Genomic DNA, 57,671 nt, shown 5'->3' with positions numbered 1-57,671 from the left:
GTAATGATGAAATTAAATTATTCAAAGAGAATGGATGGAATAAAAGCATCAGAAATTAGAGAGTTGTTGAAATTAACTCAACAACCTGAAATAATATCATTTGCTGGAGGATTACCTGCTCCTGAATTATTTCCAGTAGAAGAAATAAAAGAAATGAGTATGAAAGTATTAGAGGATATGGGAACAAAAGCTCTTCAATATGGACCTACTGAAGGATATGATCCTTTAAGAGAGAAAATAGCTAAGAGAATGAAAAAATATGGTGTAGATACAGACATGAAAAACATATTAATTACTAGTGGTTCTCAACAAGGTCTTGATTTTACAGGAAAGATATTTTTAGATAAAGATGATGTAGTATTATGCGAAAGTCCTAGTTACCTTGGTGCATTAAATGCATTTAAAGCTTATGAACCTAAATTCATTGAAATTCCAACAGATGATGATGGAATGAATGTGGAAGAGCTAGAAAAGGTGTTAAAAACTACAGATAATGTTAAAGTACTTTATGTAATACCAGATTTTCAAAATCCATCTGGAAGAACTTGGTCTGTAGAGAGAAGAAAAAAAGTAATAGAACTTGCTAATAAATATAATTTACCAATAGTTGAGGATAATCCTTATGGAGAATTAAGATTTGAAGGAGAAATGCCTCCATCTATAAAATCTTTTGATACAGAAGGTAGAGTAATATTTTTAGGAACTTTCTCTAAAACATTATGTCCAGGATTTAGATTAGGTTGGACTTGTGCAGATTATGAAGTATTAAATAAATATATACTTATAAAGCAAGGTGCAGATTTACAAGCTAGTACTTTTTCACAGATGATTTTAGATAGGTTTTTAACTGAATATGATTTAGATGAACATATTGAAAAGATAAAATCAGTATATAGTAAAAGACGTGATTTAATGATTAAAACTATGAGAGAAGAATTTCCAGAGGATATAGAATTCACTGTGCCAGAAGGTGGATTATTTACTTGGGTAACATTACCTGAAAGTATAAATGCACGTGACCTGGCTACTAAATGTATAGAAAAGAAAGTAGCTTTTGTTCCGGGAGGATCATTCTATCCTAATGGTGGAAACGAAAATACACTTAGGATAAATTATTCAAATATGGATGAAGAGAGAATAGTAATTGGAGTTAAAAGACTTGCAGAATCTATAAAAGAGATGATTTAAATAATAAAATCTTGAGGAAGTTTCCTCAAGATTTTATTTGCATATATACTATAAAAATGGTATAATATATTGATGGAAACATCCTTGCCCTTTTTTTAGGGCCAAAGTCCATAAGGAGGTGAAATAGATGAGAAATTATGAAGGAGTATTTATATTTGAAACTTCTTTAGAAGAAGAAAAAAGAAATGGTATTTTTGATAAATTTAAAAATATTATAGAAGCAAAAGGTGAAATCACAAACATTGATGAATGGGGAGTTAGAAAACTTGCTTATGAAATCAATGATTTAACAGAAGGATACTATATAGTGATGACATTTAATTCTGAAACTGAAGTTGTTAAAGAATTGGAAAGAGTTGCAAAGATTACAGAAGGTATAATGAGACTTATGGTAGTAAGAGACGAACAGTAAATTAGAGGGGGTCGAACTTTGTGAATAAAGTGATTTTAATTGGAAGATTAACGGCGGACCCAGAATTAAGATTCTTAGCCGGAAATGGAACAGCTGTTTCTACATTTACACTGGCAGTAGATAAGAATCTATCTCGAGATAAAAGACAAGAATTTGAACAGCAAGGAAAGCCTACAGCAGATTTCTTGAGGACCGTAGTTTGGGGAAGACAAGCAGAAAATTGTGCAAATTATCTTTCTAAAGGTAGACTTGTAGCAGTTGAAGGTAGAATAGAAACAAGAAGCTATGAAAATGCACAAGGGCAAAGAGTATACATGACTGAAGTTATAGCTGAAAGAGTTCAATTTCTAGAGTGGGGAGATAATAATAATTCTTCAAACAAGGGCTATAATAATAGTTCCAATAATGACTCTATGGACTTCTCTGGTGCTGATGGATTCCAACCTGTAGACGATGAAGATATTCCATTCTAAAGGAGGGAAATGAAAATGGCAAGAAGAAATTTTGGTAGAAGAAGAAAAGTATGTAATTTTTGCGTAGATAATGTTGATCATATAGATTATAAAGATTTAAATAGATTAAAAAAATATGTTACTGAAAGAGGTAAAATTCTTCCAAGAAGAATTACAGGTACTTGTGCTACTCATCAAAGAGGAGTTACAAGAGCTATAAAAAGAGCTAGAACAGTAGCATTATTACCATATACAGCAGAATAAATTAAAAGAAGGAGAAATCCTTCTTTTTTTAATTGTATTGTTGTTAAATCTAGTGGAAATATAATATAATATATTATAATACATTCTTATGAAATTAAAGGAGATGAAATATTTGGGGTTCAAAAATGATAACATTGATATAACTAAAAACATAAGAGTTATAGAGTGGTTAAAAATAGAAATGTTGAATTCAGTCTCTTTATTATTTAATCTTTTATATAAAGGAGTAAAAGAAGGACAAGAGGCTTTACTTGATTGCTTAGCAAATATTATATTAGTTACTTATTTGTTAGGAAAAAGACTTGGTTTATCTTTTGAAGAAATTGATAATAAAGTTGAAAAAAAAGTAAAACTGGGAATTGCAGAAAATCATAAGATAGAAAATTGGTATGGAGATTTAAATAGATTTTTAGAGTATTTTAAAAAGATTAGAAAATAAGAGGTGAGATTTTTGAATTTAAATGAAAAGACACGTATTATAACTGAATCTGCAGTTATTGTGTCACTTATGACTATATTTGTATTTTTAGGGTTATATTTAACTCCAATAATATTATTGATATACCCAGTTCCATTTATTATATTAGGAATAAGGCATAATGTTAAATCTAGTATACTTACAGTATTTGCTTCTTTTATACTGGTTTCAATATTAATAGATCCTCTTACTGCTTTATTTGTAACTATAATTTTTGGACCATTAGCAGTAGCTATTGCTTATATGATTAATAGAAAATATAATTCATATAAAATCATAGTGATTGGTACAATTGTATCCTTTATATCAATAGTAACATCATTAATTATCACAGGATATATTACAGGAGTTAATTTTTATGACTTATTAAAAGAACAGGTAGATTTTATATTATCTACACAAGAAAGTCTTCTTAAAGAGATGGAAATATCTTCTTATCGAATAGAAGAATTAATAGATAAATATACAATTTTATTAGATAATACTATACTTATATTTCCTGCTATGTTGATAATAGTTTCTCTTTTTACTAACTATATAAATTATTTTATATCCATTGCTACATTGAAAAGACTTAGATATAAAAATATAAAGATGCCTTTGTTTTCTAAATTTAGATTACCAAGTAATATAGGAAGTGGAATAGTAGTTATTGCTATATTATCGTTTATCATAAGCTACTATAAATTGTTTAATTATGATACAATAACTTTAAATATATCTATATTAGTTGTATTTTTGTTTTTCTTGCAAGGATTAGCTGTTATAGTATATTTACTTAATAAAACTAACATTAATAGTATATTAAGAGGAGTTATAATAGCATTTTTAATATTATCAAGTCCACTTATGTTAATAATATCATTTGTAGGTTTAGTAGATACAATAATGGATTTTAGAAAATTAAAAGAGGACAAATAGTGGAGGCTTAATAATGGCTAGAGAAAAAGGTTTTAAATTTTTAAATTTTGATAATAAGATATACTTATTTATAATAGGTATATTTGTATTAATACTGTTTTTTTATGAACCAATAATAGCAGGTGTAGGTGTTTTACTTTTAGCTTACTTAATATTCAATCATTGGCGAAATGTTCATATTAGAAAAGTTGAATGGACAAAATATATAGAAGGACTAATGGATGAATTTGATTCGGCAACAAAGCATGCTATACTTAATTTACCTTTACCTTTTATGATGATAGAATTAGATGGAAAGATTAGCTGGTATAATCCTCGATTTAGCGAAATGGTTGAAGAAAGAGATATATTAGAGGAAAACATAGAAGATATTGTACCTTCTTTTAATATTAAAGATATAACCAGTGATAAAAAAGATAAAAATATAGATGTAGTATTTAAAGATAGAAATTATAAAATATTATATAATATAGTAAAGGTAAATAAGAAAAATTCAGATAAAGATTATTTAATTATGCTCTATTGGTTAGATAATACTACACTTACTATATTAAAACAAAAATATAATGATGAAAAAATGAATATATGTTTAGTAGAAGTTGATAATTATGATGAGGTAATGAAAGATACTGATGAAACAAAAAGACCTATAGTACTTGCAGAGATAGATAAGAAGTTAAATACATTTACCTCTAGAATAAACGGATTTATAAGAAAATATGAAACAGATAAATATATAATTGTATTTGAAAATCAACATTTATCTAACTTAGAAAATAAAAAGTTTGCAATATTAGATGATATAAGAAATATAGACAAAGGAAATAAAACTGCAGTTACACTTAGTATGGGAATAGGTGTAAATGGGAAAAGTCCTGCAGAGAGTTATGAATTTGCAAGAGGTGCAATAGATATAGCTCTTGGTAGAGGTGGAGATCAGGCTGTAGTTAAAAAAATAGAAAAATTAAGTTTTTATGGAGGAAAGAGTAAAGCAGTTGAAAAAAGAACTAAAGTTAAAGCAAGAGTTATAGCACATGCTTTACGTCAGTTAATTGATCAAACAGACAAAGTATTCATAATGGGTCACCAGAATCCTGATATGGATAGTTTAGGAGCAGCAATAGGTGTTTTAAGTGCTGTTAAGTATAGAAATAAAGAAGGGTACATTGTACTTTCTGAAGTGAATCCTTCTATAAAAAACTTATATAATAAGTTAAAAGAAGAACATCCTGAATATATGGATTATATTATATCTCCTGAGGAAGCTATAGACATGGCAGAAAATGACTCTTTATGTGTAGTAGTGGATATTCATAGACCTAGTTCTACTGAAGCACCAGATTTATTGGAAATAGTAGATAAAGTAGTACTTATAGACCATCATAGAAGAGGAGCAGAGTTTATAGAAAATCCATTGTTAGTATATTTAGAACCATATGCCTCTTCAACTTGTGAGTTAATTACTGAGATATTATATTATTTAATGAGTGAAAAAATGGAAATAGAAAAATTTGAAGCAGAAGCTTTATTATCAGGTATAAGTGTTGATACTAAAAGTTTTACATTTAAAACAGGAGTTAGAACATTTGAAGCTGCCTCTATGCTTAGACGAGCTGGGGCTGATACTACTTCAGTTAGATTATTATTTCAGGATGATTTAGAAACATTTACTACTAAAGCTAAAGTTGTAGAAAGGGCTAAAGTTGTAGGTAATGGTAAAGTAGCGATTTCATATATGGATGTAGATGCAGATAATTCAATACTTATTGCAGCACAGTCAGCTGATGATTTACTTAATATAAATGGTATTTCAGCTTCATTTGTGCTTGTACCGTCAGATAATAGAATTCATATATCTGGAAGATCATTAGGGGATATAAGTGTACAGTTAATACTTGAAAAATTAGGAGGCGGAGGTCACTTGACAGTGGCAGGAGCTCAGTTAGACAATGTAGATATAGAACAAGCAAAATCTAAGCTTGAACAAGCAATAGATGAATTTCTTAAGGAAGGTGAGGAATAATGAAAGTGATTTTATTAGAGAATGTAAAAGGATTAGGTAAAAAAGGAGATTTAGTAAATGCAAAAGATGGCCATGCAAGAAACTATCTCTTACCAAAGAAACTTGCTAAAGAAGCAACAGATGGAAATGTAAAACAATTAAAAGAGCAAAAGAAAGCAAAGAAATTAAAAAAACAAGAAGAAAAAGAAGAAGCTTTAGAACTTAAAGAAAAGCTTTCAGAGATAATAGTTAAAATAAAAAGTAAAGCAGGAGAAGAAGGTAAATTATTTGGTTCTGTTACAACTAAAGATATAGCAACTGCTCTAAGGAAACAAGAAAATATTAAAATAGATAAAAGAAAAATAGTATTAGATAATAATATAAAAACACTTGGTACTACTATTGTAAAGGTAAAAGTATATCCAGAGGTTACGGCAGACCTTAAAGTACAAGTAGTTGAGCAATAAATAGTAGGTACAGTTTAACTGTACCTAATTTATTAGAGGTGAAAAAATGGAAGAAAACTTAAAGAAACTAGGAAATATTCCTCCACATAGTATAGAGGCAGAACAGTCAGTACTTGGAGCTATGATATTAGATAAAGATGCAATAATAGCAGCTTTAGAAATTATAAGGTCAGAAGATTTTTATAAAGAAGCTAATGGAGAAATATTTGAATCAATATTAGAATTATATAATAGAAATGAACCAGTAGACCTCATAACTTTATCTGAAGAATTAAAGAAAAGAGATACATTAGAAGCAGTAGGTGGAGTAGGATATCTTACAGACCTTTCAGATGGTGTATCCACAACTTCTAATATAAAATCTTATTGCGAAATAGTAGAAGAAAAATCATTATTAAGAAGACTTATAAAAGCATCAAATGAAATAATAAGTGAAGGATATAAAGATGATAAAGAAATAGAAAATATTATAGAGTTAGCTGAAAAAAGAATTTTTGAAATAACTCAAAAACAAAGACATGAAGGCTTTACTACAATGAAAACCGCACTTATGGAAACTCTTTCTCGCATTGAAGAAATGAGCAAATTAGGAGGAGGTATTACAGGTATACCTACTGGGTTTTCTGATTTAGACAATAAAACTTCTGGTCTTCAAAAATCTAACTTAATACTTGTAGCAGCAAGACCATCCATGGGTAAAACTGCTTTTTCAGTAAACATAGCACAAAATAGTGCTTTAAAAGGAAGTACTGTAGCTATATTTAGTTTGGAGATGTCAAAGGGACAATTAGTACAACGTATGCTTAGTTCTGAAGCACATATTGAAATACAAAAGATATTATCTGGAGATTTATTAGAAGAAGAATGGATTAGGCTTAGTAAATCAATGGGTCCATTATCTCAAGCTAAAATATTTATTGACGATACACCTGCAATATCTCTTGCTGAAATGAAAGCTAAATGTAGAAAATTAAAAATGGAACATGACTTAGATTTAGTAATGATTGATTATCTACAATTAATGTCTGGAGATGGAAGAACTGAAAATAGACAACAAGAGATATCAAAGTTATCTAGAGGATTAAAAGAAATGGCAAGAGAATTAGATATAGCTGTAATGGCTCTATCTCAATTATCTCGTGCTCCTGAACTTAGATCAGACCATAGGCCTATAATGAGTGATTTAAGAGAATCAGGTGCTATAGAGCAAGATGCTGATGTAGTTATGATGCTTTATCGTGATGAATATTATCACCCAGATACTGAAAAAAAGAATATAGGTGAAGTTATAATTACAAAGCAGCGTAATGGACCTACTGGAACTGTTGAGTTAGTGTGGATGGGACAATTCACAAAATTCTTAAATATGGAAAGGTATAGGGAATAATAAAAAGATTTATTGACATAAAAAAGGGTATATAGGAGACTAATAGGGTATTATAATAGTTACACAAAGAAGGGATGAACAAAGTTGGATAATACAAAAATATTAGATCTTAATAAAGATGTAAAATGGATTGGAATATTGGACCCTACTCTTATAACTTTTGACGTAGTTATGGAAACAAAGTATGGTACAACTTATAATTCATATTTTATAGACGCTGATAAAAAGGCTATAGTTGAAACATCAAAGGAAACTTATAAAACTGATTATATAGAAAAAGTAAAGCGAGTAGTAAACCCTGAAGAAATTGAATATATAATAATGAATCATACAGAACCTGATCATTCTGGCAACCTTAAGCATTTGCTTAAAATAGCTCCAAATGCCACTGTAGTTGCAAGTAAGTCAGCAATAAACTTTTTAAAGCATATGATAAATTTTGAATTTAAATATATGGAAGTTAAAGATGGAGATACATTAGACTTAGGAAATAAAACTCTTAGATTTATATCAGCACCTTTTCTTCATTGGCCAGACACTATGTATACCTATTTAGAAGAAGATAAAATATTATTTACTTGTGACTCATTTGGTTGTCATTATTGTGATGAAAAGATGTTTGATGATGAAGTAGGGAATTTTGATGATGCATTCAAATATTATTTTGATGTAATATTAAAACCATTTAGTAGTTTTATGCTTAAGGCTATAGACAAAATAGAAGATTTAGATATAGATACTTTAGCCCCAGGACATGGTCCTATATTAAGAAATAATTGGGAAAAGTACGTAAATTGGTCAAAAGAACTATCTGAGCCTATAGAAAAAAAAGAAAAGAAAATCTTTATACCTTATGTTTCAGCATATGGTAATACAAAAAAAATGGCAGAAAAAATTAAAGAAGGTATAGAATCAGTAGAAAATATAAATGTAGATTTAGAAGATATAGAGCATATGGATCAGTTTGAATTAGAAGAAAAAATTGAACGATCAAATGCAATTATAATAGGATCTCCAACTATAAACCAAAATACATTGCTTCCTATATATAAATTATTTGCAGTAATGAACCCTATAACAAATAGAGGTAAGTTAGCAGCTGTGTTTGGATCATATGGATGGGGTGGAGAAGCTATAAGAATAATTGAAGATAATATTAAAAATCATAAATTAAAACTTGCTATGGATTCTCTTAAAACAACATTTGTTCCCTATGAAGAAACCTATGATAAATGTTTTGAATTTGGAAAGGAATTTGCAGAAAAAGTATTAGGAAAAGTAAAGAGTTCTAACTAGAACTCTTTACAAATATATTATATAATTAATATATAATTATAATACTTTAAGGAGATGCTAATATGAGTGTATACTCTAATAGATTAATAATCGAAGAATTAAAATTAGATGATGTATATCAAATGAGTAATTGGGGTAGGCACCATAGTCTACTTTTTAAAGATTATAATTTTCCTGATATGAATGATAAGCAAATATTTGATTGGTATAAATTTAAAGTTAAAAATAAAAATAAAAAAAGTTATTCTATAAAACTTAAAAGTGGAAGGTTAATAGGATATTTAACAATTAGAGAAATTAAACGTTTTAGAAAATTTTCTACTCTAGGATTAGTTTTAGATCCTAATTATATGAATGATGGATATGGTACTGAAGCATTGATAACATTTTTAAATTATTATTTTCAAAATTTAAAAATGAAAAAAATGATTTTGCAAGTAGCCAAATTTAATAAAAGAGCGATAAGATGTTATGAAAAATGTGGGTTTAGATTATTAAAAGAATATTATGATTGTATGGATATTCAAGATATAGATTTATATAGAGAATTGCCTAAAGAACAAGTAAATGACAATTTTAAATTGAGAAACGGGATTAAATACATGGGGTTCTATAAAATGGAAATAACATACAGAGAATATAAAACCCGAACAAAAGACATGTCTCAAAATGTGTATAACTTTGTGGATATGTGGAAAAGATTTAAAGCTAGTCCACAATATATTGATAATAATAATTTGAAAAACACATAATAATGTATACAGATTTAAAACAACTTATAAAATTTAGAATATAAGTTGTTTTTTGTTTTATTATAAACAAATTATATATAATTTGTTTATAATAAAATTCGTATATGATAAACTTCTACAAAAAAATTTAAAAAAATGTTGACAAGCTATAAATAATAATGTATCATAGTAAAAGTGAGTTGGTCACGTTTTCTTAATCAAGACCCATTAGCTCAGTTGGTAGAGCATCTGACTTTTAATCAGGGTGTCCGGCGTTCGAGTCGCCGATGGGTCACCATTTTTTTGGCCCTATGGTCAAGCGGTTAAGACACCGCCCTTTCACGGCGGTAACCCGGGTTCGAGTCCCGGTAGGGTCACCATATTATTTGTGTAATTTTGGGCGCATAGCTCAGTTGGGAGAGCACCTGCCTTACAAGCAGGGGGTCACAGGTTCGAGCCCTGTTGTGCCCACCAAAATGGCCTGGTAGTTCAGTTGGTTAGAATGCCAGCCTGTCACGCTGGAGGTCGAGGGTTCGAGTCCCTTCCAGGTCGCCAACTTAAGTTTTAAGCTATAAGTAGGTTAGCTTATACAATGCTGATATTTCAGCTAAATATAATATTAAAGAAAAAGGCTGGAGAGCGCTGTGACCTCTCTAGTCTTTTTCTCTTTTTTATTTGTTTATTTAGTTTATATTTCCCACCTTAAATCATCACCATAGAATTTAAGAGGGATGAAGTTACTGAATATCCTTGAAAAAGTTCTATCTGTATAAGTATCTGCAAATTCTTTAGGCGATAAATTTGTAGATATTATCATTTTTTTGCCTTCTAATAATCGTGTATTTACAATATTAAATATTTCCGTATTCGTAAATGAATTTGTAAATTCTGTTCCAAGATCATCTATTATAAGAAGGTCAGCAGTAAACAAGAGGTTATACTCATCTTCTCCACTTGAATTATATCTATTAAATTTATGGTTGCTTATTATATCCATTATTTTGAATGCAGTTTGGTATATAACTATATAACCTTTATCCAATAGGGATTTAGCTATGCAATTGGCCATAAATGTTTTTCCAAGTCCAGTTTGTCCATAAAACAGAAGGTTTTCTCTGTTTTCCTTTTCAAAATTTATCACAAATCCTTCAGATATATTTAATATATTCATCATATTTTCACGAGGACTTTTTTCTTCTTCTTCCATATTTTTATCACTGAAAATATTTATATCAAAATTACTAAAGTTTTCTTTTTTTAAAACATTTTCAAGATTACTCATTCCATATGCTCTATTAATAAGTTCTTGCTTGAAACATGAACATTTTTTGCCATTATTTAAATAACCCGTATCTTGACATTTATTACAAGTGTAGTTTATATTTAAGTATTCAAGAGGAATATTATTTTCTGTAAGAAGTATTGCTTTTTCTCTTTTTAATTTTTCGATTTTTGATTTAAGTTTATTTGTAACTTCTTGATAATTTATAGGATTTTCTATTATGCATTTAGATAGAGCAATACTAGTTTGTTTTATTTCAATATCAATATCTTTTATTTGAGGAATTTTAGAATATACTTCTTGTTTTCTAGATTGTTGTTTATAAAGAGCATCATCTCGTTTTTTTTCATATTCTATTAAAATTGATTTTATTATATCTTTATTCAAATTAAATCATCCTTTATTAACCATTAATTTTCTTTTCAAAGTTTTTTCTTACTTTTTTTTCTAATTCCTCTGCAGAATATTTTGTTGTACGTTGTTTAAAATTATGAAATTGAGTATAGACTTTCTTTTTTTGAGGTGAATATTTCTTTTTAGATTTTTCCTCCTTATCTTGTTTTCCAGCTTTAAATTCTTCATTTCGTTTTTCTACATCTTCTAAAGAATTTACATTATCTTTATACCAGTTTTTTAATATACCATCAATATAATCAAAGCTTACTTCACTTATTTTTGTAGTTTCATCACAGGCTCTTAATACTAATTCCATACTAAAACTCCATTCATCAAACCATCTATCAATATATTTCTTTTGTGGCTCACTAGCTATGCCTTTAAGTCCAAGGTATCTTATAACTTTATTATATCTATAAAATTTTTCATCTCTATTACTTAAATATTCATCTAATTTTTCAATATTTGTAATTCCATCAGCATACCAATTTCTTATAATTCCTTCTACAAATGAAAGGTTTCTTCTATTCTTCTTTTCAAGAGAGAATTGAAATGCACGTATTATAACTTCTGGACTCATATTATAATTTTCTATCCATTCATAAATGCGTTTATATTCGTTTGGAGTTATATATCTTTTTATAACTAATCTTATTTCATTAAACATTTCATTGATAATAGGTCTATTTTTAGATTCCACTATTTCATCTGGTGAAGCACTATATGGCTTAATATAATTATTATTTTGTGGTCTTATAATATTGTCAATATATAGTTGTTTAAGATTTAAAAATTCAATTCCATATTCAGCATTATGAGTTTCAGAATATATTTTTTTTACTATACCTTTGGTTTCCCAAAAATCCCAAGCATTTAGCACATCAGCTAAAGGAATATTTAAATGTTTTGCAATTGTTCTATTGTCAACATTAATATTTTCATCCTTATCTTTTGCATATTTATATCCTAATAAATATACTTTTACATATGTACCATGTGCCATTGGCATAAAATCACTTATAAAAATATTTTCTATAGGGGTATCTCCTAAATCTATATCTGTAGTTTGTACTTTAAAAGTCAAATTAATCACCTTCCAAACCTTTCTTAATAATAATTATAACATAGAGCATACTAATATTAATCATATATTTACTTATTTTAATTAAATAATAATATATCGATAAATATAATTGTATATTAAATTTTTTAAAGGGCAAAAATATATGTGGCTATTAAATTATAAATTTAATTTAGGAGGCAAACAAATGCTAAAGAAATTATTGAGAAATTTTAAAAGCTTAAAATTTAGTATCATATTTATGACTACATTTATTTTAATACTATTAAGTAGTGTTACAATAAAGTCTAATACTATTCATAGAAAAGTTTCTCACACTTATAATAATCAAGATAATATAGAAGATGAAATAATAGCTTATGGAATAAAAGTAGATGAAAAAATAATAGGAGCTGTAAGCACGAAACAAGAAGCTAAAGATTTTTTAAAAAGCATAAAAAAATATTATATAAAGGATTTAGACCTATTAAATGTAAAAATTATGGAAAATGTTGAGATAATAAAAGTTAAAACAAAAATAAAAAACTTGAAAAATAATAAAGACTTATTATCTAATACAGTGAAACAAAATAATAAAGAAAATCCTATTATAACAGTGGTTACAACTGAAAATATAACTGAAAAAGAAAAAATGCCTTACAAAACTGAATATAAAAAATCTAATAATTTGTTTTCAGGACAAGAAGATATAGAGCAAAAAGGGAAAGAAGGAATTAAAGAAAATATATTAAAAGTAGAGAAGATAAATGGAGTAGAAATATCAAAAGAAGTAGTTTCTGAGAAAGTAAAGGAAAACCCTAGGACACAAATAGTTTTGAAGGGTACAAAAAAAATGATATCTTCAAGAGGAACTGGAAAGTTTATGATGCCTATAAAAGGAAGACTTACATCACCATTTGGTCCAAGAGGTTCAAGAATGCATCTAGGTATAGATTTAGCATCTCCTACAGGCACCCCAATAAAAGCATCAGATAATGGAATAATAAAATTTTCTGGCTATAAGGGGACTTATGGATATATGATACTAATAGATCATGGTAATGGCTACTTTACTAGATATGCTCATTCAAGTAAATTACATGTAAATGAAGGACAGAAAGTTGCAAAAGGAAGCATTATTGCAGAAGTTGGAAATACTGGTAGAAGCACAGGTCCTCATTTACATTTTGAAGTTATTGTTAATGGTGAAAATAAAGACCCTTATAACTTTATAAAATAATATAGCAGGGGAATTTTAACAATATTCCCTGCTATATTAGAATATTTTAAATATCTAATATTAAAATTAATACAAGTAAAATTACAATTAATATTTTATCATCATAATAGTTATATTCCTTATGATGTTTATTATAATTATTATGATGAGCTGCATTATAATTCATATTATAATTATCATTTAATAATTTCTCTAAATCTATTATACCTGCCCCTTGCTCATTTTGTGAAAACCCTATATTATTACAGCTACTCATAAGCATTTGCTTTACTGTTCTTGGTTTTAAATAACCATGTTTTTCATGTAATAATGCACAAGCTCCTGTTATTACAGGTGTAGCCATGGAAGTACCACTTAATGATGAATATCCAGAAGAATTTTTGTTTGAAATACTCATTATATCTACTCCTGGAGCTACCATATCGGGTTTTTTAAGACCTTCTTTTGTAGGACCTCTGCTAGAAAAGTTAGCTATAAAATCATCATTTATTTCAGCTGTCTTGTTATCATCTATAGCTCCAACTGTGATAGCAGATGGTGAATTTCCAGGACATAATATACTCCCCTTTGAAGGCCCACTATTTCCAGCAGCACATACTACTGTGATTCCATTTCTTACTGCCTCTTCTACAGCCTCTCTAAGAGGAGAAGAGCTTCCATCATCACTTATAGGGGCACCTAATGATAAATTTAATATTTTTATATCATATTCTTCTTTATTATCTATCACCCATTGAATTGCAGAAACTATATCAGAAGTATTTCCACTACCAGAGCTATCTAGTGCTTTTACAATAACTAAATTAGATAAAGGAGCTATACCTTTAAATTTTTGTTTAGAGGCATATCCATTTCCTGCTATTATACCTGCTACATGTGTACCATGACCATTATCATCATATAATTTAGTGCGATTATTTACTAAATCTTTAAATCCTAGTATGCGATTTGTAGGTTTAAATAAATCAACATGAGGAGCAAGACCAGTGTCTATTACTGCTATTGTAATATCTTTACCTGTAATATCATTTTCAATAGCAATATTTGTTTTTATAGTTTTATTTACAATATCTAATTGAGCAAATACTTTACTATCATATGATATAAATTCTACATCTGGGTCCTCTTTCAAATCATTTATATCTTTTAAATTCATACTGCAAGCAACAGATCCTACAATGGGAAGTTCATATTTGATCTTTTTATACATACTAGAGATTTTTTCTTTTTTATCTTTTTTATACTTTATTATTATGGGAATTTCTTCTTTTGATGTTGAATTTAGTTTAGCATTAACTAAAGGATCTATTTTTTCTATTCTTTTTCTTCTCATAAAATCACCTTCCTATAGTTAATTTATGCAGTAAGGGTAAAAATGGTTATTATATTTATCTAGAATATATATATGACTATGATATAATAATAGAAAAACAAATTTTGTTAGGGGGATCGTAATATGGCAAAGAGAATATTAGTAGTAGATGATGAGAAACCAATTGCTGACATTTTAAAATTTAATTTAGAAAAAGAGAATTATGAAGTAGTATTAGCTCATGATGGTGGAGAAGCAGTTACTAAAGTATTCGAATGGGATCCAGACTTGATACTTTTAGATATAATGTTACCTATTAAGGATGGTTTTGAGGTATTAAAAGAAATAAGACAAGAAAAAAATACTCCTGTAATAATGCTTACTGCCAAAGAAGAAGAAGTTGATAAAATATTAGGTTTGGAAATGGGAGCAGATGATTATATAACAAAACCTTTTAGTATTAGAGAACTTAGTGCAAGGGTGAAAGCAAATATTAGAAGAGGTGAAATGACTATAGAAAATGCCTCTGGTCCTAAAAATATAATTAAATCAGGAGATATTGAAATTGATTTAAATAAATATGAAGTAAAGAAAGATGATAAAGTAATAGATTTAACACTTAGAGAATTTGAACTACTTAAATTTATGTCAACTAAACCTGAACAAGTATTTTCAAGAGAAAAATTACTTCAAGAAGTTTGGGGTTATGAATATTATGGAGATATAAGAACTGTAGATGTAACTATAAGAAGATTAAGAGAAAAAATTGAAGATGACTCAAGTAGTCCTCAATATGTAATTACAAAGAGAGGAGTAGGATATTACTTCAGGAGGTAAAATGATATATGTTTAGAAGTATTAAAAGTAAATTTATAATTATTTATTTTTTACTTGTATTTATTGCAATGGTTATAGCTGGAATATTTATAGTAACAGTATTTGAAAGAAATCAATTAAATGAAGCAGATAAATCTATAAGAGCTCAAGCTCAAAGTATATTAAATTTTTCTCCTACTATTAAAGAAGCAAATTGGGATGAGTTAGGTGAACAGGAAAAAAGTGAATTACTAACTAAAGCACCTATATATTCTACAGATAATAGAGTGTATATAATAGATAATACAAAAGTTGCTCCGGAAATAATCTCAAGTAATATAGGACAAGAGGAAAGACTAATTGGTGAAAATGCATATAATATACCCCAAATATCACCTAAATTAATAGTAGAAGCTTCCAAGGGAAAAGAAGAATTAAGAACTAATGAAGATATGACTTTAAAATCTTTTGCCTATCCAATAATAACAGAAGAAGATAAAGTTGAAGGTATAATCTATATTATATATGATTTGTCACATATAAATAAGACTATTTCAGACACTAAAACAATATTTATTGAGTCTACCCTACTTGCTCTTGCAATAACTGTAGTACTTGGTTTTATGATAGCAAGTAGTATAACAGAACCTATAAAGGATGTTACTATAAAAGCTCAAAAAATGGCGGAAGGAGATTTTAAACAGTATGTTGAGGTCAGATCAGGTGATGAAATAGGACAACTTGCAAGTATGTTTAATCTCTTAACAGAAAAATTAGATAATACTATTTCTGAGATATTTAGAGAAAAATCTAAAATGGAAGCAATATTTAATTATATGGCAGATGGAGTAATAGCAGTAGATATAACGGGCAAAATTGCTCATGCAAATCCTATAGCTAAAAATATATTAAATATATCTGAAAAAGATATAGAAGATAAGAGTTATGATGAAGTGATTATGCCTATAAATAAATATATGACATTAAAAAATATAATTCAAAGTAAGTCTTTAAAAGGTAAACAATTAATTGAAACAAAAGATTCCACATATATGGCAAGATTTGCACCATATCTTAGTCAAAGTTCAGAATTTAGTGGCATAATAATAGTATTTCAAGATATGACAGAACAGTATAAATTAGATAATTTAAGGAGAGAATTTGTAGCAAATGTTTCTCATGAGTTGAAAACTCCTATAACTACTATTAAAAGTTATACAGAGACTATTTTAGATGGAGCTATAGAAGATAAAGAGTTAAGTATACAATTTTTAAATGTAGTGAATGATGAATGTGATAGAATGAGTAGAATAGTTAGTGATCTTTTACAATTATCTAATTTTGATAATAAAGAAGTTGAATGGGAAAAAGAATATATATCTTTAGAAAAATTAGTAAACACAATTGTTATGAAACTTGAATTGACTATAAAAGAAAAGCAACAAAAAGTTAATATATATATAAAGAAACATTTAAATGATATTTATGCAGATAAAGATGCAATAGAGCAAGTTATAATTAATATATTAAGTAATTCAATAAAATATACACCTGATAATGGAATTATAAATATAATTTTAAATTCCAAAGATAATAGTAATGAAATAATTATAGAAGATAATGGAATGGGAATTCCTAAAGAAGATATAAATAGAATATTTGATAGATTTTATAGAGTAGATAAAGCCAGATCACGTGATTTAGGAGGTACAGGCTTAGGTCTTTCTATAGCAAAAAGAATAGTAGAATCACATAATGGACAAATAAATATAGAAAGTGAGTACGAAAAAGGTACAAAGGTTATTATAACTTTACCAATAAAGTAATTTATTTTTAAATCCTAAGTAATATTATTGTAATATAGGTTTTGTATAATAATATTGTTATATTAAATACTGGGAGGATTTAAGATGGGTAAAAAGTTATTATGGTCTTTATTGACTATATTTATATCAATAAATATATATACTGTTTCTTTTGCAACAGGAAGAACAACTAATAATAATTATAATCTAATGATGCCAGAAGATAATAGTGTCACATCTGAAAATACTATATTGTTGTCAGGGAAATCTAAAGTAGGAAGTAATATCAATATATACGTATATAATAATAGATATAGTTCTAGTATAAATAAATGTGTTAATTCTCCAGTTCTTATTAAGGAATTGACAGTTGGAGAATTAGAAAGGTTTAATGTGGAATTAGAACTTCCTATAGGTAGAAATAAAATAATAACAAAAATAAACAATAATGATCAAAATTATACATTGACTAAAACTATTAATGTAACAAATGATTATATAGCTAAGAAATATATAGATAATTTAAATATTTTAGAGAGTAAAAATACAAAGAAAATATTACAAGCTATTAGTCAGAAGAAATAGAAAGTAGGTGCTATTCCATGAATAAAACGAGACTTAATACTATAATATTAGTGTCTCTTTTTACGTTAAGTCTATTTCTTATAAGTCAGACATTATTAAATACTAATATTGATTTATTTAGTTCAATAAGTTTAAGTGAACAAGATGAATCAGAAGAGATAATATTATCTCAAATTATTGTTCCTAAAGAGATATTGATAAATTATTCTGAGAAAACACACACTATATTGAATATTGATAATGAATATGGTTTATGGAATAAAGCAAAAGATGTTCTTGAAAATACATTTTCAGTGCAAGATATCTCTATAAATTTAATTGAAGAAAATGAATATATCGATGCTAATAATAAAAAGTCTATTAAATTTGAATTTGCAGATAAAATTCCTATGGATGTATTTTTAAATTCCTTTAATATAGATGTAGATATAGTAACTTTTCAAAATATAAATTCAATTAAAGAAATATATATAGGCCTAGACGAAGAAAATAACATTATATTAAGTGATGATGAAAGTCATATAGAATTAAAGAATATTGAATATAGCAAGAAAATATTCTCTAATGCTTTAGAACAAATAAAGACTTCTCAAAGCTTTGTAAATTATTGGCCTTCAGATGTAAGTTTAGGGATAAATTCTAATATTTATATTCCTTATAGACTTCCTCATGAAAAAAAAGATATTATAGTTGAAAATGATATTAAAGTTAAAGAGTCTACAGAATCAAATAAAAATATAGATAAAATTGCAGAAGGATTTTTTGATAAAGATTTATCTTACTTAAGGAAAGTAGTGGATAATACAGGAGTAGTAATATATATGTATAATCAACATACTGGACTTTTAATATATCCAAATGGATTAGTTGAATACTCCAATACTTTAAATAAAAAGCAAGGAAAAAGAGATATTAATGAAAGTCTTAATTCTTTAGCTGAATTTATAACTAAGAGAGATAGATTACCTGAAAATTCTTATATCTCAGATATAGAAGCAATTGAATCTGAAGATGATTCAAAAGGTTATAGATTTACTATTAATTATAGTATAAATGGTAAAAGTGTATATATAAATGATAAAACTAAAGAAGATGGTAGCTTGATAAATGCATTAGTTGCAGAGGTTTATGGAGATAAAGTAACTAGTTACAAAAGATTTTATAGAGATATTATAGTAAGTGAAAACAGCACTTATGGTGAAGAGAGAATTAATCCTGAAGATGTAATAGAAAAGAATATTGCTAAAATAAAAGAAAGTTTCAATGATGAACAGAATACAATAGCAAGTAATATGCAAACAAAATTTTATAAGGATATTATAGCTTCTATAAAAGATATTTCACTAGGGTATTATGATAAATCGTCTTCCTATTACAAAACACCTTTAATTGAATCTTGGATTATTGATATAAAGAATAATAGATATATATTTGATTCAAGTAGTGGAAATCTAATAGATATTAAATCTTTAGAATAAGTTATATAATCACAGGAGATGTTTAAAATGGATTGGTCAAAAGCTAAAAAAATAATGATAATTGCTTTTATTGTAGTAAATGTAGCATTATTATTTGCAGTAATAAGCAAAGACATTAGGTCTCGAGATTATATAACCACAGAACAAGATGTAAAAGAAAGATTAAAAAAAATAAATATAGATATAAAGACGGATATTCCTAAAAGCACTCCTAATATACAAATGTTAGAAGTTGAGTATCAATCATATGATAAAATAAATTCAAAACTAGATATTGCAGGAGAATTTATTAATTCATCGAATTTATTAGAACTAGCTAAAATAGATGAACAAAAAAATTCAATTATATTTGAAAGTGAGCATGAAAGATTTGAAATCTTAAAAGGTAGAAAGATAGTTTACGAATATAAGTCATATGAGAGAAGTGCACCAGTAAAGTATGATCATCATAAAGTAGCATCTAATTTTTTAGAAGATAAAGGCTTTAAAACTTCAGATTATAAACTTACTAAACTAGAAAAAAATAATGATATAGTTAATTTAACATATACAAAAGAATATAAAGATACAATAGTTGAGAAAAGTTATATGAAATTTACAATTAGAAACGCAAGAGTAATAAAATTTGAAAGATTATGGTTAAATACTATAAAAGAAAAGGAAAACAACATAAAGTTAAGACCAGCAACAGATTCACTTTTAAAACTTTTATCTGTAGAAGGTATTAAAAATAAAACAATTAAAAACATAGCTGCTTGTTATTATTTTGATCCTAATAATACAGATGTATTTGAGTTTAATGAATTTAAATCAGGAGATGCATTTCCTGCCTGGAAAGTAGAATTTACTGATGGTACTATAAAGTATTTATATGAAGAATAAAGTCCAATTAATTGGGCTTTATTTTATTAATTATGTTAATACTAGTAATGATACTTAAAATTGATATATAATAAAGAAAATGAAGGATTATTTATAAGTATTTACTTAAAATTAGGAGGGATTTCATGGAGAAAGTACAAGATAAATTTTTAAGATATATTTCAATAGATACCCAATCAAATGAAAAATCTGATACTACACCTAGTACAAGTATACAATTTGATTTAGCAAATTTATTAGTTAAAGAATTGAGGGAATTAGGGTTAAGTGATGCTCATGTAGATGAAAATTGTTATGTAATGGCTACACTAAAAGGTAATCAAGAAAATACAAAAACAATTGGTCTTATATCACATCTTGATACTAGTCCAGATTTTAAAGGTAATAATATAAAATCAAATATAGTAGAAAATTATGATGGATGCGATATTGTATTAAACAAAGAGAAAAATATAGTAATGAAAGTATCTGACTTTCCATATTTGAAAGATTATAAGGGCAAAACCTTAATAACTACAGATGGAACTACCCTTTTAGGAGCAGACGATAAAGCAGGTATAGCTGAAATAATGTCTACAGTAGAGTATTTTGTTAATAATAAAGATATCAAACATGGTGATATCAAGATAGCATTTACTCCAGATGAAGAAATAGGAAGTGGCGCTGATAAATTTGATGTGGAAAAATTTGGAGCTGATTTTGCTTATACCATAGATGGTAGTTTCTTAGGTGAAATAGAGTATGAAAATTTTAATGCAGCATCTGCCCAAGTAGATGTTTATGGAACAAATATCCATCCAGGAACTGCAAAACATAAGATGAAAAATTCAATACTTATAGGAATGGAATTTCAATCACTTTTACCTGAATTTCAAAATCCCGAATATACTGAAGGTTATGAAGGGTTTTATTTACTAGATGAATTTATTGGTGGAATAGAAAAAACTACCATGAGATATATTATAAGAGATCATAATATGGATAAATTTAATCAGAAAAAGGAATTTATGAAGAAAGCTTGTGATTTTATAAATGAAAAGTATGGAAAAGATACTATTAAAATCGAAATAAATGATTCATATTATAATATGAAAGAAAAGATTGAACCAGTTATAGATATAGTATATTCAGTTGTAGAAGCGATGAAAAAAGTAGGGGTTGAACCTAAAATAAAAGCAATTAGAGGCGGTACAGATGGAGCAAGACTTTCATATATGGGTCTTCCTACACCAAATATATTTACAGGTGGTTTCAATTTTCATGGAAAATTTGAAGCTATTGCAGTTGAAGATATGGAAAAGTCTGTAGAAACAATAGTAGAGACAATAAAATCCTATGCATAGTTAAAAGAATGAGTTATTTAGACTTGTTATTTCTCATGGTTTTAAAAATAACTATTTAAAAATTCATGAAAATTGTATATAATAAAAATGTATGTGAATTACAGCTTGTAATAGACAGTTGAGAGGAGTGAAATTCTGACAATAGTCAGTTTAGCTATGGATAAATTTATAATTCAAGGTGGAAAAAAATTAAAAGGCGAAGTAAATATAAGTGGGTTTAAAAATGCTATTTTAGGATTGATACCTGCAACATTGTTAGCAAATGATAAATGTATTATTACAAATGTACCTATGATAAGTGATGTATATATATTAGCAGATATTATGAAAAAGTTAGGTGCAGATGTATTTTTAAATGAAAAAAATAACAGTATAGAAATAGATACATCTACAGTAAATGAGTGTAAAGCATCTTATGATATGGCCAAGAGTCTTAGGGCATCATATTACTTATTAGGTGCAGGGCTTGGTAGATTTGGAAAATCTGAAGTAGCATATCCTGGAGGTTGTGATATTGGTTCACGTCCAATAGACTTGCATATAAAGGGATTTGAAGCTTTAGGTAGTAGCTTTAAAGTTGAACATGGTATAATGAATTGTGAAGCAGATAAATTAATTGGAACTAATATTTATATGGATGTTACTAGTGTAGGAGCTACTATAAATATTATGCTTGCAGGTGTAAAGGCTGAAGGAAAAACTGTTATAGAGAATGCAGCAAAAGAACCACATATTGTAGATGTGGCTAACTTTTTAAATGCAATGGGTGCTGATGTTCGAGGTGCTGGAACAGATGTTATAAGAATAAATGGAGTTAAAGAACTTCATGGTTGCACATATAGTGTTATTCCAGATCAGATAGAAGCAGGAACTTATCTAGTTGCAGCAGCTGCAACAGAAGGAGATGTCGTTGTTAAAAATGTAATACCAAAGCATTTAGAATCAATTACTGCTAAACTTAAGGAGTTAGGTGTAGAGATAACAGAATATGATGATTCAATAAGAGTTAAAGGAAATAAGAAATTAAATAGTATAAATATAAAAACATTACCATATCCAGGTTTCCCTACAGACCTTCAACAACCACTATCTGTTTTACTTACAAAAGCTAATGGAACAAGCATAGTAACAGAAAGTATATTTGAAGGCAGATTTAAGTATGTAGATGAATTAAAAAGAATGGGTGCTAATATAAAAGTAGATGGAAGAACAGCTATAATAAGAGGAGCTACACCTTTAAGTAGTACTAAGATAACAGCTACAGATTTAAGAGCTGGAGCAGCATGTGTTATAGCAGGGCTTATGGCTGATGGTGAAACTGAAGTTCATAATATAAGACATGTAGAAAGAGGATATGAAAATATAGTAGATAAATTGAAAGCTATAGGAGCAGATATTAAAAAGGTATCAGAATAAAAAATCAAAAAACACTTGTAGAAATTTACAAGTGTTTTTTTGTTGCCAAAAATTAAAGTGATATTTTTAAAATATGAATAACTAGATAATATAACAAATACAATATTTATAAAAGACAATTTTATTTATAAGGAGAATAAAATGAAAACAGATAATAAACAAAAGCATTTATATATTGATGGATGTGATTCTATATCTTTATCAAAAAAATATGGAACTCCACTATACATTGTATCTCAAAGAAAAATAGAAGAAAGATGTATCAAGATAAAATATGTTTTTTTAGAGAAATTTAAAAATACAAGTGCATTTTATGCAAGTAAAGCTTTTTTAACTATGGCCATGTGTAAAATAATAGAAAAACAAGAGTTAGGACTCGATGTTGTGTCAGGAGGTGAATTATATACAGCATTAAAAGCAAAATTTCCTGCTTCGAGGATATTATTTCATGGAAATAATAAGTCATATGAGGAATTAAGGTTAGCTATAGAAAATGACATAAGCAGAATAATTGTTGATAATATATATGAATTAAAAATGATAGAAGAAATATCAAGTAAGTTTCATAAAAAAACAAATATATTATTTAGATTAACTCCAGGAGTTACAAGTATTACCCATAAACATATTGATACTGGAAGAAAGGATTCTAAATTTGGCATTCCACTTGAAATAGATACAATATTGGGAGCAGTAAAAGTAGCTTTAGATTCTAATAATATTAATTTAAAAGGATTTCATTTTCATTTAGGATCACAATTATTTGATAATATAACATATTTAAAAGCAATAGATATGGCATTTGAATTAATAAAATTTTTAAAAGACGAGATTAATTTTATAACTGAAGAATTAAACACTGGAGGTGGATATGGGGTTTCATATCAGAAAAAAGAAATAGAAAAACCATTAGAATATTTTATAGAATCTATAATGGAAAGAGTATATAAAAATTGTAATAAACATAAATTAATTATTCCAAAAGTAAGCATTGAACCTGGAAGGTGGATAGTAGCGCATGCTGGCACTACTTTATATACAATAGGGAATATAAAAGAAATTTCAGGAATTAGAACATATGCATCTATAGATGGTGGAATGACTGATAATCCAAGACCTTCATTATATGGAGCAAAGTACTATGGTGAGATAGCAAATAAAATAGATCAAGAAAAAAAATATAAAGTTACTATTTCAGGCAAATGTTGTGAATCAGGGGATATACTTATAGAAGATTTAGATGTACCTAAAATTACTCCAGGAGATATATTAGCTGTTTATAGTACTGGAGCATATAACTTTTCAATGGCAAGTAATTATAATAAAAATATTAGACCAGCAGTTGTATTGGTAAAAGATGGGGAATCTGAAATAATAGTAGAAAGACAAAATTATGAAGATTTATTAAGGGGAGAAAGATTGCCAAAAGAGTTTAAAACTTTGAAATAAGGAGAGTGTAAACTTTGATAAATATTATTTGGTTTTTATTTATAATAATAGGAGTTATAGTAGCTACAGTCACTGGAAATATAGAAGCTGTAACCCAAGCTGCAATTGATAATGCAGAACTTGCAGTAGAACTAGCAATAGGACTTGTTGGAGTTATGGCACTTTGGCTTGGTATCATGAAAATAGCAGAAGAAGCAGGACTTGTACAACTTCTAGGAAAGGCACTTCGTCCTATAATGATAAGGTTATTTCCAGAAGTACCAGATGATCATCCTGCAATGGGGGCTATGATAATGAATATGGCAGCAAATGTATTGGGACTTGGTAATGCTGCAACACCTCTAGGACTTAAAGCTATGAACGAATTAAATAAAATTAATGAGGATAAGGATACAGCTTCTAATGCAATGTGTACATTTTTAGCTATAAATACTTCTAGTGTAACACTTATTCCAGCAACAGTAATTGCATATAGAGCAGCAGCAGGATCTGCTAATCCAACTGAAATAATAGGCCCAGTTATAATTGCCACACTTGCATCAACTATAGCTGCTATAATAGCAGTTAAGACACTATCAAAATTACCTGTATTTTCATCTACAAATCCAATGAAAAAAAAGAATATAGTAAAAACTAAATAATTGGGGGGGATACATATGTTTGTTAAAATAATGGAAACAATTTCTATATATGCAATACCTTTTATTTTGCTTTTTATACCAGCCTATGGATTTTTTAGAAAAGTAAAAGTATATGAATCATTTACTGAAGGAGCAAAAGAAGGTTTTTCTACTGCAATTAAAATAATACCTTATTTAGTAGCAATGCTTGTAGCAATAGGAATATTCAGAGCATCAGGAGCAATGGAACTATTTACAAAAGCATTAAGCCCAGTAACTAAACTTATAGGGATGCCAGGAGATGTATTACCTATGGCACTTATGAGACCACTATCCGGTGGAGGAGCTTCAGGAGTAATGAATAGTTTATTTGAAGCACATGGACCAGATTCTATTATAGGTAGAATGGCTTCTATTATGATGGGTTCCACTGAGACTACATTTTATGTGCTTGCAGTATACTTTGGTGCAGTTTCTATAAGAAAAACCAGACATGCGTTACCAGCAGGGTTGATAGCAGATGCAGTAGGTATAATAACAGCAGTAGTGGTAACAAATTTAATGTTTTAAATGAAATAGGGCTTCGGTCCTTTTTTATTGTATAGAATCTTAATAAGGAGGGTGTAAACATGATAAAACCAAAAGCTTTAAAAAAAGGTAGCACAATAGGATTAGTTGCTCCAGCAAGTTATGCATTAAAGAAAGATATAAATAAATCTATAAAATTCCTAAAAGGATTAGGATTTAAAGTGAAATTAGCAAATAATATTTATTCGAAATATTATTGTTTTGCAGGAGAAGATGAGGATAGAGCAATAGGAATCAATACTATGTTCAAAGATAAAGAAGTAGATGCTATATTCTGTATAAGAGGTGGATACGGAGTTCATAGAATTCTAGAAAAAATAGATTATGAAATGATAAAAGAAAATCCAAAAATATTTATGGGTTATAGTGATATAACAGCTCTACACATAGCTATAAATAATAATTCTAATTTAATAACATTTCATGGTCCTATGACAGTAAGTGATATGAAAGATGTCCTAGATGAATTTTCATTTAAGTCTTTAGAAGAGATACTTATGAGTGGTAAAAATGAAATAGAAATAATTAATCCAAAGGATGACAAAATTAAAGTATTATCTAAAGGCAAAGCATCTGGAATACTCACTGGAGGAAACTTAGCACTTATAACTGGTACAATAGGAACTCCTTATGAAATAGATACAAAAGATAAAATATTATTTATTGAAGACATTGGAGAATATACATTTAAAGTTGATAGAATGCTAAGACAAATAAAACTTGCAGGGAAATTAAATGTTCTTAAAGGTATAATTTTAGGAGATTTTAATAATTGTATAAAGGAAGATGATGGAGATCAGAGTCTTATGGAAGTGTTTGAGGAGATGTTAAGTCCTTTAAATATTCCTATAGTATATAATATAAAATCAGGACATTGCACTCCAAATATTACATTACCACTTGGAGCAAAAGTAGAAATAGATGCTGATAATTTAAAACTAAAAATAATAGAACAGGTAATAAGTCATGAATAATATAATAAAGAAATCCCAAGATATAAAGGGTTGGTTAATAGATATAAGAAGAGATTTTCATATGCATCCAGAACTTGGTACAGAAGAATATAGAACTCAAGATAAAATATGTAATATATTAGAAAAGTTAAATATTGAATATAAAAAAGGGATTGCAGATACTGGAGTAGTAGGTATTATAAGAGGTAATTATAAAGGAAAAACCATAGCCCTTAGAGCAGATATGGATGCTTTACCTATAGTTGAAAGAAATAATGTAGAATATAAGTCTAAAATAGATGGGAAAATGCATGCATGTGGACATGATGCACATGTGACAATATTACTTGGTGTAGCAAATATATTAATGGAAATGAAAGAGGAGATAAAGGGGAATATAAAACTTATATTTCAACCAGCAGAAGAAACTATAGGTGGGGCAGAACGAATGATAAAAGAAGGTGTAATGGAGAATCCAAAAGTAGACGCAGTATTTGGTCTTCATATGGCTCCAGAAATACCTGTTGGAAAAATAGGTATAAAATATGGAAAAATGAATGCATCATCTGATACATTAAATATACAAATTTTTGGTCAAAGTACACATGGCGCTTATCCCCATAGTGGAGTTGATAGTATTGTAATAGCCTCTCAAGTTATAAATGCACTTCAAACTATAGTGAGTAGAAAAGTAAGTCCTATTGATTCAGTAGTAATATCCATAGGACAAATAAATGGAGGAACAGCTAATAATATTATTTCAAATTCAGTTAAAATGAAAGGCACACTTAGAACGTTATCACCTAAAACTAGAGATATGGCTATTAAGAATATAAAAGATATAGTAGAAAATATTCCAAAAACAATGGGAGGAAAAGGAAAATTTATAAGGGAAGAAGGATATATGTCTTTAATAAATAGTGATAACATGGTAAACTTAGTAAGAGAGAGTGTAAATCAGTTATTAGGAGAAAAAAATGTTATAAGAATAGATAGTCCTAGTCTTGGAGTTGAAGATTTTTCATATTTTTTAAAAGATACAAATGGTGCATTTTTCAGACTAGGATGTAGAAATGAAGAAAAAGATATAATATATGATGGACATAGTGATAGATTTGATATAGATGAAGACTCTTTACCAATAGGAGTCGCTATACAAGTTTTAAACGTAATAAAATTTTTAAAATAAAAATATATTCATCACATATTCATCACAAACCTAAGATAAAATAAATATTGTAAATACGGAGTGATATAAATGAGTTTAAGATTTTGTTCAATAGCTAGTGGGAGCAGTGGCAATTGTCAATACGTAGAAACAGATAAAACAAAGATAATAATAGATGCTGGATTAAGTGGCAAAAAGATACAAAATGGTTTATTATCAATTGGTGCAGACCCAACAAAATTAAATGGTATACTAGTTACTCATGAACATAAAGACCATATAAAGGGAGTAGGAATATTATCTAGAAGGTTTAATATCCCAATATATGCAAATAATAATACTTGGGAAGCTATGAAAGAGTATTTAGGTAAATTAGACGAACAAAATATTAGAATAATTGGTAGTAACAATAGTTTTGAAATAGGAGATATAAATATAGATAGTTTTAGCACAAGTCATGATGCAGCTGATTCTTTAGGATATAGTTTGAATCATAAAAATAAAAAGGTAAGTATAGTAACGGATACTGGAATAATAACAGAAAATATAAAGTCAAAAATCAAAGATTCAAACTTATTAATGTTGGAATCAAACCATGATATTCAGATGTTAAAAATAGGAAGCTATCCATATTATTTAAAGAAAAGAATACTATCTCAAGATGGTCATTTATCAAATGAAGATGCAGGAAATTTGATATCAGAATTATTTTTAGATAAATTTCAAAGAATATTTTTAGGACATTTAAGTAGAGAAAATAACTTTCCTGAGTTAGCATATCAAACAGTTGTTAATATAATGACTGAAAAGGGTATAAAGCTAAACAAAGACATACAATTACAAGTAGCAGATCGCCATCACCCCACTGAACTTTGTATAGTTTAATAAGGAGGAAAAATTATGAGTGATGAATATAACAATAATGAACATAACAATGATGAATACACCAACGAAGAATATAACAATGAAATTAAACAAGAAAAAAGAGAATGGCACAGTCCAATGGGTCCTACTAAAGAAAAACAAGTAATATATAAAGAGAAGAAAAGTAAAGGTGGATTTTTTTCTTATATGTTAGTAGCTTTAGTGGCAGCTCTTATTGGAGGATTTGTTGTAGCATATGTTGCTCCAACATATTTATATGGCAACATTATACCTTATCCTGAAACAAATGATGGTAATACAAATAAAACAGGAAATGAAACTATAAAAATAAATACCAAAGATGATATTAATACTGTTTCAGCAGTAGCAAAAAAAGCAATGGATTCAGTAGTAGGGATTACAACTACAACTACCCAACAAAATTTCTTTGGAAATGAAGTACCACTTCAAGGTGTAGGATCAGGAGTAATAGTTGATAGTAATGGATATATTCTTACAAATTCTCATGTAATAGATGGTGGTAATGCAGATAAAATAACAGTTCAATTTGCAGATGGTTCAAAAACTAATGCAAATGTATTATGGCAAGATTCAACACTTGACCTTGCTATTATAAAGGTTAATGAAACTAATTTACCGGCAGCAGAGTTAGGAAATTCAGATGAACTTATAGTAGGAGAGCAAGCAATAGCAATAGGAAATCCATTAGGACTTCAATTTCAAAGAACAGTAACTTCTGGAGTAATAAGTGGTTTAGATAGAACTATATCTTCTGAAAATGTAATGATGGAAAATTTAATTCAGACAGATGCATCAATTAACCCTGGAAATAGTGGTGGTGCATTATTAAATAGTGAAGGAAAAGTAATAGGAATTAACACAGCTAAAATTCAATCAGCAGAAGGACTAGGTTTTTCTGTACCTATAAATATAGCAAAACCTATAATAGAACAAGTACTTTCTGATGGAGAATTTAAGATGGCTTTTATAGGAATAAATGGATTAGAAGTAGATAAATATGAAAAAGCTTTAGGATTAGATATACAAGCTGAAAAAGGATTTGTAGTTATAGAAGTAGTTCCTAATTCACCTGCTTCAAAGTCAGGGCTTCAACAAAATGATGTATTAACTAAAATCGGTGATACTGAAATTACTGGATTTTCAACACTTAGGAAAGCTCTATATAATTATAAACCAGGCGATAGTGCAGAAATGGAAATAATAAGAAATGGTAAGACAGAAAAGATAAATATAAAATTTGACAAAGCACCAGATGAATAAAAACAAAAGACTTGGCAAAATTTTGTCAGGTCTTTTAACAATATAATTATTTTTATGAAAATAGGTTATAATATAATTAATATAATATAAATTACTGGAGTGATTATATGTATGTTGTATGTAATGAACATTTAACTGAAGCAATAGATGACTTTGTAGATGTATATGAGCAGCCACCAGATATATATGAATTAGATAGCGTATCTTTTACAGATTGGATAACTCCATCTAGATGTGATAAATGTGATAAATTACCAAAATATTTAGTAGTTTAATATTAATATCAATACCTCCATAGAGGACAAGCAGGTGAAATTATGAACATAACAATAATATCGGTGGGAAAGATTAAAGAAAAATATATAAATAGCGGGATAAAGGAATTTACTAAAAGATTATCAGCATATTGTAAGCTTAAAATAATAGAAGTAAAAGACGAACCCACAAAAGAAAACATGACAGAATCAGAAGAAAATATTATAAAGAAAAAAGAAGCAGAAAAAATCATTTCAAAAATTCCTAATGGGTCTTATGTAATAACACTATGTATAGAAGGTAAGGAGTTATCATCAGAACAATTGGCTGAAAAGCTAGATAGTTTAGCTCTTACAGGGAATAGTAATATAACTTTTATAATAGGTGGATCAGTAGGGTTGCATGACGAAGTAATAAAAATAAGTAATATGAAATTATCCTTTTCAAAAATGACATTCCCTCATCAATTAATGAGACTTATACTATTAGAACAAATATATAGATCATTTAGAATTAGTAGAGGAGAACCGTACCATAAGTAGTAACAAACAAAAATGACTTTAGTGGGATATTATTCACCAAATAGGAGGAATATATGTCAAAAATAAAAGGTTTAGAAACTACATTTAACTCTGAGTACCTTAAATATGATAGGTATCGTCCTACTTATGTTAAGGAGCTATATGATGATATTTTTGCTACAAAAGAAATAAATCAGTCATGTAATGTCCTAGAAGTAGGTATAGGAACAGGACAGGCTACATTACCAATACTTGAAACAGGTTGTAATTTGACTGCAATTGAATTGGGTGATCAATTAGCAAAATTCTCTAAAGATAAATTTAGTAATTATGAGCATTTTAATATTAAAAATGTAGCATTTCAAGATTTTGATTGTCCTTCTGACTCATTTGATCTTATTTTTTCAGCAACTGCTTTTCATTGGATTCCTGAAGAAATAGGATATACCAAAGTATTTGATATGTTGAAAAGTGGTGGTGTTTTTGCCCGATTTGCAAATCATCCCTATAAAGATAAGAAACGCCCAAATATACATATTCAATTTCAAAAGATATATGAAAAGTATATGCCTAATTCATTGGGAGTAGATGAATATAGCGATGAAAATGCCAAATATATATCTAATATAGCATCTAAATATGGATTTGAAGATTTAGGATATAGACTTTATCATAGAACAAGAGACTTTACAGCAGATGAGTACACATCATTATTAGGCACCTATTCAGATCACATTGCTATTGAAGAAGCTACAAGAATGAAATTCTTTGATGAAATAAGAGAAGTCATAAATAATAACGGTGGTATTATTACTATATACGATACTATAGATTTACAACTAGCTAGAAAACCCCTGCTGAAGCGTATAATGAATAGAAAAAGGATACACTCTTCATTATAATTTTAGTATAACATATGAAAATAGAATAAAATTGATTATTGTATAGTAATTTTATTACAATTGCTATACAATTTTTATATCGATTAGTTAATGGAAATCGGTAGATATGTTAATGTAGTTTATATTTTCTAATAATATTAAATCTTAATAAGAAGGGATGTAACAATATGTATTTAGTGAGCGCTTGTTTAGCAGGAGTTAATTGTAGATATAATGGCAGTAATAGTACCAATGAAGCTATACAAGAATTAGTAAGAGAAGGAAAAGCTATTGCTATTTGCCCAGAAATAATAGCAGGATTACCAATACCAAGAGCTTGTTCTGAAATTATTATTGATGAGGATGGGAATAGAAAAATAGTAAGTGAAGTTGGACAAGACTTTACTAAAGAATTTATTGAAGGTGCACAAAAAACTTTGGAAATTGCTAAAACTATTGGTATTGAAAAAGCAATATTACAATCAAGGAGTCCATCATGTGGGTATGGTCTTATATATGATGGAACATTTTATGGGAAACTTAAAGCAGGAAATGGTTTAACTGCAGAGTTGCTAGTGGAAAATGGAATTGAAGTATATACCGAAAATGATTTAGAGAAATTATCAATATAAGCATAACTTCTTAGTAAATTCAAATTATAAGATAGATTTCATATAGAAAAAAGATAATATATAAGAATAAAAAAGTTATGTATTTAGTTAAGCATGGTGAGCCGTACCACAAGTAATGGTAGTTTTTGTTTAGAGTTTTGTTAGGATCACATACAAGGGTTTAAATCACATTAGAAATGCACCATATTTTCTATTAAATGGTTAATGTGGCATAATTCGTACAGGCATTTACAATTTGATATAGATAAAGCTCAAAATATATCAAGGTTTGAAAAGGTTCAATTAAATGATATAAAATTAAAGAATTCAAAAATATCTAGAAAAAAATAATGAATAAAATCCAATTAGTGCAAGACAAGGGAGTACATTAGCAGGATATTTGTATGGTTTAGGATATGTAAATAATAAATGGAATGCGTCACATTCAACTATGAGGCTGTAAATTTAGACAGTAATAATGAAATTAAATTTGAGAATATTAAAATTTACATATTATTTCATAATACAAAGAAGTTAAGTAATCTATCAAAATTATGGATTAAAGAATTAAGAAAAATAGATAATGATTTTGCTTTTAGTAATAAAGAGGTCTTTGATGATGCTTATGAACTTTATATGAAAAAACTAAAACTAATTATAGACGTATATGAAAGTAAGGATATTTCTTTTAAGTTAAATATATAGGAGAGATTAGGGGGTTATGTAATGGACAATAAGCAAAGAAAAATTAAAATAGAGAAGCCAAGATCATCAATGCATATAAGAAGTAATAGGAAAATTTCTGATATTTTTGATGAAGATGTATTTGAAGATATGCTTATATCAGATTGTACAATAAGTAATCTCATTGCTAATAAAGTATCATTTAATAGGGTTATTTTTAAAAGAGTAATATTTAGTGAAGTTATATTAAATTCTCTAGATGTTACTGATGTAAGATTTGAAAACTGTGATTTGTCAAATGTAGATTTTAGAGGAGCTATTGTACATAGAGTCGAATTTGTTAACTGTAAACTAATGGGTTCAAATATTAGCGATGGAACATTACAGAACGTATATATAAAGGGATGTAATTTTAACTTTGCTTTTATGAAATTTATAAAAATGAAAAAAGTTATATTAGAAGAGTCTATGTTTAAAAGTAGCAATTTTCAAAATAGTAAGCTTGAAAAAGTTGTATTTAAAAAGTGTGATCTAAGACTTAGTCAGATGTCAGGAACAAGTTTATCGGGAATAGATCTTAGTGATAGTAAAATTGAAGGTATAGGTGTTGGTATAGAAGATGTCAAAGGAATGATTATTTCACCTATTCAGTCGTTGTACTTTACAAAACTATTAGGTGTTTTAATCAAAGAATAATAAATATATTTACCAAGGATAGTTAATAACAAATATCATATAACATAAATGTATCACTATAGATATTTAATAGGTGTACTTTTATTTGTAAGGGTAAATAGTGATAATTATCATTAACTTTCTCAATAATTTTATTTACTTTAAAAAATCGCCAATAGTATAGATACTCTGAGCCTTATCACAAGTAATGGCGTTTTTTTATATAATATTGTTTAAAATTCTTGTATAAATATCTAAGGACTAGTAGTTATAGTTTCTTCTCAATAAGTTGAATTTGTTTTTTTATTGATTCAAGTTGTTCAGAAATATCACTGTTATTATTGTCAGATTCGAGGGTAGAACTCTGAGCACTTATTGTTAAAATTGTTTGCCCTACTAATTGTAAAAAACTACCTAGGGAATTTTGTTGATTTATATTTAATCTATTAGCAGTAATAAAACCTAAAATAGTAGCTAAAGCAGTAAATTCATTAGGACCTAATGAAAAAAAGCAATCTTCAATACTAGTTGAATTAGAAAATTTATGTGAATTACAACTCTGGTTTTCCAAGTGTTTATTATTTGATTGGATTGAATCTATTTGATTCATTAATATATCTAGAAGATTATTATAATCATTCATAAAACCTCCCTCCCATATGATTATATATACATATTATGTTCTGATTTTAGTTTATGTGCAATAGCGATATTTAATAAAATTTAAATATAGCAGAAAATATCAAAAAATATTTCTCCATAAAATATATACTATAATTAATAATAGTATAGGAGGTTAGACATATGATTATAAAGGGGTATTATAATAAATTAGAGGGGAGTCACTATGAGATTGGCAAACAGATTGGAAAAGTAATCAGAAGTAAATCAGAGTTATTAAAACAATATATTTCTGAAGAAAATTGTTTAGAGAATACTGTGTTAGAAGAAGTGATATCATTACTAGATCAGTATTGTCCTAATATTAATGAAGAAATACAAGGTTTTTGTGATGAATTGAAAATTCAAAAAGGGCAAGTGAAATATTATCAAGAGTCCTATATGTATACTGGATGTAGTCATGGGATGATTCCTTATACTAGAACAAAGGATAAATGCACTTATGTATATAGAAATTATGATTTTACCCACTTAGCTGATGATATGAGACTTTGCTCAGTCCATTCTCATGAGAAATATAGTCATATTGGCTTTTCCATAGGACTATTTGGGAGAAGTGAAGGGATGAATGAAGAAGGGCTTTGTATAACATTTTCAGCTTGTGGAACACCTGTTGGATCATTATCATGGTTGAGAAAACCTGCAGTTACAGGATTACAGTTTTGGACAGTTGTAAGGAGTGTGCTTGATAACTGTAAAACAGTAGAAGAAGCTGTTGATTTAATTCAATCTATGCCTATTGTATCAAATAGCAATTTTTTACTGACTGAACCATCAGGAAAATCAGCCTTAATACAAGTATTTGATGGTGTAAAGGATATAATATTTGATAATAACCAAGATGCTAGATATACACTTTTTGCTACAAATCATGAAGTTATTAAATCTTCTTCTAGATATGGGAGTCCAAAGGTATATAATTCAAAGCATCGGTATAATACTTTGAAAAATTATATGTTTCAGCATGATTTCATAGATATAGAGGAATTTAAGACATTTTTCCATGGGAAATATCCGAATGGTTTAAGTGTGCATTATTACGAACAGTTTTTTGGGACATTAAGATCTGTTATATTTAACCTAACAGATAGGTCACTTGAATTTTGTTATGGATCACCATGCTACAACAATAAAGTTAAATTAAGGTTTGGTGATGACCTTCCCTTTAGTGAGATCAATGTTAATATAGAGTCAGAATTAAGTGATCGAGACTTTTGGAAGTTAATATAAAGGGGCTTATTATGAGATATGAAAATGATATAATTAAAGTAGTTAATTATATAGAAAAAAATTTACAAAATGATTTATATGTAGAAGAATTAACTTCTAATATAGGTTATTCGTACTATCATTTTAGTAGAGTATTTTATTCAGCTACAGGAGAAAAGCTTGGTGACTATATACGAAGAAGAAGATTAGCAGAGGCATCTATTAGACTCATTGAAACAAATGATTCTATATTGATGATTGCTTTAGATTATCAGTTTCAATCTCAAGAAGCATTTACAAGATCGTTTAAGAAAGTTTTTGGCATAACTCCTAAAGAATATAGAATGAATGGTGTTAAATCAATTTCAAATACAAAATTTGAATTAAATAAGGATCGATTAAATCATAGATTCTATAAAATTGATTTAAAGCCTGATATTGTTAAAATTACTGAAGATAAATATCTTATTGGTTTAGAAAAATCATTTACAATTAGAGAAAATATAATCCCAAATATTTGGGATATTTTTCTATCTAGATTTAAGGAAATAAAAGATTCTATAAATGAAAATATTCTTTATGGAATGACGATTGCTAATTTTGATATAGATTTTGCGAAGTTTAATGAAAACACAAAATCAAAACATTTTGTTGGCGTGGAAGTTAAAAGATATAGTGAGCCACCTTTAGGTATGAAAGTGGAAAAAATCAATAAAGGATATTATGCTGTGTTTAGATATAAAGGATCAATTAAAAACATAAGAAATACTTATGAATATATTTGGGGAACATGGGCAAAAAATTTAAAATATAATCTTAGAAAAGATCATCAAATTGAAGTATATGATCAGGAGTTTTATGATTATGATGATGAACGCAATATAATTAAAATATATATGCCCATAGACATTGAAGAATAGTAAGAAACATTAAATATAATAAAAAAAGCATACTCTACGATTCGTTTATTGAACTAAACTCCTAAATAGTTTAAATTAATATAAGAGGTGAGCTAAATGGATTGTAAGAAAATTGGTAAATTGATATATCAATTGAGAAAAGAAAAAAACATGACACAAAAACAAATTGCAGATGCTATGAACATAAGTGATAAAACAATAAGTAAATGGGAGCGAGGACAAGGATGCCCTGATATTTCTTTAATTCCAGAACTAGCACAGATACTAGAGGTAAGTATTGATGGAATTTTATCAGGTGAAATAAATTTAAACGAACTAGTAGGAGGAAATATGAATAAATTAAAGTTTTATGTATGTCCACGATGTAATAATCTAATGACAGCTACAGGAGATGCAACTATATTATGTTGCTCAAAAAAATTAAAATCATTAGAAGTAAAAAAAGCAGACAATGAACATATGCTTGAAATAGAGCCTGTAGAAGATGAATTATATGTAAATTCTAAACATGAGATGAAAAAGGAACATTACATTTCTTTTATAGCCTATGTTAGAGGGGATAGAGCTCTTGTTGTAAAGCAATATCCTGAATGGAATATGGAATTTAGATTTCGTAAACAAGGTCATGGCAGATTATATTTTTATTGCATAAATGATGGATTATTCTATCAAACAATATAAAATAATAAATTCAATTAAAATAAATCTAATGGAATGATTTAGCTTAACTAGATAAATATATAAGATTATTAGAAATGTAAAAATAATAGGAAAAGGACAAGGAGACAGGTACATTAATCAGGATATTTACTGTAACTTAAAATAGTATTATCATTAACTTAAGTATATAAAAAGCACCATTATATCTGTTATGGTGAACTGTACCATAAATATGAAAATAGGTAAGTTCTATTATAATATATAAAAATTGTATAGTAATTTTTTGAAAGTTGCTATACAATTTTTATATATAAGAAAAGGAAAAGGTTAAAATATTTACAGATACTGATAATACAAGAAAATTTATTAATAAAAAAGACCTATATATATAGGTCTTTTTTATTAATAAATCAAAGGAATATAATTTAAAATGACTTTTGTAAATATAATTGATATAATGGATTGGATAAATATAAAAGGATGATAATTATAAATGAAGATGAATAGTCTAAAATTTAAAATACCTTTATTTATTGTTATTTTTGCATTTTTTTCCGTTGCTATAACAGGAATATTCACTCAAAGAATAGCATCAGAGGGAATTCAGCAAAAAACTTTAGATAAAAATTTATTGATATCAGAAATGATAGGCAATGAAATCTCAACATATCTTGAAGATGCTAAAGTTACTGTGGAAACAGCAAGTAATTTCTCATCTCAAAGTTTTGGAAACATTGATAATATAAAATATGAAATTTTCAGAATATATGATAATTTTCCATACTTTAGCTTAATATTTTATATGAATGATAAGGCGGATATGGTTTTTTCTAAACCGTCTAATGATCATGTTAAAAAAAAGTCATATATGGATCGTAGTTATTATTGGGATGTTATGAATACAGAAAAAACTACTATTAGTCCATTGTTAATAAGTAGTGTTCTAGAACGTCCCCATTTTATAATAGCATCACCAGTGAAAAATTATAGTAAAGAGACTATAGGGTTAATAGGTGCGGGAATTCCTCTATATAATATTCAGGACATAATAGATAAAACCCAAGAAAGATTTAATGGTAGAATAACAATAATAGATAGACAAGGAAGTATAGTTATTGATCCCGATATTAAGAACAACAGTGACAAAATAGTTTCCATGAAAAACCAAGACTTTACTATTAATAAAAAATCAACTAATTTAGAGAATATTTTAAAGGATAAAAGAAATGTAGTGGGTCATTATATAGAAGATAATAAAACATATTATAGCGCTATAACATTTGTACCAGGTGTAGAGTGGATGGTTATAGTAGAACAAGAGGAAGGAACAATGTTAGCTGAAGCTTCTGAAATCGAGAAAAAACTAAGTGCTTTGATGGTAGTAGTAGTGATTATAGCAGTAATTATTGGATTAATATTAGCATTTAGTATAACAAAACCTATAGGAAAGTTAGTAAAAAATGTTAGAAATTTAAGTGTTGGAATAAAAGAATTAGATTTTACAGAAGGACAAAATGATTCAATTAATGAAGTAACTGAGCTAAGCAAAGCTTTTAGTGAAATGAGTATTATACTTAATAATAATATAAAGGAATTAGAAAGTTCATTCAAAGAGCAGAATAGACTTCAACAATATCTAAATAATATCCTTAAAAGTGTAGCCAATGGAATAATAGTATTTAACAATAAAGGAGATATAACAATAGTAAATAGGGAAACAGAAAAAATAACAGGATATAATTTAAAAGAGATAAAAGAATTTAGTCTAGAAGAGTTTATTGATAGGTTGGATATTACTATAGGAGAAATATTTATTGATGTAATAGATAAAGGAAATGTATTTAACGATGTTGAGCTTACTATTAAAAATAGATGTAAAGAAGAAATATCAATTAGCGTTTCTGCATCTAGGGTATTAGATGATAATCAACAGGTTGTAGGAGTAGTTTTCCTTTTAAAAGATCTTAGAGAGAGAAAGATAATGGAAAGGGAATTAGCAAGGGATGATAGAATTAAAACTTTAGGTAGGCTATCAGCATCTATAATACATGATATAGGAAATCCTCTAGCTGGAATGGGTAATTTAATAGAGATTTTAAAGGATAATACTAATGATCAGGAGACAAAAGATGAGATTCTAGAGTTTTTAGAAAATGAAGTAGAAGATTTAAATAATCTTGTGATCAGTTTTCTGGATTTTACCTATGAATCTAAACTAAATAAAGTTCCGACTAATGTAGAAAATCTTTTGGACTTAATTTTAAATTTATTAGATTCAGAAATGGAACAAAAAGATATAATAGTGAAAAAAAGCTCTTTAGAAACACCAATATTAGCTAATATAGATAGAAGAGCAATAAAACAGGCTCTAATAAATATATTAAAAAATGCAATACATGCTGTAGATAAAAAGGGAGTAATATATATATCATTCAATCAAAATAATAATAATTTAGAAATTATAATCGAGGATAACGGAAAAGGAATAAAAGAAGAGGATTTAGATAGAGTCTTTTTTCCTTTTTATACACAAAAGAGACAAGGAACTGGCTTAGGATTATTTATAACCTACAATATCATTAAAGAGCATAATGGTACCATAGTAGTTGAAAGTGAGTTTGGCAAAAGAACAAAGTTTATAATTAGTATTCCTATTGAAGAACAGTAATTAAAGTTTAAAGGTGATCTTAAAGGAGTGATCTTAAATGAAATTATTAATTGTTGATGACGAAAAGAGTATAAGGTTATCACTACAGATAAACATGAAAAAATTAGGAATAGATGTATTTACTGCTGAATCTGGAGAAGAAGGACTTGATATTGTAAGAAAGAAGATGCCTAATATTGCTATAGTGGATATAAAGTTACCAGGTATAAGTGGTATAGATGTACTGAAGGAAATTAAGCAAATAAAACCCTCATGTATTGTAATAATGATTACATATTTAAGTGATGTTAAACTTGCAGTAAAGGCAATGAAAATGGGAGCATATGATTACTTTACTAAGCCATTTTCCCTATCAGAAATCAGTAGATCTATAGAGGAGACATTAGAATATGCTAAAACTAAAATAGAAATAGATAAAGGATATAGTGATAATCAAGTAAAATTTATTGGACAATCTTCTGAAATAGTGAAAATTAAAGAGAATATAAAAGAAATTGCCAGTATGAAATATAATACTTGTATTCTATTAGAAGGAGAAAGTGGTAGTGGTAAGGAAGTCATTGCTAAAAGCATTAAAAGTATGAAAGGAGATAATATTCCTTTTGTATCAATTAACTGTGCTGCAATACCTAAAACATTACAGGAAAGTGAATTGTTTGGATATGAAAAAGGTGCCTTTTCAGATGCAAAAAGTTCCAAAGAAGGTTTGATTGAAAGAGCTAATAATGGTGTGTTATTTTTAGATGAAATAGGAGATATGGATATAGCTCTGCAGGCAAAGATGTTAAGGGTACTTCAGGAAAAGAAATTTAGAAGAATAGGTGGATTAGAAGAAATAGACTTTAACGCTACTATTCTTTCTGCAACAAATAAAGATCTACAAGAAGAGATTGAATTGGGAAATTTCCGCAAGGATTTATATTTTAGATTAAATATAATTCCAATTTATATTCCACCTTTAAGAAAAAGAAGAGAAGATATTATGCCTTTAGCTCAGCATTTTATTGAAAACTACAATAATGCCTTAAATAAAAATATAGAATCCATATCTAAAGAGGTAATAGATATATTTAAAAGTTATTTATGGCCAGGAAACATTAGGGAGCTAAAGAATGTTATAGAAAGGATAATGATATTTAAAAAGGATAATAAAATAACATTAGAAGATGTACCAAAGGAAATATTAGAGGATGATAGTATTGAGGAAAGTCATCATTATAATTTAGAATTAGTGGAAGAAAATGCGATAAAGAAGGCTCTAGATAAAAATAATTGGAATATTACTAGAACATCAGAGGAGTTAGGGGTATCTAGAATTACTTTAAGAAGAAAGATTGAAAAATATAATTTAAAACATATAAAAAGTGATAACTTTTGTAATTAAGTGATACAAAAGTTATCACTTTTTATATGTAATAAAAGAAAATTTTCCTTAGTAAAAATTGTATTAGATTCAATTATTCAAATCAAAGATTTGTATTAAGGTAAATAGCACGGTAACATACTAAATTTTATAAAATGGCATGATGTTTGCAACTATACATTGTAAAGTTATGAAATGTTGATAACTATAAAAATAAAAGGAGGAATTATTATGAATAAAGCATTAGAAGGTATCAAGGTACTTGATCTTACTAGAGTTTTAGCAGGACCTTATGCTACTATGGTATTGGCAGATATGGGAGCTGAAGTTATTAAAATAGAGATCCCAAATAAAGGAGATGACTCTAGGGCATTTGGGCCTTACGTTAATGGAGAAAGTGCTTATTTTATGAGTATTAATAGAAATAAGAAAAGTATGACTCTAAATTTAAAGAAAGAGGAATCTAAAGAATTATTATTAGAAATGGTTAAAAGTGCAGATGTTATTGTGGAAAACTATAGACCGGGAACAATGGAGAAACTAAATTTAGGATATGAGAAACTAAAGAAAGTAAATCCAGGAATAATATATGCAGCAGCATCAGGATTTGGCCATACAGGATCTTATAGTCAAAGACCAGCTTATGATGGTGTAGTTCAGGCTATGGGTGGAATAATGAGTATAACAGGACAAAAGGGAGGAAAACCAACAAGGGTAGGACCTTCTATAGGAGATATTACTGCAGGGTTATTTACAGCTATTGGAATATTAGGTGCATTAAATTATAGAAATAGTACAGGTAAGGGTCAAAAGGTGGACGTTGCTATGTTAGACTGTCAAGTTGCTATACTTGAAAACGCTATCTCAAGATATTTTGCTACTGGAAAGTCACCAGAGCCAGCAGGAAATAAACATACATCCATTGTACCATTTGAGCCCTTTGAAACTTCTGATGGAGAAATTGTTATTGCAGCAGGTAATGATAATTTATTTAGAAAGTTATTTAATGTGTTTGGTAAGGAAGAAATCGCAGATGATGAGAGATTTAAGACTAATCCATTGAGAAATGAAAATTATGATGAGTTAAGACCTCTTATAGTTGAAGAAACTAAGAAAAAGAGTACTAAGGAATGGCAGAAATTATTAGATGATGCTGGAGTGCCTAATGGACCAATAAATAATATAGAGATGGTGTTAAATGATCCTCAGGTAAATGAAAGGGAAATGGTAGTAGAGGTAGAACATCCTACTGCTGGAAAAACTAAGATTCCAGGAGTACCTATCAAAATGAGTGAAACTCAAGGTAAAGTAGAAAGTCCAGCACCCATTCTAGGAGAACATACTGAAGAAATATTAAAGGATTTTGTGGGTTTAAGCGATGAAAAAATTCAAAAACTTAGAGAAAATAGCGCTATTTAATACATATAAGAGGATAGAGTCTTCTCTATCTTCTTATAATTTAATACAAACAAGGAGGACAAGCATATGGAAATTTATGGTCTTGGCATAGTTGCTTTATGTATGTTCGTAGGCTCATTTATTGGAAGAGGATTAGGGAACTTATTAGGAATAGATGGAAATGTAGGTGGAGTAGGTTTTGCAATGCTTATGTTGATTTTAGTTACTAATCATTTTGAAAAGAAAGGTAAACCCTTTAGTAAGAGAACATCAAATGGAATATTGCTATTGAGTTCACTATATATACCTATTGTAGTTGCAATGTCTGCTAGACAAAATGTTGTAGCAGCCTTTGAAGGTGGAGCTGTGGCATTTTTAGCAGGAGGAGTTGCAACTATAGGAGCATTATTATTAGTGCCATTAATTACAAAATTAACTGTTAAAGAAAATAACGAGTAGAGGTGATTAAAGATGATGGATATCATAAAAACATTGTTCACATCCTATGATCTAGTAGCGGCCCTTGGTATAGTTGCATTAATAATGGTTATATCCTATGGTTTTGCCAATATGATTGGACAAAAGAGAATGGGATCTGCTATAGCAATTGTAGTTGGTTTAGTTCTTGCTTATATAGCTGGAAAATATACTGGTGGAGAAAAGGGACTAGCTGATGTGAGTTTGTTTGCAGGAATTGGATTGTTAGGAGGAGGAATGCTTAGGGATTATGCTATAATATCTACTGCTTATGGTGTGGACTTTAAAAATATAAAAAAAGCTGGATTACCAGGTATAGTCTCTCTTTTAGTAGGTGTATTATTTTCCTTCATTATAGGGGCTGCTATGGCTGCACTATTGGGATATACTGATCCTGCAGATATAACTACTATAGGTGGAGGAGCAGTTACCTTTGTAGTAGGTCCTGTTGCGGGATCAGCTCTAGGAGCTAGTTCTGATGTGATTGCATTATCAATTGCAGCAGGAGTTGTTAAATCCGTATTAACTATGATAATTACTCCTTTCGTTGCTCCAATAATTAAATTAGATAACCCAACCTCAGCAATGGTATATGGTGGGCTCATAGGAACTACAAGTGGAGTTGCTGGAGGACTAGCAGCTACTAATGCAGAACTTGTTCCTTACGGTGCAATGACTGCCACATTCTTTACTGGATTGGGGAGTCTTGTAGTACCATCAATAGGATATATGTTAGTAAATGCTATATTTTAGTATTAATATATAGCTAAGAATTTATTTTATAGATGTATAAATTTAATATTAGGAGGAAAGGAAATGTCAATAGATAGGTTAGAAGAACTCCGAGACTTAAAGAAAAAGGTAAAACTTGGTGGTGGAGAAAAGAGCATAGAAAAACAACATGCTAAGGGTAAATTAACAGCAAGGGAAAGGATAGAAAAGCTATTGGATGAAGCAAGCTTTATAGAGATAGATACCTTTGTTGAGCACAGGTGTACTAATTTCGGAATGGAAAAGAAAAAAGCTCCTGGGGAAGGAGTAGTTACTGGATATGGGACTGTTGATGGAAGATTAGTATATGTGTTTGCACAAGACTTCACTGTAATTGGTGGATCTTTAGGAGAGATGCATGCAGCTAAAATCACCAAGGTACAAGAAATGGCTATGAAGGTAGGGGCTCCTATTATAGGAATAAATGACTCAGGTGGAGCTAGAATTCAAGAAGGGGTAGATGCTTTATCTGGATATGGAGATATATTCTTTAATAACACTATAGCTTCAGGAGTTATTCCACAGATTTCTGTAATAATGGGACCCTGTGCCGGTGGAGCAGTTTATTCACCAGCATTAACTGACTTCATATTCATGGTAGATAATATTAGTAAGATGTTTATCACTGGACCTCAAGTTATTAAAACAGTAACTGGAGAGGAGGTTTCAGCTGAAGAATTAGGTGGAGCAATGACTCACAACTCTACCAGTGGTGTAGCGCATTTTGTAGACAATAGTGAAGAGGATACCATTGAAAAGATAAAATTATTATTAAGCTTCTTACCTTCTAATAATTTAGAAGATGCTCCAATATTTGATTCCCAAGATGAAATAAATAGAATTGATGAGAAATTAAATGATATAGTACCTGATAATCCAAATAGACCTTATGATATTAAGGATATAATATACACACTAGCAGATGGAGGAGAATTTTTAGAAGTTCAACCTTATTATGCACAGAATATAGTAACTGGATTTATAAGGTTAAACGGTAGATCTGTAGGTATTGTAGCTAATCAACCTAAGGTTTTAGCAGGATGTTTAGATATCAATGCTTCAGATAAGGCAGGAAGATTTATAAGAACTTGTGATTCCTTTAATATACCATTACTTACTTTAGTAGACGTTCCAGGGTTCCTACCAGGAACTGGTCAAGAGTATGGAGGAATTATAAGACACGGAGCTAAGATGTTATATGCATATTCAGAAGCTACAGTGCCAAAGGTAACTGTAATACTTAGAAAAGCTTATGGTGGGGCATATATTGCAATGTGTTCAAGACATCTTAAGGCTGATTTAGTATTGGCATGGCCTACATCAGAAATTGCAGTAATGGGACCGGAAGGAGCTGCCAATATAATTTTTAGAAAAGAGATTAAAAATGCTGATGATGCAGTTCAAATGAGAGGTAAGAAAATAAAAGAATATAGAGATACAGTAGCAAATCCTTATATAGCTGCATCAAGAGGATATGTTGATGATGTAATAGAACCTCAATTAACTAGACCAAGAATTATTAGTGCTTTTGATATGTTATCAAGTAAGAGAGAAGCTAGACCTGCTAAGAAACATGGTAATCTTCCATTATAATTTTAATAGTTAGAGAGGTGAATTAGATGAATTTACAAGATGGAATATCTCTTTCAGAAGGTTTAATCATAACAGTATTTAGTATGGCAATAGTATTTTCTACACTAGTAGTTATATCTTTAATATTAACTGGATTTAAATCAGCTTTTTACAAGGAAGAGAAAAAAGAGCCTGTAAAAAAGAGAGTACTACCAGTTAATCAAAATACTGTAGTGGAGAATACTGAAGAGATTGTAGATAGTGATGAAGAGTTAGTAGCAGTTATTGCTGCTGCTATATCAGCAGCTACAGGACAGTCTGTGGAAAATATATATATAAGAAATATTAAAAGAGTATCTCAAGCATCTCCTGTATGGGCTATGACAGGGAGACAAGAGGGGATATATAATAATCTAAAGGGACACTAAGGAGGATATTAGGTATGAAAAAATATAATATAACTGTTAATGGAAGCACATATGAGGTAGAAGTAGAAGAAGTAGGGGTTAGATCAGAAGTAATTACATCTAGAGAATCAAAACCAGCATCAGCACCAAAGGCTCAACCGAAGTCACAACCAAAGAAAGCAGTTCCAGCACCTAAGCCAGCACCAGTAGGAGCAGAAACTGTAAACGCACCAATGCCAGGAACTGTAGTAGATGTAAAGGTAAATGAAGGAGATACAGTAGCTGAAGGGGACGTATTATTAATACTTGAAGCTATGAAAATGGAAAATGAGATAATGGCACCAAGAGCCGGAAAAGTTGCAGCAATCAATACTTCTAAGGGATCATCAGTTAGCTCAGGAGATCCATTGATATCTTTAGAATAATTTTACTAAGGAAGAAAGGAAGGTAAATTTAAATGGATATATTACAGGAATTTTGGCAAAGTACCGGCTTTGCAGCTATTACTTATAAAGAAGTAATTATGATAGGAATATCTTTGACATTTTTATATCTAGCTATAAAAAAAGGATATGAGCCATACTTATTAATACCTATTGCCTTTGGTATGTTATTAGTTAATATGCCTTTAGGGGGACTAATGGAAGAGGGAGGTCTATTGTACTATCTATATCAGGGAACTGATTTAGGAATTTATCCTCCATTAATTTTCCTATGTGTAGGAGCAGGAACGGATTTTGGTCCTCTAATTGCTAACCCTAAGAGTATATTGTTAGGAGCTGCAGCTCAATTTGGTATATTCTTCACATTTATTGGGGCAATATTTTTAGATAAAATTGTACCTTTTGTAAGTTTTTCAGGACCAGAGGCAGCATCAGTGGCAATAATAGGGGGAGCAGATGGACCTACGGCATTGTTCTTAACATCCCGATTAGCTCCTGATCTATTAGGTCCTATAGCCATAGCAGCATATTCATACATGGCTTTAGTACCCATTATACAGCCACCAATAATGAGGGCTTTAACTACTAAGGAACAGAGACAGGTTAAGATGGAACAGTTAAGACCAGTATCTAAGAAAGAAAAGATAATATTTCCAATAATAGTGGCTATATTTACAATATTATTATTACCATCAGCAGCAGCTTTGATAGGAATGTTGATGCTTGGTAATTTGATCAAGGAATCAGGAGTAGTACCAAAGCTTACAGAAACAACTCAAAATTCATTAATGTATATAGTTACAATTTTATTAGGTATAACAGTTGGAGCAAAGGCAGAAGCTGAATTATTTTTAACAGCTGAAACATTAAGCATAATAGCTTTAGGACTTTTAGCATTCTCTGTAGGAACTGCAACAGGAGTATTATTCGGAAGATTAATGTATAAATTAAGTGGTGGAAAGATAAATCCAATCATAGGGGCAGCGGGAGTATCAGCAGTACCAATGGCTGCAAGAGTTGCACAAAAAATTGGACAAGAAGAAAATCCTTCTAACTTTTTACTTATGCATGCAATGGGACCAAATGTGGCAGGAGTTATTGGCTCAGCAGTAGCAGCAGGACTATTATTAATGTTTTTTGCTTAGAAAAAAGTCAGGGAGTTTTCCCTGACTTTTTTATATGTATCCTGCATATGTTCTATGCTAGTATATCTGGTTGATAAAAATGAAATCCAAATCGAATTTTAATGTTGAAAATTTACGTGAAAAAGAATAGGAATTTTCAGACATTAGTTTTATATAAATGATACAATATAGTATATCTAAAGATTATATTTATACTATATTGTATCATTTATGGGTAGTAAGATAAAAATACATAATTTTAGTAAAAGGGATGCATATAGTTTAGGTTTAGAAATTGAATCACATACAAAGATGACAAATGATATAGAACACAATATAGAAGGTTATGGTAATTTGAAATGGTCAAATTATAATTTAACTAAAAGTGATTTTAGGAACATGAAGGTAAAATGAAAGAAGCTATATTTAGAGATGGTAAATGGCACCATATTATTATTATGGGAATACTGCAAAAAGATTATATTGAATAGTATGAAAGAAATATATAATTATTAACAAACTATGACAACAAATTAAAGTTTGTCAGAAAGGAAGTATATAATGAAGTATATATTAATTCATGGACTTGGACAATATTCATAAAGTTGGAAGAAAACAATTTCTTATATGGGAGTACAAGAGAATATTATCTGTCCAGATTTATCTTTATTTCTAAGAAGAGGAGATATAACATATTCAAATCTATATCAATCCTTTTCACAGTATTGTGATAATTTTTCTGAACCGTTAAATCTATGTGGACTTTCATTAGGTGGAGTTCTTGCATTAAATTATGCCATAGATAATCCTTCAAAGGTTAATTCTTTGATATTGATAGGGACACAATATGAAATGCCAAAAGTATTACTTAAAATTCAAAATATTATTTTTCGATTCATACCTGAGAAATCTTTCAAAGGGATGGGACTTAGAAAGAAAGCATTTATTGAATTAACAAATTCTATGATGGATTTAAATTTTAGTGAAAACCTAAAAAATATTTCATGTCCTGTGTTAGTTATATGTGGAGAAAAAGATAAAGTAAATAAGAAAGATAAAGTAAATAAAAAAGCTACAAAGAATATAGCTGAAAATATAATAAAATCAGGAATTCAATTTGTAAAAAATGCTGGACACGAGGTAAATACTGATTCACCAAAAGAATTAGCAGAAATAATAAAATCTTTTTATTATAAACAACAACTATAATAATATAAGTTAATTGACAGCCAACATACCCATAAGTAGTAAAATCTTTGCAAAATAAGATAAAATAAAATTAAGAACAAATAACTGCAATTTTAAATATTTAATTATAAAATATAAAGGAAGTGTAGACTTATTAACTTTAGAGAAGAAATAAAGAATTATAAACCAATTAACGAACAAGAAGTTAATGATAAAAAAGTTACTTTAGAGTATATAGATAAATTTTATGACAATATACTAACTAGAGAAAATGAGATAGCTCATATGACTAGCTCTGGATTAATCTTAAATAAATCTTTAGATAAGGTACTTATGATTCATCACAACATTTACAATACTTGGGCTTGGACTGGAGGTCATGCAGACGGAAATAACAATATGCTAGAAGTGGCACTCAAAGAAGCAAAAGAAGAAACAGGGATTTCTAAAGTCTGGCCATTAACCAAGAAGATTATATCCATTGATATTATACCAGTATATGGTCATGTTAAAAGGGGAAAGTATGTTTCTTCCCATTTACATCTAAATATATCTTATATATTAATAGCAGATGAAAATGAAGAGTTAATTTTGAATGAATATGAAACTAGTGATGTAGGATGGGTTAAAACTAATAACCTTGATCAATATTCTAATGAACCTTATTTAATTAAAATTTACAATAAGATTATAAGTAGGGCAATACAAAATAGGTAATATAGTTATTTACACTAAAAATATATATAATTTAAGAAAAGTATATAGAATAGAAAATTGATTTATATTTTATATATAGTAATTATATTAGGGAGGAATTTATGGGAAAATATTTTTCTATAGGAGAAACAGCTAAGATTAATAATGTATCTATTCAAGCATTAAGACTTTATGACAAAATGGGACTTTTAAAACCAGCCTATGTTGATCCACATACTAACTATAGATACTATACAATAAATCAGTTTATGTATTTAGATTTAATTAAATATTCAAAACAGATAGGAGCACCTCTTAAGGAACTTAAGAATGTATTAGATAGTAAAGATATTATTAAATTGCTATCTTTTATAAAAATTCAACAAAAAATAGTAGATAAAGAGGTAATTAGACTAAAAAATATAAGTACGGCTATAGGACATATAGAAGATAAAATTAAATATGGTACAGAATATAAAGAAACTAATGAAATATACTTTAGACAAATTGAAAAGAGATTTATTATAGAGATTGCATTAAATAAAAAAGATGAAGAGAGCGATTTTCAAATAAAACTAAGAAGTATGGATAAAATTATAGAAGAGAATGAGATTATGTTTGAAGGAGAATCAGGATATTTTATTTGTTTAGATTTGTTTTTAGATGAAGGAAAGATATCTTATGAAAGTGTTTATTCAACTCTTTGTGTTGAGAATAATAACAAAGAAATTGATATTAAAGAAATTTCAGGTGGGAATTTTATATGTATTGCGTATTTTGATAGTGGAAGAGAAATGGCAATGGATAAATTAATAAAGTACATTAAAGAAAATAATATTCATCCTTTAGGTATTGGAGTCGAAACTCAATTATTTAATACAATAGAACAAGGTGAAAATTCTGATTTGTTATATGAATTGCAAATTTTAATTTAAACTATTGACTCTATACATGGTATAGACTTTATAATCTCTTTTAGGAGGGATGAACTATGAAGTCACTATGGAAAGAGTTTATAAAATATGCTGTACCATCTGTAATAGGTATTATGGTTTCTGCACTTTATATAGTTGTTGATGGAATATTTGTAGGTAGAGGAGTAGGAGCAAGTGCTTTAGCTTCAATAAATATAGCTTTACCTGTTACAACACTTATGATAGCTATTACAATGATGATAACTATGGGTGGTGCAGCAGTAACATCTATAAAATTTGGTCAGAATAAGTATGATGAAGGTAATAATATATTTTTGGAAAGCTTGTTTTTAATAGTAGTTATAACAGGTATATTATCAGTAGTTGGAGTATTTTTTCCTGAGGGGTTAGCTAAAATGTTAGGTTCTAGTAATGAGTTAGCAAAAGGTACAGCTGAATATCTTCGTTATTATTTGATGTTCGGTCTTGGGTTTTCAGGTAGTTTAGCTCTAAGTGCATTTGTTAGAAATGATGGAAATCCAAAACTAGCTATGATTGCTTTAATCGTAGGTGCAATAACTAATATAGTTTTAGATTATATGTTTATATTTATTTTTAATTATGGAATAGTTGGGGCGGCAATAGCCTCAGGATTAGGGCAATTATCCAGTGTATTCTTACTACTAAGTCATTTTTTTAGAAATCAGGGAAAACTTAAGCTATATATACCTCAGCTTAAAAAATCTGAACTCATTAGAATTCTTAAGGCAGGAACACCAGAGTTTATAGTTCAGGTATCACCAGCAGTTAGTGTATTCACCTTTAACCAGGTTATAATGAGAAGAATTGGAGAGGTTGGTATTGCAAGCTTTAGCATAATTGGATATATAAGTGTGGTGCTTATAGCATTATTTATTGGTATTTCTCAAGGCATACAACCATTATTAAGCTATAATTATGGAAAAGAAAATTATAAAAAAGTAAACAAAGTATTCAAAATGGGAGTAAAAACTAACTTTACTGCTTCATTAATAATATATTTAATAATATTAGTTTTAGGAGAAAAAATAATTAGTATTTTTAATAGTGATAAAACACTTATAAAATTAACTTTTGATGCTATGGTTATTTATGCCTTTTCATTTATTATTGCCTCAATAAATATAGTTAATATAAATTATTATCAATCTACAGAAAATCCTAAAATAGCAAATATTATATCTGCAAGCAGAGGGCTAGTGTTTACAGTAGTTTTTGTAATAATTCTTCCTCTAATTATAGGAGATATAGGCATTTGGACTTCTATTATTTTAGCGGAGATATGCACTTTGATATTTTCTTTATATTTGATATATATAAAGAAAATAGAAATAAATAAAATTTAAAACTTTAGTATAGGAAAAATAACTTAAATAATTAATTATAATAATTAGCTGAAGACTTGGTCTTCAGCTAAAATAATTTTACTATCAAATATTTTGTTAATTCTTCATATGAAAATGTAGGAGCAGAAATTTTATTTTATAGATTAAAGATGGTAATATAAATATAGGTTTATTATTTCAATTAATTATTAGAACGAATTAAATATAAAGAAGAATATTAATGAAAGTAGCAATTAATAAAAAGAGGAGTGGAAATTATTTTAGATAATAAAATGAAATTTGTACAAGTTGCATCTGAATTCACCTATGATTTAGAAGTTTTAGGTGAATTAATAAATCATGAAAAAGTAAATAAGTATATTGAATCAGAGTTAGATCAATTATTAGAACTAAATAAAATAGATATTATGGAGACAAGATTTAAACATTTTAATATTCCAAAAACAAAGATTTCTGATTACGAACAAAAATTAATTAAGATTGGAGAGACAGATAAATTTGTTTTAGCAGGAATTCGACATATGGGGGGAAATCCTAAGAAACCCTTTATTTATATATGGCCTAATTTTATGATAAAACAATCTGATATTAAAGATATAGTTAAAAATGTATATCCATATTTCAAGGTTTTCAAACCACTACATATTAATTTTTGGATCAATTCCACTTTATTATCAAAATATGAATTAGATGAAAAGTTTTTTACTGTTCAACAATCTTTTATTGGTAATGTAATAAAATTAAATTCAAAAAATTCTACAACAGCTAAAAGTAAATTTAAACTTCAAGAAGTTAAGAGTAGTGAATATTATAAATGGTATGAAAATGAGTACAATAATTTTCATATTATGAATCCTGATATGAAAGAAAGAATACCTATAAATGATATTGAATTAATGGAAAAATGTCGTGAAGAAAATCTATTATATTATGGTGTTTTAAAAAATGAAAAGGTCGGTATAATTGCGGCAGAAAAAAGTGGGATTTTTGGACTAGAAGGTATATATATTAATGAAATTATGATAGCTAAAGATTATAGAGGGAATAAATATTCTGAATTATTACTTAGCTATTTTATAGATATATTACCTGAATCGGTAGAAGTATTATGGTGTAATATTGATTGTGAAAATATACCTTCTACAAAAACTGCAATATATTCAGGACAAGAAGTATTTAGTGTAGAGTGCTTTTACCAATTGTAAAATTTAAAGAGGTAAAAATATATAGAGGATATTGATATCCTCTATATATTTTCAATTTGCCAATCTATAGGATTTTTTCCTATAGATTTTAAAAATTTATTAGTCTTAGAAAAAGGTCTACTTCCAAAAAAACCTCTATAAGCAGCTAATGGGCTTGGATGAGGTGCTTTTATAATATGATGAATTGGATTATTTATTAAATCTTGTTTTGATTGAGCATTTTTACCCCATAATATAAAAACAATAGGATCTTTTCTCTTATCTAGTAAACTAATTATTTTATCCGTAAAATATTCCCATCCCATGTTTCTATGAGAATTTGGTTTGTGTGCTCTAACTGTTAATACAGTATTAAGTAGCATTACCCCTTGCATTGACCATTTTTTCAAATATCCATTATTAGGGATATAACAATTTAAATCATTATTTAATTCTTTATAAATATTTACTAAAGAAGGAGGAATTCCAACTTCAGGTTTTACAGAAAAGCTTAAACCATGAGCCTGATTTGGACCATGATATGGATCTTGCCCTAAAATGACTACTTTTACATCTTTGTAGTCAGTAAAATGCAAAGCGTTAAATATATCATACATATCTGGATAAATAGTTTTAGTTTTATATTCATTTATTAAAAATTTTCTCAAGTTTAAATAATAATCTTTTTTAAATTCATCTTCTAATAAATCCTTCCAATCATTTTTTAAAATCTGCATTATAATCTCCTTTTCTATATACTCAAATGTCTTTTTCCTTTATCATTTGCTATTTCTCTTAAATCATTTACTTGTTCTTCTCTACCTAATACTATCATAGTATCTCCTTCTTTTAGCACCTCATCTGAACTGGGGTTAAATGATAATTTTTCTGAATCTTTCTTTTTTATTGCAAGAACAATTAGTCCAGTTCTTTCAGGTATTTTAACTTGTCTTAAAGTTTTATTTATGATAGATGAATTTGTTGATATAACTACATCTTCAAGATCCAGTATTACATCTCCAGCTCTTGTCATTATATCTAAAAAAGAAATAACTGTAGGTCTAAGCATTAATGCAGCCATTCTGGTTCCACCTATTTCATTCGGAGAAATAGTGTTATTTGCTCCAGCTTTTTTTAATTTTTCATCTGCATGTTTATTTATAGCACGAGATACTATATATAAATCTTTATTCATTTGTCTTGCAGTTAAAACTGTATAAACATTTTCTGCATCAGTTGATAGAGAAGATATAAGTCCCTTGGCATTTTTAATTTTGGCTTTTTTAAGAATTTCTTCTGCTGTTGCATCTCCATGTATTGCAAATACATCATCTTCTATTAATTCATTGATTTTATTTTTATCTTTATCTATAACCACAAATGGTTCATTACTTCTTTTAAACTGCTTGATAGCATTATAACCTGTTTCTCCGGATCCACATATTATATAGTGGTTATTTAATTTTGTTATATCCTGCTCCATTTTTCTCCTCCTCCAAGCTTTTTTTAAATCTCCCTCTAAAAAAGAAGACACTATACTACTGAATAAATAACCTGCTGTACCTAAACTTACAAATATTAAAATTATAGAAAAGAGTTTTGCTTCAGTATTCATTTCTCCAACTTCTGCATAGCCAACAGTAGATATGGTTATAACAGTCATATATAATGCATCTATAAAATTAAGTTCAAGCAATATTTTATATCCAATAACTCCTGTCACAATTAAGGATATAAGTAGTACTATTACAAAATTAAGATTACTCTTTTTTTCCATATACTCACCTTTTATATTCATATTTTACTATCAATATAATTATAACATAGGAAAAATAAGATAGTGATACTTAAATTGTGTGTTATAATGAGCAAATAAGGGTATAATCTCTTTATAAATTAATAGCATAAATTACTGGAGGTATTTATACAGATGAAAAAAGTTCATGTAATTACAGGTGGAAGTAGTGGTATAGGTTTAGAATGTGCAAAATTATTTAAAGAGGGTACTGTTGTAATAGCTAGTAGAGGTGAAGATAAGCTAATAACTGCAAGTGAAGAGTTAAATAATATAGGAATAGATGTTGAATATTATTCTACTGATGTATCCGACAAAGAAAGTGTAAAGAAATTAATTGATTATGCAAAAAGTTTTGGAGAATTAAAGACTATGGTACATGCAGCTGGTGTAAGTGGAACTGTTGGAGATGTAATGAAAACTTTAAAAATAGATTTACTTGGAACTTACAATGTAGTTGAAGAAACATATAATGGAATTGATAAAGGGGCTTCTGTTATTTTAATTGCTTCAATGATGGGTCATATGGTTTCATCAAATAATGATCAAGATGAACTTTTAAGAAATCCTCAACAAGAAGATGCTTTAGAAAAAATAGCTTCATTTTTAGATGGAGATTCTGATTTGGCATATAATTATGCAAAGCATGGAGTTCAATTAATTGCAAAACTTAATGCAACTCGTTTTGGCAAAAAGAATAGTAGAATAGTTTCTGTATCTCCAGGAATAATAATGACTCCAATGGCAAAGAAAGCAAGTGCAGAACATCCTGAAAGAATGGAATATATGAAGTCTATAACTCCAATAGGTAAAAATGGAGAGTCTGAAGAAGTATCTGAGTTAGTTCATTTCTTAGCAAGTGATAAGGCTTCATTTATAACTGGTACAGACATATTAGTTGATGGAGGATTAACACTTAATTTACAAAAACAAAAACAAAAATAATTAAATTTTAAGGAGTAATAATATTTAATGGAACAAAACAATTCAAAGAAAAGAATTAATAAATTTATAAGAGAGACAGGGATTTGTTCTAGAAGAGAAGCTGATTCAATGATAGAACAAGGCAGAGTTAAAATAAATGGTAGAAAAGCAGAATTAGGAGACAAAGTTGATTTTAATGATTATATAGAAGTAGATGGTAAATTAATAAATGATAAACCAGAACTTATATATATAGTATTAAATAAGCCTAGAGGTATAACTTGTACAACAGAATCACATGTAAAAGGTAATATAGTAGACTTTGTAAATTATCCTGAAAGGATATTTCCCATAGGTAGACTTGATAAAGATTCTGAAGGCCTAATATTTTTAACAAATGATGGTGATATTGTAAATAAAATTCTTAGGGCAGGAAATAATCATGAAAAAGAATATATAGTGACAGTAGATAAACCTATAACAAATAAATTTATAAAAGATATGTCAAATGGAGTTCCTATATTAGATACAGTAACAAAGAAATGTTTTGTTGAAAAAATTAGTAAATACAAATTTAAAATAATATTAACACAAGGACTTAATAGACAAATTAGAAGAATGTGTTCATATTTAGGGTATAATGTAGTAAAACTTAAAAGAATAAGAATAATGAATGTAACTTTAGAAAATTTACCCATAGGCAAATGGAGATATTTAACAAACACAGAAATGAATACTATAAATGAAATGACTAAAAATTCAAGTAAAATGGATCAATAAAGATCTATTTTACTTTTTAAATTATAAAATCATGAACTATAAACATGTATTTATTATTAAAATAAAGCGATTTAAATAACATTTAACAAAAAAAATATATTATAATTCGGAATTTTACTGGCAAATATTTTGAATATGTAATATAATAAAATATAGCAAATCACTTTTTAGATTTTTTAATCCTCTTATAGATTAATTCTCTTATATTATTTTAGTCTACATCTTACTTTACCAAAGCTTTTAAATTATAATATCATAATTGATAAGGACAAGCTAGCTGTGTATAAACTTCTAGCTTTAATTTTAAATGTTAATAATTACATTATTAAAAATTATTGTTTAATTATTTTTAATATAAAAGGAAAGGAGAAATTAAATGATTCAATTTAAGAACGTAAAAAAAATATTTGATGATGCAACTGAAGCTGTTATTGATGATTTAAGCTTTCAAATCAAAAAAGGCGAGTTAGTTGTACTTATTGGAGAAAGTGGCTGTGGAAAGACTACTACAATGAAGATGATAAATAGACTCATTGAGCCATCAGGAGGAGAAATATTAATAAATGGTGATAACATACTAGACATAAACGCTATACAACTCAGAAGAAATATAGGATATGTTATTCAAATGGTTGGTCTTTTTCCACATATGACCGTAAGCGAAAATATTGAGCTTGTACCACTACTAAAAGAATGGACTCAAGAAGAACGAGAAGAAAGAGCACGTGAACTATTAGATTTAGTGGGACTTCCAGCAGATGAATATGCTAAGAGATATCCTTCAGAATTAAGTGGGGGCCAACAACAAAGAGTAGGTATAGCAAGAGCATTAGCTGCAAATCCTGATATTTTATTAATGGATGAGCCTTTTTCTGCACTTGATCCTATAACTCGCGAACAATTACAAGATGAACTTATAAGATTGCAATCAGAATTATCCAAAACCATTGTTATGGTTTCTCATGATATGGATGAAGCTATCAAAATGGCAGATAGAATAGCTGTTATGGATAAAGGAAATATTGTACAGTTTGATACTCCAGAAGAGATATTATCTAATCCTAAAAACGAATTTATAGAAAACTTTGTTGGGAAAGATAGGTTATGGAGAAGTCCAGAACTTATTAGTGCTAGTGATATAATGGTTAAAAAATATCCAAAGATTTATCTTAGAAGAAGACTTGCTGAAGCAGTTGAGAGAATGAGAGAAAGAGAAGTTAATTTCCTTATAATTGTAGATAAAGATGAAAATTATCAAGGATATATAACTGCTAAGGATACAAGAAGTAATGATAAAAGTATGACTATGACTGAACTTAAAAGAACAG

General features: G+C 28.2%; 59 protein-coding genes and 4 tRNA genes (1 of these 63 cut by a window edge). 57 read left to right on the top strand and 6 right to left on the bottom strand.

The genetic code is table 11. The features are described 5' to 3' along the window. The first annotated feature begins 6 nt into the window (after positions 1–6). From E0D94_RS00820 to E0D94_RS00750, 15 genes are all read left to right on the top strand, one after another. Positions 7–1,188, top strand: coding sequence for an aminotransferase-like domain-containing protein (locus tag E0D94_RS00820; RefSeq protein ID WP_130805419.1), 1,182 nt, complete (start codon positions 7–9; stop codon positions 1,186–1,188). A 127-nt stretch (positions 1,189–1,315) separates the two neighbouring features. Beyond that, the gene (gene rpsF / locus E0D94_RS00815) at positions 1,316–1,600 is read left to right on the top strand and encodes a 30S ribosomal protein S6 (RefSeq protein ID WP_130805418.1); all 285 of its coding nucleotides are present in this window, start codon (positions 1,316–1,318) and stop codon (positions 1,598–1,600) included. A 20-nt stretch (positions 1,601–1,620) separates the two neighbouring features. Continuing rightward, on the top strand, positions 1,621–2,073 hold the full coding sequence (locus E0D94_RS00810; protein WP_130805417.1) for a single-stranded DNA-binding protein: 453 nt from the start codon (positions 1,621–1,623) through the stop codon (positions 2,071–2,073). Positions 2,074–2,088: 15 nt separating this feature from the next. Further along, complete coding sequence (rpsR, locus tag E0D94_RS00805; protein ID WP_130805416.1) at positions 2,089–2,316, top strand: 30S ribosomal protein S18; 228 nt, start codon at positions 2,089–2,091, stop codon at positions 2,314–2,316. 112 nt (positions 2,317–2,428) lie between these two features. Beyond that, positions 2,429–2,755 carry a MazG-like family protein gene (locus tag E0D94_RS00800; RefSeq protein ID WP_479725510.1) on the top strand — a complete coding sequence of 109 codons (327 nt, stop codon included), beginning with the start codon at positions 2,429–2,431 and terminating at the stop codon, positions 2,753–2,755. A 12-nt stretch (positions 2,756–2,767) separates the two neighbouring features. After that, on the top strand, positions 2,768–3,715 hold the full coding sequence (locus E0D94_RS00795; RefSeq protein WP_130805415.1) for a YybS family protein: 948 nt from the start codon (positions 2,768–2,770) through the stop codon (positions 3,713–3,715). Between the two features lie 13 nt (positions 3,716–3,728). Continuing rightward, positions 3,729–5,738, top strand: coding sequence for a DHH family phosphoesterase (locus E0D94_RS00790; protein ID WP_130805414.1), 2,010 nt, complete (start codon positions 3,729–3,731; stop codon positions 5,736–5,738). After that, a complete protein-coding gene (gene rplI, locus E0D94_RS00785) occupies positions 5,738–6,184 on the top strand; it encodes a 50S ribosomal protein L9 (protein ID WP_130805413.1) in 447 nt (148 codons plus the stop codon). Before E0D94_RS00790 ends, rplI begins: the two co-directional genes overlap by 1 nt. Before the next feature lie 46 nt (positions 6,185–6,230). Then, positions 6,231–7,571 carry a replicative DNA helicase gene (dnaB, locus tag E0D94_RS00780; protein ID WP_130805412.1) on the top strand — a complete coding sequence of 447 codons (1,341 nt, stop codon included), beginning with the start codon at positions 6,231–6,233 and terminating at the stop codon, positions 7,569–7,571. Between the two features lie 84 nt (positions 7,572–7,655). Next, the gene (locus E0D94_RS00775) at positions 7,656–8,867 is read left to right on the top strand and encodes an FprA family A-type flavoprotein (protein WP_130805411.1); all 1,212 of its coding nucleotides are present in this window, start codon (positions 7,656–7,658) and stop codon (positions 8,865–8,867) included. Between the two features lie 62 nt (positions 8,868–8,929). Continuing rightward, a complete protein-coding gene (locus E0D94_RS00770; protein WP_130805410.1) occupies positions 8,930–9,619 on the top strand; it encodes a GNAT family N-acetyltransferase in 690 nt (229 codons plus the stop codon). Positions 9,620–9,820: 201 nt separating this feature from the next. Beyond that, positions 9,821–9,896: transfer RNA gene (locus tag E0D94_RS00765), tRNA-Lys, on the top strand. Positions 9,897–9,903: 7 nt separating this feature from the next. Continuing rightward, a tRNA-Glu gene (locus E0D94_RS00760) sits at positions 9,904–9,978 on the top strand. Between the two features lie 18 nt (positions 9,979–9,996). Next, positions 9,997–10,072, top strand: a tRNA-Val gene (locus E0D94_RS00755). Positions 10,073–10,076: 4 nt separating this feature from the next. Next, positions 10,077–10,153, top strand: a tRNA-Asp gene (locus tag E0D94_RS00750). Positions 10,154–10,286: 133 nt separating this feature from the next. Here the strand turns inward: E0D94_RS00750 and E0D94_RS00745 are convergent. Together E0D94_RS00745 and E0D94_RS00740 are read right to left on the bottom strand one after the other, a co-directional pair. Then, entirely contained in the window at positions 10,287–11,267 is a 981-nt protein-coding gene (locus E0D94_RS00745; protein ID WP_130805409.1) for an ATP-binding protein, read from the bottom strand. 16 nt (positions 11,268–11,283) lie between these two features. After that, positions 11,284–12,360, bottom strand: coding sequence for a DnaD domain protein (locus tag E0D94_RS00740; protein ID WP_130805408.1), 1,077 nt, complete (start codon positions 12,358–12,360; stop codon positions 11,284–11,286). Positions 12,361–12,544: 184 nt separating this feature from the next. Between E0D94_RS00740 and E0D94_RS00735 the strand changes: the two genes are divergently transcribed. Beyond that, entirely contained in the window at positions 12,545–13,576 is a 1,032-nt protein-coding gene (locus E0D94_RS00735; protein WP_165442820.1) for a peptidoglycan DD-metalloendopeptidase family protein, read from the top strand. 46 nt (positions 13,577–13,622) lie between these two features. Here E0D94_RS00735 and E0D94_RS00730 read toward each other — a convergent pair whose 3' ends face one another. Then, positions 13,623–14,909 (bottom strand): S8 family peptidase, encoded by a 1,287-nt coding sequence (locus tag E0D94_RS00730; RefSeq protein WP_242620450.1) that lies wholly within the window; start codon positions 14,907–14,909, stop codon positions 13,623–13,625. A 123-nt stretch (positions 14,910–15,032) separates the two neighbouring features. Between E0D94_RS00730 and yycF the strand changes: the two genes are divergently transcribed. The 20 genes from yycF to E0D94_RS00630 all read left to right on the top strand — a co-directional run bounded on the left by yycF (position 15,033) and on the right by E0D94_RS00630 (position 33,805). After that, on the top strand, positions 15,033–15,725 hold the full coding sequence (yycF, locus tag E0D94_RS00725; protein WP_130805406.1) for a response regulator YycF: 693 nt from the start codon (positions 15,033–15,035) through the stop codon (positions 15,723–15,725). An 8-nt stretch (positions 15,726–15,733) separates the two neighbouring features. Beyond that, a complete protein-coding gene (locus E0D94_RS00720) occupies positions 15,734–17,530 on the top strand; it encodes a sensor histidine kinase (RefSeq protein WP_130805405.1) in 1,797 nt (598 codons plus the stop codon). 84 nt (positions 17,531–17,614) lie between these two features. Next, positions 17,615–18,094, top strand: coding sequence for a hypothetical protein (locus tag E0D94_RS00715; RefSeq protein ID WP_130805404.1), 480 nt, complete (start codon positions 17,615–17,617; stop codon positions 18,092–18,094). A 17-nt stretch (positions 18,095–18,111) separates the two neighbouring features. After that, the gene (locus E0D94_RS00710; RefSeq protein WP_130805403.1) at positions 18,112–19,572 is read left to right on the top strand and encodes a hypothetical protein; all 1,461 of its coding nucleotides are present in this window, start codon (positions 18,112–18,114) and stop codon (positions 19,570–19,572) included. Between the two features lie 27 nt (positions 19,573–19,599). Beyond that, entirely contained in the window at positions 19,600–20,454 is an 855-nt protein-coding gene (gene yycI, locus E0D94_RS00705; RefSeq protein WP_165442819.1) for a two-component system regulatory protein YycI, read from the top strand. A 125-nt stretch (positions 20,455–20,579) separates the two neighbouring features. Continuing rightward, positions 20,580–21,797, top strand: a complete 1,218-nt coding sequence (pepT, locus tag E0D94_RS00700) for a peptidase T (RefSeq protein ID WP_130805401.1) — start codon at positions 20,580–20,582, stop codon at positions 21,795–21,797. Positions 21,798–21,953: 156 nt separating this feature from the next. Continuing rightward, a complete protein-coding gene (locus tag E0D94_RS00695; protein WP_130805400.1) occupies positions 21,954–23,213 on the top strand; it encodes a UDP-N-acetylglucosamine 1-carboxyvinyltransferase in 1,260 nt (419 codons plus the stop codon). Between the two features lie 141 nt (positions 23,214–23,354). After that, positions 23,355–24,662 carry a diaminopimelate decarboxylase gene (gene lysA / locus E0D94_RS00690; protein ID WP_130805399.1) on the top strand — a complete coding sequence of 436 codons (1,308 nt, stop codon included), beginning with the start codon at positions 23,355–23,357 and terminating at the stop codon, positions 24,660–24,662. Positions 24,663–24,676: 14 nt separating this feature from the next. Next, positions 24,677–25,303: a nucleoside recognition domain-containing protein gene (locus E0D94_RS00685; RefSeq protein ID WP_130805398.1), complete on the top strand. Its 627-nt coding sequence runs from the start codon at positions 24,677–24,679 to the stop codon at positions 25,301–25,303. A 15-nt stretch (positions 25,304–25,318) separates the two neighbouring features. Next, on the top strand, positions 25,319–25,852 hold the full coding sequence (locus E0D94_RS00680) for a spore maturation protein (RefSeq protein ID WP_130805397.1): 534 nt from the start codon (positions 25,319–25,321) through the stop codon (positions 25,850–25,852). A gap of 59 nt (positions 25,853–25,911) precedes the next feature. After that, positions 25,912–26,844 (top strand): S66 peptidase family protein, encoded by a 933-nt coding sequence (locus E0D94_RS00675; protein WP_130805396.1) that lies wholly within the window; start codon positions 25,912–25,914, stop codon positions 26,842–26,844. Continuing rightward, on the top strand, positions 26,837–28,012 hold the full coding sequence (locus E0D94_RS00670; protein WP_130805395.1) for a M20 metallopeptidase family protein: 1,176 nt from the start codon (positions 26,837–26,839) through the stop codon (positions 28,010–28,012). Before E0D94_RS00675 ends, E0D94_RS00670 begins: the two co-directional genes overlap by 8 nt. Before the next feature lie 69 nt (positions 28,013–28,081). Further along, on the top strand, positions 28,082–28,876 hold the full coding sequence (locus E0D94_RS00665) for an MBL fold metallo-hydrolase (RefSeq protein WP_130805394.1): 795 nt from the start codon (positions 28,082–28,084) through the stop codon (positions 28,874–28,876). Positions 28,877–28,891: 15 nt separating this feature from the next. Next, positions 28,892–30,157, top strand: coding sequence for a serine protease HtrA (gene htrA / locus E0D94_RS00660; RefSeq protein WP_207289578.1), 1,266 nt, complete (start codon positions 28,892–28,894; stop codon positions 30,155–30,157). Positions 30,158–30,264: 107 nt separating this feature from the next. Next, positions 30,265–30,432 carry a CxxH/CxxC protein gene (locus E0D94_RS00655; RefSeq protein ID WP_130805393.1) on the top strand — a complete coding sequence of 56 codons (168 nt, stop codon included), beginning with the start codon at positions 30,265–30,267 and terminating at the stop codon, positions 30,430–30,432. A gap of 42 nt (positions 30,433–30,474) precedes the next feature. After that, positions 30,475–30,954, top strand: coding sequence for a 23S rRNA (pseudouridine(1915)-N(3))-methyltransferase RlmH (gene rlmH / locus E0D94_RS00650; RefSeq protein WP_130805392.1), 480 nt, complete (start codon positions 30,475–30,477; stop codon positions 30,952–30,954). 53 nt (positions 30,955–31,007) lie between these two features. Further along, a complete protein-coding gene (locus E0D94_RS00645) occupies positions 31,008–31,835 on the top strand; it encodes a class I SAM-dependent methyltransferase (RefSeq protein WP_130805391.1) in 828 nt (275 codons plus the stop codon). 167 nt (positions 31,836–32,002) lie between these two features. Further along, positions 32,003–32,446, top strand: a complete 444-nt coding sequence (locus E0D94_RS00640; protein ID WP_130805390.1) for a 2-thiouracil desulfurase family protein — start codon at positions 32,003–32,005, stop codon at positions 32,444–32,446. A 408-nt stretch (positions 32,447–32,854) separates the two neighbouring features. Next, positions 32,855–33,130, top strand: a complete 276-nt coding sequence (locus E0D94_RS00635) for a hypothetical protein (protein WP_130805389.1) — start codon at positions 32,855–32,857, stop codon at positions 33,128–33,130. Between the two features lie 21 nt (positions 33,131–33,151). Continuing rightward, positions 33,152–33,805 carry a pentapeptide repeat-containing protein gene (locus tag E0D94_RS00630; RefSeq protein ID WP_130805388.1) on the top strand — a complete coding sequence of 218 codons (654 nt, stop codon included), beginning with the start codon at positions 33,152–33,154 and terminating at the stop codon, positions 33,803–33,805. Positions 33,806–34,052: 247 nt separating this feature from the next. Here E0D94_RS00630 and E0D94_RS00625 read toward each other — a convergent pair whose 3' ends face one another. Next, positions 34,053–34,427, bottom strand: a complete 375-nt coding sequence (locus E0D94_RS00625) for a hypothetical protein (RefSeq protein WP_130805387.1) — start codon at positions 34,425–34,427, stop codon at positions 34,053–34,055. Between the two features lie 161 nt (positions 34,428–34,588). On the opposite strand from E0D94_RS00625, the gene E0D94_RS00620 reads away from it, so the two are divergent. The 18 genes from E0D94_RS00620 to E0D94_RS00535 all read left to right on the top strand — a co-directional run bounded on the left by E0D94_RS00620 (position 34,589) and on the right by E0D94_RS00535 (position 52,865). Next, on the top strand, positions 34,589–35,695 hold the full coding sequence (locus E0D94_RS00620; protein ID WP_130805386.1) for a C45 family autoproteolytic acyltransferase/hydrolase: 1,107 nt from the start codon (positions 34,589–34,591) through the stop codon (positions 35,693–35,695). 11 nt (positions 35,696–35,706) lie between these two features. Next, positions 35,707–36,594: an AraC family transcriptional regulator gene (locus E0D94_RS00615; protein WP_130805385.1), complete on the top strand. Its 888-nt coding sequence runs from the start codon at positions 35,707–35,709 to the stop codon at positions 36,592–36,594. Positions 36,595–36,690: 96 nt separating this feature from the next. Next, complete coding sequence (locus E0D94_RS00610) at positions 36,691–37,275, top strand: helix-turn-helix domain-containing protein (RefSeq protein WP_130805384.1); 585 nt, start codon at positions 36,691–36,693, stop codon at positions 37,273–37,275. A 478-nt stretch (positions 37,276–37,753) separates the two neighbouring features. After that, entirely contained in the window at positions 37,754–39,922 is a 2,169-nt protein-coding gene (locus E0D94_RS00605; RefSeq protein ID WP_165442818.1) for a PAS domain-containing sensor histidine kinase, read from the top strand. Between the two features lie 37 nt (positions 39,923–39,959). Further along, on the top strand, positions 39,960–41,306 hold the full coding sequence (locus E0D94_RS00600; protein ID WP_130805382.1) for a sigma-54-dependent transcriptional regulator: 1,347 nt from the start codon (positions 39,960–39,962) through the stop codon (positions 41,304–41,306). A 210-nt stretch (positions 41,307–41,516) separates the two neighbouring features. Continuing rightward, positions 41,517–42,704, top strand: a complete 1,188-nt coding sequence (locus E0D94_RS00595) for a CaiB/BaiF CoA transferase family protein (RefSeq protein ID WP_130805381.1) — start codon at positions 41,517–41,519, stop codon at positions 42,702–42,704. A 66-nt stretch (positions 42,705–42,770) separates the two neighbouring features. Next, positions 42,771–43,142: a malonate transporter subunit MadL gene (madL, locus tag E0D94_RS00590; RefSeq protein WP_130805380.1), complete on the top strand. Its 372-nt coding sequence runs from the start codon at positions 42,771–42,773 to the stop codon at positions 43,140–43,142. A 12-nt stretch (positions 43,143–43,154) separates the two neighbouring features. Further along, positions 43,155–43,913: a malonate transporter subunit MadM gene (madM, locus tag E0D94_RS00585; RefSeq protein WP_130805379.1), complete on the top strand. Its 759-nt coding sequence runs from the start codon at positions 43,155–43,157 to the stop codon at positions 43,911–43,913. 63 nt (positions 43,914–43,976) lie between these two features. Beyond that, the gene (locus E0D94_RS00580; RefSeq protein WP_130805378.1) at positions 43,977–45,524 is read left to right on the top strand and encodes an acyl-CoA carboxylase subunit beta; all 1,548 of its coding nucleotides are present in this window, start codon (positions 43,977–43,979) and stop codon (positions 45,522–45,524) included. A gap of 26 nt (positions 45,525–45,550) precedes the next feature. Further along, the gene (locus E0D94_RS00575; protein ID WP_130805377.1) at positions 45,551–45,931 is read left to right on the top strand and encodes an OadG family protein; all 381 of its coding nucleotides are present in this window, start codon (positions 45,551–45,553) and stop codon (positions 45,929–45,931) included. Positions 45,932–45,945: 14 nt separating this feature from the next. Then, entirely contained in the window at positions 45,946–46,335 is a 390-nt protein-coding gene (locus tag E0D94_RS00570; RefSeq protein WP_130805376.1) for a biotin/lipoyl-containing protein, read from the top strand. Positions 46,336–46,367: 32 nt separating this feature from the next. Next, positions 46,368–47,498 carry a sodium ion-translocating decarboxylase subunit beta gene (locus E0D94_RS00565; protein WP_130805375.1) on the top strand — a complete coding sequence of 377 codons (1,131 nt, stop codon included), beginning with the start codon at positions 46,368–46,370 and terminating at the stop codon, positions 47,496–47,498. 210 nt (positions 47,499–47,708) lie between these two features. Beyond that, the gene (locus tag E0D94_RS00560) at positions 47,709–47,891 is read left to right on the top strand and encodes a hypothetical protein (RefSeq protein ID WP_130805374.1); all 183 of its coding nucleotides are present in this window, start codon (positions 47,709–47,711) and stop codon (positions 47,889–47,891) included. Positions 47,892–48,104: 213 nt separating this feature from the next. Continuing rightward, positions 48,105–48,686 carry an alpha/beta fold hydrolase gene (locus tag E0D94_RS00555; protein WP_242620449.1) on the top strand — a complete coding sequence of 194 codons (582 nt, stop codon included), beginning with the start codon at positions 48,105–48,107 and terminating at the stop codon, positions 48,684–48,686. A gap of 132 nt (positions 48,687–48,818) precedes the next feature. Beyond that, a complete protein-coding gene (locus tag E0D94_RS00550; RefSeq protein ID WP_130805373.1) occupies positions 48,819–49,382 on the top strand; it encodes an NUDIX hydrolase in 564 nt (187 codons plus the stop codon). A 101-nt stretch (positions 49,383–49,483) separates the two neighbouring features. Continuing rightward, positions 49,484–50,296 carry a MerR family transcriptional regulator gene (locus tag E0D94_RS00545; RefSeq protein ID WP_130805372.1) on the top strand — a complete coding sequence of 271 codons (813 nt, stop codon included), beginning with the start codon at positions 49,484–49,486 and terminating at the stop codon, positions 50,294–50,296. A gap of 56 nt (positions 50,297–50,352) precedes the next feature. Continuing rightward, a complete protein-coding gene (locus E0D94_RS00540; RefSeq protein ID WP_130805371.1) occupies positions 50,353–51,660 on the top strand; it encodes an MATE family efflux transporter in 1,308 nt (435 codons plus the stop codon). Between the two features lie 272 nt (positions 51,661–51,932). Continuing rightward, entirely contained in the window at positions 51,933–52,865 is a 933-nt protein-coding gene (locus E0D94_RS00535) for a hypothetical protein (protein ID WP_130805370.1), read from the top strand. A 41-nt stretch (positions 52,866–52,906) separates the two neighbouring features. Here E0D94_RS00535 and E0D94_RS00530 read toward each other — a convergent pair whose 3' ends face one another. Together E0D94_RS00530 and E0D94_RS00525 are read right to left on the bottom strand one after the other, a co-directional pair. Continuing rightward, positions 52,907–53,581 (bottom strand): uracil-DNA glycosylase, encoded by a 675-nt coding sequence (locus E0D94_RS00530; RefSeq protein ID WP_207289576.1) that lies wholly within the window; start codon positions 53,579–53,581, stop codon positions 52,907–52,909. A gap of 14 nt (positions 53,582–53,595) precedes the next feature. After that, the gene (locus tag E0D94_RS00525) at positions 53,596–54,642 is read right to left on the bottom strand and encodes a potassium channel family protein (RefSeq protein WP_130805368.1); all 1,047 of its coding nucleotides are present in this window, start codon (positions 54,640–54,642) and stop codon (positions 53,596–53,598) included. Between the two features lie 132 nt (positions 54,643–54,774). Between E0D94_RS00525 and E0D94_RS00520 the strand changes: the two genes are divergently transcribed. The 3 genes from E0D94_RS00520 to E0D94_RS00510 all read left to right on the top strand — a co-directional run. Further along, on the top strand, positions 54,775–55,584 hold the full coding sequence (locus tag E0D94_RS00520) for an SDR family oxidoreductase (RefSeq protein WP_130805367.1): 810 nt from the start codon (positions 54,775–54,777) through the stop codon (positions 55,582–55,584). A 27-nt stretch (positions 55,585–55,611) separates the two neighbouring features. Beyond that, positions 55,612–56,343: a 23S rRNA pseudouridine(2604) synthase RluF gene (gene rluF, locus E0D94_RS00515; protein ID WP_130805366.1), complete on the top strand. Its 732-nt coding sequence runs from the start codon at positions 55,612–55,614 to the stop codon at positions 56,341–56,343. 376 nt (positions 56,344–56,719) lie between these two features. Then, positions 56,720–57,671: the 5' portion of an ABC transporter ATP-binding protein gene (locus E0D94_RS00510; RefSeq protein ID WP_130805365.1), read on the top strand. 167 nt of this gene lie beyond the right edge of the window; 952 of the gene's 1,119 nt are visible here — the first part of the coding sequence; its start codon is at positions 56,720–56,722; its stop codon lies beyond the right edge, outside the window.

This window comes from Senegalia massiliensis (assembly GCF_900626135.1).
Taxonomy (GTDB): Bacteria; Bacillota; Clostridia; order Tissierellales; family SIT17; genus Anaeromonas; species Anaeromonas massiliensis.
This window is presented reverse-complemented; position numbering and strand designations above follow the sequence as displayed.

Coding starts and splice junctions, on each gene's coding strand:
- E0D94_RS00820 (WP_130805419.1), top strand. CDS start 7: ATGAAATTAAATTATTCAAAGAGAATGGATGGAATAAAAGCATCAGAA.
- rpsF (WP_130805418.1), top strand. CDS start 1,316: ATGAGAAATTATGAAGGAGTATTTATATTTGAAACTTCTTTAGAAGAA.
- rpsR (WP_130805416.1), top strand. CDS start 2,089: ATGGCAAGAAGAAATTTTGGTAGAAGAAGAAAAGTATGTAATTTTTGC.
- E0D94_RS00790 (WP_130805414.1), top strand. CDS start 3,729: ATGGCTAGAGAAAAAGGTTTTAAATTTTTAAATTTTGATAATAAGATA.
- rplI (WP_130805413.1), top strand. CDS start 5,738: ATGAAAGTGATTTTATTAGAGAATGTAAAAGGATTAGGTAAAAAAGGA.
- dnaB (WP_130805412.1), top strand. CDS start 6,231: ATGGAAGAAAACTTAAAGAAACTAGGAAATATTCCTCCACATAGTATA.
- E0D94_RS00770 (WP_130805410.1), top strand. CDS start 8,930: ATGAGTGTATACTCTAATAGATTAATAATCGAAGAATTAAAATTAGAT.
- E0D94_RS00735 (WP_165442820.1), top strand. CDS start 12,545: ATGCTAAAGAAATTATTGAGAAATTTTAAAAGCTTAAAATTTAGTATC.
- E0D94_RS00730 (WP_242620450.1), bottom strand. CDS start 14,909: ATGAGAAGAAAAAGAATAGAAAAAATAGATCCTTTAGTTAATGCTAAA.
- yycF (WP_130805406.1), top strand. CDS start 15,033: ATGGCAAAGAGAATATTAGTAGTAGATGATGAGAAACCAATTGCTGAC.
- E0D94_RS00720 (WP_130805405.1), top strand. CDS start 15,734: ATGTTTAGAAGTATTAAAAGTAAATTTATAATTATTTATTTTTTACTT.
- E0D94_RS00715 (WP_130805404.1), top strand. CDS start 17,615: ATGGGTAAAAAGTTATTATGGTCTTTATTGACTATATTTATATCAATA.
- E0D94_RS00710 (WP_130805403.1), top strand. CDS start 18,112: ATGAATAAAACGAGACTTAATACTATAATATTAGTGTCTCTTTTTACG.
- yycI (WP_165442819.1), top strand. CDS start 19,600: ATGGATTGGTCAAAAGCTAAAAAAATAATGATAATTGCTTTTATTGTA.
- pepT (WP_130805401.1), top strand. CDS start 20,580: ATGGAGAAAGTACAAGATAAATTTTTAAGATATATTTCAATAGATACC.
- E0D94_RS00695 (WP_130805400.1), top strand. CDS start 21,954: ATGGATAAATTTATAATTCAAGGTGGAAAAAAATTAAAAGGCGAAGTA.
- lysA (WP_130805399.1), top strand. CDS start 23,355: ATGAAAACAGATAATAAACAAAAGCATTTATATATTGATGGATGTGAT.
- E0D94_RS00680 (WP_130805397.1), top strand. CDS start 25,319: ATGTTTGTTAAAATAATGGAAACAATTTCTATATATGCAATACCTTTT.
- E0D94_RS00675 (WP_130805396.1), top strand. CDS start 25,912: ATGATAAAACCAAAAGCTTTAAAAAAAGGTAGCACAATAGGATTAGTT.
- E0D94_RS00670 (WP_130805395.1), top strand. CDS start 26,837: ATGAATAATATAATAAAGAAATCCCAAGATATAAAGGGTTGGTTAATA.
- E0D94_RS00665 (WP_130805394.1), top strand. CDS start 28,082: ATGAGTTTAAGATTTTGTTCAATAGCTAGTGGGAGCAGTGGCAATTGT.
- htrA (WP_207289578.1), top strand. CDS start 28,892: ATGAGTGATGAATATAACAATAATGAACATAACAATGATGAATACACC.
- E0D94_RS00655 (WP_130805393.1), top strand. CDS start 30,265: ATGTATGTTGTATGTAATGAACATTTAACTGAAGCAATAGATGACTTT.
- rlmH (WP_130805392.1), top strand. CDS start 30,475: ATGAACATAACAATAATATCGGTGGGAAAGATTAAAGAAAAATATATA.
- E0D94_RS00645 (WP_130805391.1), top strand. CDS start 31,008: ATGTCAAAAATAAAAGGTTTAGAAACTACATTTAACTCTGAGTACCTT.
- E0D94_RS00640 (WP_130805390.1), top strand. CDS start 32,003: ATGTATTTAGTGAGCGCTTGTTTAGCAGGAGTTAATTGTAGATATAAT.
- E0D94_RS00635 (WP_130805389.1), top strand. CDS start 32,855: ATGGAATGCGTCACATTCAACTATGAGGCTGTAAATTTAGACAGTAAT.
- E0D94_RS00630 (WP_130805388.1), top strand. CDS start 33,152: ATGGACAATAAGCAAAGAAAAATTAAAATAGAGAAGCCAAGATCATCA.
- E0D94_RS00625 (WP_130805387.1), bottom strand. CDS start 34,427: ATGAATGATTATAATAATCTTCTAGATATATTAATGAATCAAATAGAT.
- E0D94_RS00620 (WP_130805386.1), top strand. CDS start 34,589: ATGATTATAAAGGGGTATTATAATAAATTAGAGGGGAGTCACTATGAG.
- E0D94_RS00615 (WP_130805385.1), top strand. CDS start 35,707: ATGAGATATGAAAATGATATAATTAAAGTAGTTAATTATATAGAAAAA.
- E0D94_RS00610 (WP_130805384.1), top strand. CDS start 36,691: ATGGATTGTAAGAAAATTGGTAAATTGATATATCAATTGAGAAAAGAA.
- E0D94_RS00605 (WP_165442818.1), top strand. CDS start 37,754: ATGAATAGTCTAAAATTTAAAATACCTTTATTTATTGTTATTTTTGCA.
- E0D94_RS00600 (WP_130805382.1), top strand. CDS start 39,960: ATGAAATTATTAATTGTTGATGACGAAAAGAGTATAAGGTTATCACTA.
- E0D94_RS00595 (WP_130805381.1), top strand. CDS start 41,517: ATGAATAAAGCATTAGAAGGTATCAAGGTACTTGATCTTACTAGAGTT.
- madL (WP_130805380.1), top strand. CDS start 42,771: ATGGAAATTTATGGTCTTGGCATAGTTGCTTTATGTATGTTCGTAGGC.
- madM (WP_130805379.1), top strand. CDS start 43,155: ATGATGGATATCATAAAAACATTGTTCACATCCTATGATCTAGTAGCG.
- E0D94_RS00580 (WP_130805378.1), top strand. CDS start 43,977: ATGTCAATAGATAGGTTAGAAGAACTCCGAGACTTAAAGAAAAAGGTA.
- E0D94_RS00575 (WP_130805377.1), top strand. CDS start 45,551: ATGAATTTACAAGATGGAATATCTCTTTCAGAAGGTTTAATCATAACA.
- E0D94_RS00570 (WP_130805376.1), top strand. CDS start 45,946: ATGAAAAAATATAATATAACTGTTAATGGAAGCACATATGAGGTAGAA.
- E0D94_RS00565 (WP_130805375.1), top strand. CDS start 46,368: ATGGATATATTACAGGAATTTTGGCAAAGTACCGGCTTTGCAGCTATT.
- E0D94_RS00560 (WP_130805374.1), top strand. CDS start 47,709: ATGGGTAGTAAGATAAAAATACATAATTTTAGTAAAAGGGATGCATAT.
- E0D94_RS00555 (WP_242620449.1), top strand. CDS start 48,105: ATGGGAGTACAAGAGAATATTATCTGTCCAGATTTATCTTTATTTCTA.
- E0D94_RS00545 (WP_130805372.1), top strand. CDS start 49,484: ATGGGAAAATATTTTTCTATAGGAGAAACAGCTAAGATTAATAATGTA.
- E0D94_RS00540 (WP_130805371.1), top strand. CDS start 50,353: ATGAAGTCACTATGGAAAGAGTTTATAAAATATGCTGTACCATCTGTA.
- E0D94_RS00535 (WP_130805370.1), top strand. CDS start 51,933: ATGAAATTTGTACAAGTTGCATCTGAATTCACCTATGATTTAGAAGTT.
- E0D94_RS00530 (WP_207289576.1), bottom strand. CDS start 53,581: ATGCAGATTTTAAAAAATGATTGGAAGGATTTATTAGAAGATGAATTT.
- E0D94_RS00525 (WP_130805368.1), bottom strand. CDS start 54,642: ATGAATATAAAAGGTGAGTATATGGAAAAAAAGAGTAATCTTAATTTT.
- E0D94_RS00520 (WP_130805367.1), top strand. CDS start 54,775: ATGAAAAAAGTTCATGTAATTACAGGTGGAAGTAGTGGTATAGGTTTA.
- rluF (WP_130805366.1), top strand. CDS start 55,612: ATGGAACAAAACAATTCAAAGAAAAGAATTAATAAATTTATAAGAGAG.